Origin of the sequence: Mycobacterium sp. MS1601, from assembly GCF_001984215.1 — a bacterium.
Classification (GTDB): Bacteria; Actinomycetota; Actinomycetes; order Mycobacteriales; family Mycobacteriaceae; genus Mycobacterium.
The window spans coordinates 4,383,087-4,440,757 of record NZ_CP019420.1; the positions used below are offsets into that span (position 1 = coordinate 4,383,087).

Consider the following 57,671-nt stretch of genomic DNA (forward strand, 5'->3'; position numbering starts at 1 on the left):
TGGACGCCGTGCGCGACGCTTTTGTGCTGGCACCTGATGCCGAGGTCACCACCGAGGCCAATCCGGAATCCACGTCGCCGCGGTTCTTCGAAGAGATCCGGGGCGCCGGCTATACCCGGGTGTCGCTGGGCATGCAGTCGGCGGCGGCACATGTGCTGCGGGTGTTGGACCGCACCCATTCGCCGGGGCGGGCCGTGGCCGCCGCCGGTGAGGCGCAGGGCGCCGGGTTCGAGCACGTGAACCTCGATCTGATCTACGGCACGCCGGGGGAGACCGACGATGACCTGCGGCGCTCCGTCGACGCCGTCATCGGCGCGGGCGTCGACCATCTGTCGGCGTATGCCCTGGTGGTCGAGGACGGCACCGCTCTGGCGCGCCGGGTGCGGCGCGGGGAGATGCCGGCCGTCGACGACGACGTGCTGGCGTCGCGCTACGAACTGTTGGACTCGATGGTGCGGGCCGCCGGATTCGAGTGGTACGAGGTGTCCAACTGGAGTAAGCCCGGTGGGGAGTGTCGGCACAACCTCGGCTACTGGGGTGGGGGCCAGTGGTGGGGCGCCGGGCCCGGAGCGCACGGCTTCGTCGGCGACACCCGGTTCTGGAATGTCAAGCACCCCAATGCATATGCCGCACAGCTGGATTCGGGTGTGCTGCCGATCGCCGACTTCGAGGAGTTGTCGACAGAGGATCGGCACGTCGAGCACGTGCTGTTGAACATCCGGCTGCGGGACGGGTTGGCGCTCGATGTTCTGCGTCCCGCCGAGCGGGGGCGAGTCGATGCCGTGGTGGCCGAAGGGCTGGTGGTCGTCGAGGGTGATCGTCTGGTGCTGACCGACCGCGGCCGCCTGCTCGCCGACGGCATTGTCCGCTCCCTCCTCGAGTGATTTCGGCGTGATTCCGGTCGGTGAGCGACCGGAATCACGCCCAAATCCCAGGGATCACCGCTGGGCGGCGGGGCGGATGACGATCTCGTTGACGTCGACGTCCGCGGGGGTGCCGACGGCATAAGCCACGGCATCCGCGATGGCCTCGGGGGCGATGGCGTTGCGCCGGTACTCGACCATGTATTCGCGGGCCAGGTCGTCGCTGATGATGTCCGCCAGCTCGCTGGTGACCACCCCCGGAGAAACGGTGGTGACCCGCAGCCACGGTGGGGACTCCAGCCGCAGGCCCTCGGTGATGGCCCACGCCGCGTACTTCGTGCCGCAGTACACCGCCGCGGTGGGGGAGACCTGGTGCGCACCGACTGACGCGATGGTCACCACATGCCCGCGTTCCTGACGGCCGAACACCGGCAGCGCCGCTGCGATACCGTGCAACAACCCGCGCACATTGACGTCGATCATCTGGTCCCACTCGTCGACCAGCCCGGCATCCAGCCGCGACAACGGCATCACCCCGGCATTGGCCACCAGCACATCGAGGCGCCCGTGCCGGCCCACGATGCCGTCCACTGCGTTCTGCACGGCTTCGCGATCGGTGACGTCCAGTTCGACGGGTTCGATCCCGCTGACCTGCTCGGCCAGTGCCTGCAGCCGGTCGAGGCGGCGAGCCCCGGCAATCACCGTCGTCCCGTCCGTGGCCAGCTTGGTGGCGATGGCCCGGCCGATGCCGCTGCTGGCGCCGGTGACCAGTGCTATTGACTTCATGGTGTGTTCCTCTCGGGTGGCTTACGCGATCCACTGTCGAGCGGACGGAGCGCACGCACGAGGACGCAGTGTTCCTGGGTGCAGCAGACCCAGGTTGAGGCCATCGCCGCTGATTAACATCGCGCTCATGGCCAATGACCTCGGTGACTACCTGCGGGCGCGGCGTTCCGCGGTGACGCCCGCCGACGTCGAGCTGGCCAGCTATGGCCTGCGCCGCGTCCCGGGTCTGCGCCGCGAAGAGGTGGCGATGCTGTCCGGACTCAGCGTCGACTACTACACCCGTCTGGAGCAGGGACGTGAGAAACGGCCGTCGCCCGCGGTGGTGGACGCGCTGGCGCAGGCACTGCGCTTGCCCGAGGACGGTCGCGGGCACCTCTTCCGGCTGGCCGGTCTGAGTCCCCGGCAGGCCACCGCGGGCAGCAGCCGGGTCGATCCGGCGCTGCTGCAGCTGATGAGCATGTGGCCGCACAACCCGGCACTGGTCTACAACCGGGCCTACGACGTGTTGGCCGCCAACGCCATCGCCGACGCCATGTTCGGCGGCTGGACCCATTCCACGAATCTCATGCATGTGGTGTTCACCGAGCCCGGTGCCCGTAGCTTCTACGCCGACTGGCCCACCGTGGCTCGTGATTCGGTTGCCGGCTTCCGCCACGGCCACGGTCAGGCGCCGGGTGATCCCAGGATCCGCGCTGTGCTGGCCGAACTTCTCGAATCCAGTCCTGACTTCGCCGAGTTGTGGGCCCGCCACGACGCCAGGGGCAAGACCGCGCAGAGCAAGCGGTTCTGCCACCTGGAGGCGGGGGAGATGACGCTCACCATGCAGACCTTCGACGTGCGCTCGAGCCCCGGCCAGGAGCTGGTGGTCTACCACGCCGAACCGGGTTCACCCAGCGCCGATGCCTTGACGCTGTTGGGGACGCTGGCCGCCACGCACTCCGGGTAGCGGACCTGTGAGACCGCTGAATGTGCCAGTATTGGCCGCATGCACGCGTTCTTAGGCAAGCCTATCCAGACTGTTGCGGAGCGCCGGGGTTCTGTCTGAAGTGGCAAGTGAGGACGCCCCTGAGCTGATCGCCGTCGTCGGAATCGGATGCCGGCTCGCCGGTGACGTCACCACCGCGGCTGACTTCTGGCGCTTCGTGCTCGACGGCCGCAGTGCGGTGCGGGAGATCCCCGCCGAGCGGTGGGAACCATATGTGCGCCGCGATCCGCGTAACGCCGCGATCCTGAAAGAGACCACCCCCTGGGGGACCTTCCTCGACGATCTGCCCGGCTTCGATGCCGAGTTCTTCGGCGTCTCGCCACGCGAGGCCGAGCTGATGGACCCGCAGCAGCGGTTGGCGGTCGAAGTGTGTTGGGAGGCACTGGAACACGCGGGCATCCCACCCCGGTCGGTCGCGGGAACCGACACCGCCGTGCTGATGGGCGTCAACTCCGACGACTACGGCAAACTCATCATGGAAGACCTGCCGGGCATCGAAGCCTGGACCGGTATCGGCACGTCGTTGTGTGGTGTGGCCAACCGGGTCTCGCATCTGCTCGACCTGCGGGGTCCCAGTGTCGCGCTGGACGCCGCCTGCGCGGCGTCCCTGGTCGCGGTGCACCAGGCCTGCCAGTTGTTGCGGGACGGCGAGACGACACTGGCGCTGGCGGGCGGCGTCAGCGCGCTGATCGGCCCCGGGCTGACCCGGGTGCTGGATGTGGCCGGTGCCACCGCCCCTGACGGACGCTGCAAGTCGTTCGACGCCTCCGCAGACGGGTACGGCCGCGGGGAAGGCGCCGCGGTCGTGGTCCTCAAGCGGCTGGCCGATGCCCACCGTGACGGCGACCGGGTGCTCGCGGTGATCCGGGGCGGCGCGGTGGCCCAGGATGGCCGCACCGTCGGCATCATGTCCCCCAACGGCGACGCCCAGGCTGAGCTGTTCCGTCGGGCTTGTGCCGTCGCTCAGGTGCCACCGAGCACTGTCGACTTCATCGAAGCGCACGGAACCGGCACGCCGACAGGCGATCCCGTAGAGCTCGGTGCGCTGGCCGAGGTGTACGGGGCGGGGCGGGTGACTCCGTGTGCGGTCGGTTCGGTCAAGCCGAACACCGGCCATCTCGAAGGTGGTGCCGGTGTCGTTGGCCTCGTCAAGGCCACTCTGGCGCTGCACCATCGAGTCATACCGCCCACCGCGGGAATCCGGAAACTGACCCCGGCGCTCGACTGGCCCACCAGTGGGCTGCGGGTGCCCACCTCCGCGGAGTCCTGGACCGCGACCGGCGCCCGCCCGCGGCGTGCGGCGGTGTGCAGCTACGGCTACGGCGGCACCATCGCCCACGTCCTGCTCGAAGAGGCTCCAGCAGTGGCCATCGAGGCTGCTGACGCCGTTGCACCCGTGGTGGTTCCGCTGTCCGCCAAGTCGCCGACAAGGCTGGCTCGATATGCCGAGGTGCTGGCCGACGAGCTGGGTGAGGCACCACTGCAGCAGGTGGCCAACACCCTGTGGACGCGACGCTCGCATGAGCCGGTGCGGGCCGCGGTGGTCGCCGACAGCCGCGACGACGTGCTCGCCGGCTTGCGTGCCGTGGCGGCGGGGGAGCGTGACCCACGGGTGGTCACCGGAAGCGCCGTGCCCGGTGCAGGCGCGGTGTGGGTATTCTCCGGGCACGGATCACACTGGGCTGGAATGGGTTCCGAGCTGTTGGCCAGCGAGCCGCGGTTCGCCGAGGTGATCGACGCCGTCGAACCGGTGTTCGCCGCGGAGCTGGGATTCTCGCCGCGGGTGGCACTGGAGTCCGGCGAACTGGGTGGCACCGACCGAGTGCAGGCACTGACCTTCGCGATGCAGGTTGGTCTTGCCGCCGTACTGCGTGCTCGCGGCGTCGAACCTGCTGCGATCATCGGGCACTCGGTCGGCGAAGTGGCGGCCTGTGTGGAATCCGGTGTGCTCACGCTGGAACAGGGCGCGCACGTCGCCTGCTACCGGGCCCGCGGGTTCCGGGCGGTGCAGGGCCGGGGCGCGATGGCTCTGGTGGGCCTGCCTTTCGCCGACGCCGAGCAGAGGCTGGCCGGCCGCGACGACGTGGTGGCCGCCATCAGTTCGTCGCCGGTGTCCACTGTCGTCTCCGGGGATGCCGGCGCCGTGGAGGCGGTGGCCGCGGCTTGGGCCGCGCAGGGTGTGATGGTGCGTCGGGTGGCCACCGACGTGGCCTTCCACAGCCCGGCGATGGACGCGCTGACAGGCGAACTCGCCCGTCTCACCGGCGAATTGGCGCCACCGAAGCCTGCGGAGATCCCGTTGTACTCCACAGCACTGGCTGATCCCAGGTCGACGGCGCCGCGCGACCCGGACTACTGGGTGGCCAATTTGCGCGGCCGGGTCCGCTTCGCGGAGGCGGTGGCAGCCGCGGCCCACGACGGGCACCGGGTGTTCGTGGAGGTCTCCGCGCATCCGGTGGTGTCCCACTCGGTGGTGGAGACGATCAACCACTTGGGCATCAACGACCCCGTGGTGATCCCGGTGCTGCGCCGTGACCAGCCGCAGAGCCGGGCGGTCGCCACGGCGGTGGCCTCCCTGTACTGCCACGGTGTGGTGGCCGAGAAACGCAGCGGTGCTTGGGCATTCGATCTCCCGGGCACCCAGTGGCAGCACCGACGGTTCTGGCGCACCCCGACCCCGCCACCAGGTGGGCACGGTGTGCATGACGTCGACTCCCACACACTGCTCGGTGGGCGCATGGACGTCGCCGCCACTCAGACGGTGGTATGGCAGACCCGCCTCGACATGGACACCCGACCCTATCCGGGAGATCACCCGGTCCAGGGCACCGAGATCGTGCCCGCCGCGGTGCTTCTGAACACCTTCCTCACCGCCGCAGGCACCGACCTGGTGGATGTCCGGTTGCGCACACCGGTAGCCCCCGGCCGCAGCCGCGATGTCCAGGTGGTCAAGCAGGACGGCGCGCTCACCTTGTCGACACGGCTGATCGACGAGGAGGACGGCGGCTGGCTCACCCACTGCGCGGCGACCGCCGCCCGCGACACAGTGGAGAGCACACCGGTGACCCCGCACTGCCCCGAGCTTCTGCCGCCCGGCCATGTGGTGTCCACGTTGGCCGATCTGGGTGTGGCCGCCATGGGATTCGGCTGGGACATTCTGGACTTGCGCCGCGGCGACGGACAGTTGCTGGTCCGAGTCTGCGCCGAAGCCGACGGCTCGGTGCCCGCCAGTTGGGCGAGCTTGCTCGATGCGGCCACCTCAGCCGCCTCGACGGTGTTCGACGGCCCGCCGCGGTTGCGCATGCCCGCCCGCGTGGAGCGGGTCCGGGTGCAGGGCGCACCGCCGGCGGTCGGCATGATCCAGGTGATCCGCCGCGCGGGGACCACCACCACCGACGTGACCATCAGCGACACCGCCGGCGCCGTGCTGGCGCAGTTGCACGGCATGAGCTTCGAGGAACTGGAGAATCCAGGCGCGAACACCAAGATTCTGCACGACCTCGTGTGGTCACCGACGTCCTACGACGAGACCGCCCGCCCCGACGAGATACTGCTGGTCGGCGGTGACGCGGAAACCCTCGCCGTGGTGGTGCGTGACCTCGCGGCCGCCAACGTCGTTTACCGCGTATTCGCCGAATCCGCCGAGCTGCCCACCGATCTGGCCGAGGGCACCGTCGTGCTGGTGCTGCCGCACCCCGAGGGCACCGCGCAGTCCTCGGTGCAGCAGGTGCTGGCCACGCTCACCGCCACACACACCGGCAAGGCCCGGCTGTGGGTGCTCACCCAGCGGGTGCACGAGGGCGACAACGTGACTCATGCGCCGCTGTGGGGCTTGGCTCGGGTGGCCGCCGCCGAACATCCGCGGGTGTGGGGCGGGGTTCTCGATCTGGCCGATGCTCGAATTCCGCTGGGTGTCTTGACATCACTGGCCGGTCGGGGCGTCATCGTGGTGCGTGACGGGGTGGCGAGCACCGCCCGGCTGGAGTTCGCCGCCGCAGGCTCGGGGACACCTCTGTCGTGTTCGCCCGCAGGGACGTATCTGATCACCGGCGGCACCGGTGCTCTGGGGCTGTTGATGGCGCAGCGGCTGGCTGACCTGGGCGCCCGTCGCCTGGTGTTGCTCTCGCGGTCGGGTATTGCACCCCGATCGGACTGGGGCGCCTCCGATTCCGAGGCCGTCCGGGTGGTCGCCGCGCTGGAGGGCCGTGGTGTGTCGGTGGTGGTGGCCGCCGTCGATGTCGGTGCTCCCGACGCTGCCTGTCTGGTGCGTTCCGTGCTTGCAGACCTGCCGCCCGTGCGAGGCGTCATCCACGCCGCCGGCGTGGAAGCCGGTGCGTTGCTGGTGGACACCACCGCCGCGGATCTGACGGCGACCATGCGGCCCAAGGTCGACGGAGCCCTGACACTGCATCAGGTGTTCCCGCCCGGCGTGCTGGACTGGCTGGTGCTCTTCTCGTCGTGCGGATATCTACCCGGTTTCCCCGGGCAGGGTGCCTATGCCGGCGCCAATGCGTTCCTGGACACCTTCGCCCGGTACCGCCGCAACCTCGGCGACCGCACCACCAGCGTGGCGTGGACGGCGTGGCGTGGACTCGGCATGGGTTCGACGTCGGGTTTCATCGCCGCGCAACTGGAGGCGCTCGGGATGGACACCGTGGGCGCCGAGGACGCCGTGCGCGCACTCGATGCCGCCATGCGCGCCGACCGCGCACACCTGGTGGTGCTGCCGGTGCTGCCCGAAGCCGCGACGGTTCCCATGCTCGCGGCCGTAGCGCCTTCTGCGGCAACGGAGTCCGTCACCACTGATGTCGCCGGTCCCGGTGACGCGGACATCGCGCAGTGGGCGAAGGAGCAGGTGTTGGCGGCCGTGGCGGCTGAACTGGGTCTGCCCGCCGACGCGGTGGACCTCACCACGCCGCTGGTGGAGATCGGCGTCGACTCCATCATGACGGTCGCTGTCCGACGGTCGCTGGAGAAACAGACCGGGCTGTCGTTGCCGCCGACACTGCTGTGGGAGTATCCGACGGCGGCGGCGGTCACGGCCCGCATCACCGAACTGCTTACGCCGTGAATTTCTGCGCCAGGGCGGTGACTGCCATCGAGGTCACCGCCCTGGCGCAGAAATCCACGGCTTACGCCAGCAGCTGCTTGATCAACGCGGGCTTGTCCACCTTGCCCACCGCGGTCTTCGGCAGTGAAGGCAACGGCACCAGCACGTCCGGCCGTGAGTGCGAGGCGACGCCACGGGTGTCCAGGTAGGCATTCAGCTCGGCCAGTGTCACCGGCTTGCCACTGAAAACCACTGCTGCGCAGATCTTCTCACTGAGAAATTCATCCGGCAGGGGCACCGCCGCGGCAAACACGATCGACGGGTGGGTGTGCAGGTGGTCTTCGAGGTCGGTAGCCGACACCGTCTCACCGCCGCGGTGGATGACGTCCTTGATGCGGCCCACCACCTCCACGTACCCCGCGCGCGGACCGTCGGCGAAGATGCGCACCCGGTCCCCGGATCGGTAGAAACCGTCGGGTGTGAAGGACCGGGCATTGGCGTCGTCGGCCCGGTAGTAGCCGTTGAGGGTGTAGGGCCCGCGGACCAGCAGTTCGCCTTCGGCGCCCGGTGCCACCTCGACGCCGGACTCGTCCACCACCTTCATCTCGTCCATCGGCGTCATCGGCCTGCCCTGGGTGTGCAGCACCACGTCGCGTGGATCGCCCACGTACGTGAAATTCAGCATCCCCTCGGCCATTCCGAAGATCTGCGACAGTCCGGGAGTCAGGCCGTCGAGAATGTACTCGGCCTCCTGCGGCGACATCCGGGACCCGCCCACCTGCACCCAGCGCAGCGACGTCGGCAGCACAGGTTCCCAGTCGCAGGCCTGTGTCCATACTTTCGCCAGCGCGTTCACCAACCCGGTGACCGTCACCGTGTGCTTGTCGATCAGCGCGAAACACGCCTCCGGGCTGGGGTCGGTGGTGAACACCGTGGTGGCGCCGACGGTCATCGAGCCGAGGAGGCCCGGACAGGCCAGCGGGAAGTTGTGTCCGGCGGGCAGTACCACCAGATAGGTGTCCCGCTCGGTCATCTCGCAGGCCTGCGCGCAGGCACGGGCGTTGTAGACGTAGTCGTCGTGGGTACGGGCGATCAGTTTGGGCAGCCCGGTGGTGCCACCGGACACCAGCAGCAGCGCCGGATACGACGTGTCCACCGGCGAGCGTGCCGGGGCCGGTGGGCCCGCGTACTCGGTCAGGGCGGACCATGGCAGGAAGTCGCCGGCGGGTCCGTCGACGATGATGTGCCGCAGATCGGGGTGTTCGGCGGCCAGGTCGGCGGCCATGACGCGGTAGTCGAACCCGCCGAGCCGGTCCGGGATCACCGCGCCCACCGCACCGCTGACGGCGGCGAAGTGCGCCATTTCCGCCGAGCGATGGCCGGGCAGGCACATCACCGGCACCACCCCGGCGCGCAGCAGGCCGAACAGCGCCACGGCGAACTGGCAGGTGTTCGGCAACTGCAGCAGCATCCGGTCGCCGGGAACCACACCGCGGGCGGCCAGTCCGGCGGCGATCCGGTCGGCCACCTCGTCCAGTTCGGCGTAGGTGTAGCTGGACTGGGTGTCGACGATCGCCGTTCGCTGTGGCCACGTCTGGGCGCCGTCACGCAGGATGGAGTCCAGCGGGTCTCCGGTCCAGTAGCCGGCCGCCCGATACTGCTCGGCCCGCGCGCTGGGAAACGGTACGAAGCCCCTCAGCAGGTCAGCGTAATGGTCCAGTTCACCGGCCTGATGGCGATCGAATCCCGTGCTCATCGATGGGTTTGGCCCCTCTGGGTAGGAGTGTTCGGTCCTCCGAATATAAGGTAGCGTCGTCGAAGTTAGGGCAGCCTGATCTAATTCGGAGGTAACGAGAAGTGGGTGTTGCTGCGACAACTGCAGACACCGTGCGTGATGAGGTGGCCGAGCTTCTCGGAGTCAGCGCAGACACTCTCGACCCGCAAGCCGATCTGATCGCCTCCGGCCTGGATTCCATCCGCATGATGTCGCTGTCGGGCCGCTGGCGTAAGCAGGGTATCGACGTCGGTTTCGCGGCGCTGGCCGAACAGCCCACCGTGGCGGCGTGGATGGATCTGGTGCGCGACCGTACCTCGACCCCGCCCGCGGCCGACACATCCGAGGCGCCGACCGACGATCCGGACGAGCCCTTCCCGCTGGCTCCGATCCAGCACGCACTGTGGGTGGGACGCAACGCCGACCAGGAACTCGGTGGCGTCGCCGCCCACCTCTACGTCGAATTCGACGGCCGCGACGTCGATCCGGACCGGCTGCGGGCGGCGGCCAAAGCCCTGTCGGACCGTCATCCGATGCTGCGCGTCGAGATCCTGGCTGACGGCACCCAGCGGATCAGCGACCGAGCACTGGTTCCGAAGATCGCCGACCTGCGTCACCTCGACGTCGACGCCGCCGACGCGCAACTCGAGATCATCCGCGATCGCAAGAGCCACCAGATCCTCGACGGCGAAGTACTCGAACTCGCACTGACCCTGCTACCTGGTGGACGCACCCGCGTCCACGTCGACCTGGACATGCAGGCCGCTGACGCGGTGAGCTACCGCAACTTCATGGCCGATCTCGCTGTCCTCTACTCCGGGGCGCACCTGCCGCCGCTCGGGTACACCTACCGGCAGTACCGGGCGGCGTTCACCGCGGCCAACCCGCCGACTGACGAGGACCGGCAGTGGTGGGCCGAGCGTATCCCGGAGCTGCCCGAGCCGCCGGCGCCGCCGCTGGTGCCGCCGGCCGAGCGGGCCAACCCCCGCCGCAGCACCCGCCGTCACCACTTCTTCGATGCCGCGGCAAAGGAGTCACTGTTTGCTGCGGCGCAACGTCGTGGCATCACGCCGGCCATGGCCGTGGCCGCCTCCTACGCCGGAGTGCTGCGTCGCTGGTCGGTCCACTCACGGTTCATGCTCAATCTGCCGATGTTCGGTCGCGAGCCGTACCACCCCGATGTGGACAAACTGGTCGGCGACTTCACCACCTCGCTGATGCTCGACATCGATCTCGCCGACACCACCACGGCCGCCGAACGTGCCCAGGTGGTGCAGGACGCGCTGCACACCACCGCCGGGCACTCCACTTATTCGGGTCTTTCGGTGCTTCGTGATCTCACCCGCCACCGCGGTACTCAGGTGTTGGCGCCGTTCGTGTTCACCAGCGCGCTCGGTCTGGGCGACCTGTTCGCCGGCGATGTCACCGAGCAGTTCGGCACTCCGGTCTGGCACATCTCGCAGGGCCCCCAGGTGCTGCTGGACGCACAGATCACGCCGTTCGACGGCGGTCTGCTGCTGAACTGGGATGTCCGCGAGGATGCGTTCCGGCCCGGTGTCATCGACGCGATGTTCAGCTACCACCTCGCCGAGTTGAACCGCCTCGCCTGCGATGACGCCTCCTGGGACCGTGCCGATCCGCCTGCGGTACCCGCCGAGCAGCAGCGGGTGCGTGACGAGCACAACGGTGTGACGACTGCGCCCAGCGCGGATGCGTTGCACGACGGGTTCTTCCGAGCAGCGGCCGCGCATCCGGACGCACCCGCGGTGTACAGCAGCCTCGGGGACTTCAGCTACGGGCAGCTGCGCGAACAGGTGTTGGCCGTCACCGCGACGCTGCGGGCGCGCGGTGTTCGCCCCGGTGACGTGGTGGCGGTGATGGGCCCCAAGACCGCCGAGCAGATCCCGGCACTGTTGGGTATCAGCGCGGCGGGTGCGGCCTACCTGCCCATCGGTGTCGATCAGCCGGACGACCGTGCGCAGCGTATCTTGGAGACCGCAGGTGCGCATTCGATCCTGGTGTGCGGCAAGCACATCGATGCCTTGCCGGTGCCCGCCATCACCGTCGCGAACGCCATCCGGGCTGGGTGGGCATACATCGCCGACACCGAGCCTGCGCACGTGGATCCGGCACAGTTGGCCTATGTCCTGTTCACCTCGGGCTCCACCGGTGAACCCAAGGGTGTCGAAGTCAGCCATGACGCCGCGATGAACACCGTGGAATTCATCAACGCGCACTTCGAAATAGGCGCCGCAGACCGGATCCTGGCACTGTCCACGCTCGAGTGCGACCTCTCGGTCCTCGACGTCTTCGGCACCACGCGAGCCGGAGCGTCCATCGTGGTGGTGGACGAGGAAGACCGGCGTAACCCCGATGTCTGGGCTCGCCTGATCGACGAAAACCAGGTCAGTGTCCTGCATTTCATGCCGGGCTGGCTGGAAATGCTGGTCGAGGTGGTGGACGGCAGGCTGCCGTCGGTCCGGGTGGTGCCCACCGGCGGCGACTGGGTGCGTCCCGAACTCGTTCGTGCCCTGCGCAGTATCGCACCGGGCGTGCGGGTGGCCGGACTGGGCGGTGCGACGGAGACTGCGACGCACAACACCATCTGCGAACCCGGCGAGCTGCCCGAACAGTGGTCCGCCGTGCCGTTCGGCGTTCCGCTACCCAACAACGCCTGCCGTGTGGTGGCGGCCGACGGCACCGATTGCCCCGACTGGGTTCCCGGTGAGTTCTGGGTGGCCGGCCGAGGCGTGGCCGACGGCTACCGTGGCCGGCCGGATCTCACCGCGGAGCGGTTCGTCGAGTACGACGGCCGAATCTGGTATCGCACCGGTGATCTGGTCCGGTACCTCCCCGGCGGGATACTGGATTTCGTGGGCCGGGTGGACCACCGGGTCAAGGTCAGCGGCTACCGCATCGAACTCGGCGAGGTCGAGGGGTCCTTCAGCCGGATCGCCGGTGTCGACGGTGCGGTGGCTGCGGTGCTGCCGGTGCCCGGTGACCGCACCGGGCAGCAACAACTGGCCGCCGTGGTCCGGGTCAGCGACCCGGCGTTGACCCCGGCAAAACTGAGCACCGACCTGGCTGGTTACCTTCCGCCGCACATGGTTCCGAGCCGAATCGTCCTGGTGGATGCCATCCCGTTCACCGTCGGCGGCAAGATCGACCGCCGGGCGGTGGCCGCTGTACTGGCTGCGCAGCCCGCCGAGCAGGAGTCGGTGTTCCAGGCGCCCTCGACGACTTTGGAGCGGGCACTGACGCACCTCGTCTCGGAGATCCTGGGCCGCAGCGGGATCGGCACCGACGACGATTTCTTCTCCCTCGGCGGCGATTCTGTGCTCGCCACCCAGGCCGTGGCCCGCATTCGCGAGTGGCTGGACGCCCCGCACGTCGCGGTGTCCGACATCTTTGCCGCGCGCAATGTCGCCAAGCTTGCGGCACTGCTGGTCGACCACGAAGCTGACAGCCGACGGCTGGAGTCCGTTGCCGAGCTCTATCTCGAAGTCACACAGATGGACAACGCCGAGGTGCTGACGGCGCTGGACTCGACACCATGACCAGTCCCACCGGATTCGCGCCCTGGATCAAGCATTTCGCCGGTGCCGCCGCGTCGAACAGCGCGCCGGTGGTGGTGTTCCCGCACGCCGGCGGCGCCGCGGCGGCATATCGAAGCCTGGCGATCGCGTTGAGCGTGGCCGGCCCCGATACCTACATCGTGCAGTACCCGCAGCGTGCTGACCGGCTGACGCACCCGGCGTCACCCACCATCGAAGAGCTGGCCGCCGAATTGTTCGACGCGGGGGACTGGGCACAGGTGGCGCCGCTGCGGCTGTTCGGTCACTGTATGGGCGCCATCGTGGCCTTCGAGTTCGCCCGCATCGCTGAAACTCGCGGTGTGACAGTGCATCAACTGTGGGCCTCGGCGGGCCAGGCGCCCAGCACTGTCGCAGGTTCACCCAGGGTCCCCACCACGGACCGCGAATTACTGGCCGACATCGCCGACCTGGGCGGCACCGACCCGATGCTGCTCGAGGACGAGGATTTTGTAGACCTGCTGCTGCCGGCGGTGCGCGCCGACTACCAGGCGTTCAATCGGTATCACTGCGAGGTAGGTGTGCGTATCGGTGCGGACATCCATGTCATCGGCGGTGACGATGACCACCGCGTGCAGCCGGAGTGGTTGCGCCGCTGGGAACTGCACACCAGCGCTGTCTTCACCGAGACGGTGCTGGACGGCGGCCACTTCTACATCAACGAACATCTGGACCTGGTGGCAGAGTTGGTGAGTGCATGACGTCCGATGATCCCGTCGTGATCGTGGGCATGGCCGTTGAGGCCCCTGGCGGCGTCGACACCGCCGACAAGTACTGGACGCTGCTGTCGGAGCAGCGGGAAGCGCTGGGACCGTTTCCGACGGACCGTGGCTGGCCCATCCGCGAGATCATCGAAGGCTCGCAGCGTGACGGCTTCAAACGCATCCACGATCTTGGCGGATTCCTCGACACTGCAACGGAGTTCGACCCGGAGTTCTTCGGTATTTCACCCCGCGAGGCAGTCGCCATGGACCCCCAGCAGCGGGTGGCATTGCGCATCGGGTGGCGCGCCATCGAGAACGCGGGTATCAATCCCGACGACCTCGGCGGCCACGACGTGGGCTGCTACGTCGGCGCCTCCCTCACCGGGTTCGGCAATGATCTGGCCGAATTCACCGACCACACCGGCCATCTCATCACCGGCACCGCACTGGGCGTCATCTCCGGCCGTATCGCCTACACCCTGGACCTGGCAGGCCCGGCGCTCACCATCGACTCGTCCTGCGCTTCGGCACTGGTTGCGTTCAATGTCGCGGTGTCGGCGGTGCGCTCCGGCGACTGCAGCATGGCACTGGCCGGCGGCGTCTGTGTCATGGGATCACCAGGTTTCTTCGTCGAGTTCGCCAAGCAGCACGCCTTGTCCGACGACGGACGGTGCCGGCCCTACAGCGCCCACGCCACCGGCACCGTCTGGGCCGAAGGGGCGGCGATGTTCCTGCTGCAAAAGCGTTCCGGGGCACTGCGTGACGGCAGGACCATCCTCGCCGAGGTCCGCGCCAGCTGTGTGAACCAGGACGGACGCACCACGGGGCTCACCGCGCCCAGCGGTACGGCGCAGGCACGGCTGTTCCGACGCGCCATCGACATTTCGGGCGTGCACCTCGACGAGGTCGGCATGGTCGAGGGGCACGGCACCGGCACCTCCCTTGGCGATCGAACCGAACTCGGCTCGCTGGCCCGGACCTACGGAGCGGGAACCCCGAGGAGGGGACCGCTACTCGGGTCGGTCAAGTCGAACGTGGGGCATTCCCAGGCCGCCGCGGGCGCACTCGGACTGGCCAAGGTGCTGGTGTCGGCGCAGCGAGCCACCATCCCGCCCACGCTGCATGTCGACGAACCCAGCCGCGCCATCGAGTGGGAGTCCCAGGGTTTGCGTCTGGCGGACAAGCTCACCCCATGGCCCGCCGTCGACGGCCGACGGATTGCGGCGGTGTCCGCCTTCGGAATGAGCGGCACCAACGCGCACGCCATCGTGGCGGTGCCCGGATGAGCATGCCACGTCGGTTCCCGGACAACCGAGTCCCGGTGGTGCTGTCCGCGCATGCCGCCGCACTCCTGGCCACCGATGCTGCGGCGCTGCTGTCCTACCTGGCCGATCAGCCGGCCGTCGAGGTCAGTGCTGTCGCCGCACAGTTGGTGCGCACCAGGCGGATTCGCCGCTACCGCGCCGTGGTGCGTGCCGGGGACCGCGCCGAACTGATCAGCGGGCTCACCGCGGTGGTCGACGGCTTGGACCACCCACTGGTGGCCCGCTCGTCGGAAGGCGCGGCGCCCCGGCTGGCGTTCGTATTGCCCGGACAGGGCAACCAGTGGCCCGGCATGGGCGCTGACGGTTACACCCGACTGCCCGCCTACCGCGCCGAAGCCGACACGTTCGCGGCTGTGTTCCCCGCGTTGGGTGTCTCCTCACCACTGGGGTATCTACTCGGCGACGTCGACACCGAACACTTCTCGCAGATCGAGATCCAGGGTGCACAGTTCGTGCACGCTGTGTCGCTGGCCGCGGTGTGGCGGACCTGCGGGGTGCTGCCGGACCTGACCGTCGGACACAGTCTGGGTGAGGTGGCCGCCGCCTACCTGGCGGGCGCCATCACCGCCGAGGCGGCGGCAGCGGTGGTGACGGCCAGAGCCGGCGTGGTGACCGCGCTGTCCGGCCGCTACGGCATGGCGGTTCTGGGGATGTCCGTCGAAACCGCCCGCGATCTGATGTCCACCGCGTCAGGCTGGCTGGAGCTGTCGGTGGTCAACTCGGGGTCCTCGGTGGTGGTGTCAGGGGACCGCGACGCGGTGACCGAACTGGTGGCCCGAGCTGAGGCACAGGGCCGGTTCGCGCGGCGTATCGACGTCGACTTCCCGGCTCACACCAGTGCACTGGAACCACTGCGGTCCGACCTGCTGGCCCGATTGCCTGCCGTCGAGTTCACCGATGCCCCTATCCAGTTCATCGGATCTGCCACCGCCGACGTGGTGACCGCGGACGCGGAGTTCGCCGACTACTGGTACGCCAACCTGCGCAACACCGTGCGCTTCGATCTTGCTGCCCGCGCCGCGGTGCGCCGAGGTGCCACCGCCTTTGTCGAGCTATCGGCACACCCGGCATTGCAGTACGCCCTCGACGACGTTCTCGAGGACGCCCTACCGGAGGGGCCTGCGGTGCTGGTGGGCTCCGGTCGCCGCGACGAACCGCTGATCGAGACGCTGTCGGCGAACATCGCCGCCGCGGCCGTCACCGACCCGAACTTCCGGTGGGCCGATCAACTCGTCCTCTCCGGTGCCACCCTGCCTGGTTTCCCGAATGCACCCATGCACACCACTTCCTACTGGGCGGCCGCCACCCCGTTGCCGCCGGTGCCCACCGTCACTGTCGCCGCCGAGAAGTGGGTTCCCGTCATCCCGAAAGGAGCTGCACCGGAGTCGCTTCGGGTTGCCGTACTCGACCTCGGGAACACTGAGCTGGGTGCCGGTATCGCGGCCCACCCGAGGGTCGGCGCCGATGAGGCCGGCATTCTGGTGGTCATCGCTGCGTGCTCGTCCACCACGGACGCTCCCACCGCCGCGCGTGAGCTTGCGGCAAGCATCGAGGACGGACTTCTGGACTACGCCGACGCCCGGTATCGGAACATCTGGCTGCTGACCGTGGGCGCTGCGCAGACGTCGCCCGACGACCCGGCCCCGTCACCTGGCCAGGCGGCTATGGCGGCATTGCACCGAAGTGTGGGATTCGAGCTGCCCGACAACAACTTTCATCATCTCGATCTGCCAATGGGCTTCGACGACCACAACCGCATCGTCGAGTTGCTGCTGACCGGACACGGTGACATGGCGCTTCGGGTGCGTGACGGCGAGGTGGTGACACTGCGGCGTGAACTCGACGACAACCCGCCGCAGGCACCCGGCATCGACACCGCAGCGCTGGACAGCGTGGTGATCACCGGCGGATCCGGCTCGATCGCCTTGCAATTCGCCCGCCATCTGGTGGCGCGCGGCGCGCGCCGCATCGTGTTGTTGAGCAGGCGGGGCACTGACGCGGCCGCGGTCCGCGAGTTCATCCGGACCATCCCGCCCGGAGTGGACGTCCATGCCCCGTCCTGCGACATCACCGACCGCGAGGCCGTCGCGGCCGCTGCCGCCGAGCACGCCGGGCACGGAGCATCGTTGGTGATCCACGCGGCGGGCACCGCCACCTTCGCCACCCGTGATCAGCTGCACGGCGCCGACTTCGAAGCGATGACGGCCGCCAAGTTGGTCGGGTTGGCGCACGTGGCCGACCTCTGGCCGCTGCGGGCGGATGCGCGGATGCTGTTGTGCTCCTCGGTGATCGGCGTCTGGGGTGGTAAAGGTGTCGCCGGGTATGCCGCAGCCAACCGGATGCTGGATGCGATGGCAGCCCAGTTGCGGCACCAGGGCCGGCGTTGTGTGTCTGTGCGCTGGGGTCTGTGGCAGGGCAGCGACATCATCGACGCCTCCGAGATCGGCAGAGTCGAGCGGGCAGGTCTGCGGCAGATGGCGCCCGCACCCGCCATCGACGCCGGTCTGCGCGACCACGCGAGCGATCCGCTGGTGCTCAGCGCCGATCCGGACCGGCTGCGCGCGTTCTTCGGCAGCCAGGAGGCCACGGCGGACACACCCGCTGCCGAGGCGGCCGGATCAGCCGACTCGGTACGCGCTGAGCTGATCACCGTCCTCGACATCACCGACCGTCCGCTGGACCCGGCGGCGACACTGTTCGACCTCGGCATGGATTCGCTGCTGGCACTCGACCTGCGCAAGCGGATCAAACGGGTGACCGGCCGCACCATTCCATTGGCGACCTTGCTGGGCGGCATCACCGTCCGCGAGCTGATCGCCACCTTTGACGAAAGTGAACTCTCCAGTGACTGACACCCACGCTCCCACCGATGCGCAGCGGCTGGAGCTGCTGCAGCGCTTGCTCGCCGAGCGCGGACTGCGGGCCCAGTCGGAGAACACCGGGCCCGCCGCTGCGGTTGACGTGTTGTCCGAGGGGCAGCTGCGGATGTGGTTCGTGCACGCCTCCGATCCCAGTGGTGCACTGCTGAACGTCTGCCTGTCCTACCGCATCACCGGCGACGTCGACGTCGCTCGCCTGCACGATGCGGTGAATGCGGTCGCGTTGCGGCACAGCATCTTGCGTACCACCTACACCGCTGACGAGCTGGGTGTCCCGTACCCGTCGGTGCGGCCTGCTCTGCAGCCGGGCTGGGCCGAGCACGACCTGTCGCAGCTGTCCGAGCATTCGAGGAAGCTACGACTGGAGGTGCTGGCCCAGCGAGAGTTCGCCGCGCCCTTCGATCTCACCACCGATTCCCCGCTGCGGATCACCGTCGCGCGGACCGGTGCCGATGAACTGGTGATGCTGCTGGTGGCCCACCACATCGCGTGGGACGACGGGTCCTGGGAGGTGTTCTTCACCGACCTGACCAAGGCCTACTCCGGACAGGAGCTGGGGCCAGAGCCTCCTCGGGTGATGCGCGACGACTCCGCGGCCGCCGAGGCGGACGCCCGGTACTGGCGTGAGGTCATGGCGGATCTCCCTGAGCCGCTGGAGCTTCCAGGACCCACCGGATCGGCGGTACCGACCAGCTGGCGGTCCGCGCGCAGCGCCGTCCGGCTCACCGGTGACACTGCGCGACGGGTGGCTGACCTGGCGCGGGACAACGGCACCACTCCCTACGTCGTGCTGTTGTCCGTGTTCGGCACCCTGATGCACCGCTACACCCACGCCGACGACTTCCTCACCGTCACCCCGGTGCTCAACCGCGATGCCGCCACCGATGGCGTCATCGGGTACTACGGCAACACGGTCGCCATGAGACTGCGTCCGCGTGCCGACATCACCTTCCGCCAATTGCTCTCCGCGACCAGCGAGACCGCGCTGGGAGCGTTCGCTCATCAGCGTGTCGGTCTCGACAGGATGGTGCGCGAACTCAACCCCGACCGCCGCCACGGCGCCGAGCGCATGACGCGGGTCAGTTTCGGTTTCCGCGGCCCGGATCGCTTCGGCTTCACACCGCCCGGTGTGCGTTGCGAACGTGCCGAGTTGCGCGGCAACCTCACCCAGCTGCCGCTGGGGCTGATGGTCGAATTCGACGACGCCGGCATCATGGTCGAGATCGAGCACCTCATCGAGATCATCGACTCCGCACTGGCTCGCCAACTGCTCGACCACTTCGCCATTCTGCTGGAAGCCGTTCTGGCGCAACCGGACAGTGTTCTGTCACGGCTGCAGTACATGGCACCCGACGAGGTGGCCTGGCTGCGTGATGCGACTCACGGTGAGCAGTTCTCCACCGCCCCGAAGACGCTGGCGGACCTGGTGGAGGAGCAGGTTGCCCGCACCCCCGACACCGTGGCCGTGGTCTACGAGGGCCGCCACTACACCTACCGCGAACTGAACGCGTCCGCCAACCAGGTGGCGCACTGGCTGATCGCCCAAGGTGTCGGCGCCGAGGACCGGGTGGCGGTGCTCCTGGACAAGTCCCCGGAACTCGTCATCACGGCGTTGGGGGTGGCGAAGGCCGGTGGTGTGTACCTGCCGATCGATCCCACCTACCCCGAGGACCGACTGGCCTTCATCCTCGGCGATTGTGACGCCAAACTGGTTTTACGGGAATCACTCTCAGGCTTGCAGGGGTACCGCACCGACAATCCCACCGACACCGATCGGGTGCGGCCGGTGGGGCCGGACAACACCGCTTACCTGATCTACACCTCGGGTTCCACCGGCCTGCCCAAGGGTGTGCCGGTGCCGCACCGCCCTGTCGCGGAGTACTTCGTCTGGTTCAAGGGGGAGTACCGCACCGACGAGAACGACCGCCTGCTGCAGGTGGCCTCGCCCAGCTTCGACGTGTCGATCGCCGAGGTCTTCGGCACACTGTCCATGGGCTCGCGCCTGGTGATCCACAAGCCGGACGGCCTGCGCGACATCGGCTACCTGACCGACCTGTTGCGCAACGAGGGCATTACCGCCATGCACTTCGTGCCGTCGCTGCTCGGGCTGTTCCTGTCGCTGCCCGGTGTCAACGAATGGCGCACTCTGCAGCGGGTACCCATCGGCGGGGAACCGCTGCCCGGTGAGGTCGCCGACAAGTTCCACGCCACCTTCGATGCGTTGCTGCACAACTTCTACGGGCCCACCGAGACCGTCATCAACGCCAGCCGATTCAAGGTCGAGGGTAAGCAGGGCACCCGCATCGTGCCGATCGGCAAGCCCAAGATCAACACCGCTCTGCACATCCTCGACGACGCGCTGCAACCGGTGCCGGTCGGGGTGATCGGCGAGATCTACATCGGCGGAACCCATGTGGCGCACGGCTATCACCGCAGACCCGGCCTGACCGCGGAGCGCTTCGTCGCCGACCCCTTCACCCCGGGTGCGCGACTCTACCGGTCGGGTGACCTGGCGCGGCGCAATGCCGACGGAGACATCGAGTTCGTCGGGCGCGCCGACGAACAGGTGAAGATCCGCGGTTTCCGCATCGAACTGGGTGACGTTGCCGCCGCCATCTCGGTGGAGCCCACCGTGGGTCAGGCTGTGGTGGTGGTCAGCGACCTGCCGCAGTTGGGTCGCAGCCTCGTCGGCTACCTCACCCCGATCAGCGGGCAGAGCGTGGAATCGGTTGACGTGGACCGTATCCGGGCGAGGGTCGCGGCAGCGCTGCCGGAGTACATGGTTCCCGCCGGTTACGTGGTGCTCGACGAGATCCCGATCACCGCACACGGCAAGATCGACCGGCGGGCCCTGCCCGAGCCCGAGATCAGCGCGGTTACCGAGTTCCGCGAGCCCGGCACCGAGACCGAGCAACGGCTGGCTCAGGTGTTCTCGGAACTGCTCGGACGCGACCGGGTAGGTGCCGACGACTCGTTCTTCGACCTCGGCGGGCACTCACTGTTGGCCACCAAGCTGGTGGCCACCATCCGCGCGCAGTTCGCCGTCGAAGTCGGCGTCCGCGAGATTTTCGAACTCGCCACCATTTCCGCGCTCGCCGAGTACATTGATGCTGCCGCCGCGGGCAATGGCGCCCCCGGTAGGCCCAGACTTCTCGCCACCCCCCACGATGCGCCGGCCCCGCTGTCGGCATCGCAGCTGCGCAGCTGGTTCGGCTACCAGGTCGACGGCCCCAGCCCGGTGGGCAACATCCCGTTCGCCGCCGAACTGCGCGGCCCGGTGGACACTGATGCCCTCGCGCAGGCGATCAACGACGTGGTGAACCGACACGAAATCCTGCGCACCAGCTATCGCGAGATCGACGGCGTCCCCTATCAGGTGATCAGCCCACACGCCGAGATCGAGGTGCGCCGCGGCAGCGGCGACGCGGACTGGCTGGCCGCCGAACTGGAGCGTGAACGCAAACACGTCTTCCACCTCGAACACGATCTGCCGATCCGCGCCGCGGTGCTCGCCGCCCCGGACCGACACGTGCTGTCACTGGTGATGCACCACATTGCCGGTGATCACTGGTCGGGCACGGTGTTGTTCACCGACCTGCTGACGGCCTACCGCGCTCACCGCGCCGGCGAGCAGCCGGCCTGGGCGCCACTGCCGGTGCAGTACGCCGACTTCGGGGCGTGGCAGGGCGAGCTGTTCAGTGACCAGACCGCAATCGTGGGGCCGCAGCGCGAGTACTGGACCCGCACCCTGGCCGGGCTGGCCGAGGAAACCGGGCTGCCGCTGGACTTCCCACGGCCGGCGGTGCCGTCCGGTGCCGGTGATTCCGTCGAGATCAACGTCGGCGCGGACACCCGCGACAAGCTCGCGGTGCTGTGTCGCGACCTCGGTGTCACCGAGTTCATGGTGCTGCAGGCCGCCGTAGCCGTGGTGCTGCACAAGGCGGGTGGCGGGCCGGACATCGGGCTCGGCACCCCGGTGGCCGGACGCACCGAGCCCGAACTGGACCAGCTCATCGGGTTTTTCGTGAACTTCGTCGTGCTGCGCAACGACCTGACCGGCAATCCCACCGTGCGAGAGATCCTGACCCGGGCCCGTGAGATGGCCTTGGCTGCCTACGCCAATCAGGACCTGCCGTTCGACCAGGTGGTCGACGCCATGAGCCCGCCACGCTCACTGTCACGCAACCCTGTCTTCCAGGTTGTCGTGCACGTGCGTGAGCAGCTGCCGGCCAACCGCGTCATCGACACCGGGCCCGAGGGCGACACGACGTTCACCGCACTGGAGCCGCCGTTCGACCTCACTCAGGCCGACCTGTCGCTGAACTTCTACGCCACGCCGGGTTCCACCGCCGAGGGCTACCGCGGTCACATCATCTTCCGCCCCGAGCTGTACCGCCGTGAGACGGTCGAACGACTGTCGGCGTGGCTCGATCGGGTGCTGACGTGGTTCGCCGAACAGCCGGACTCCCGGCTGGCCGATATCGAGATCATCGACGCCGACGAGAAGCGTTGTGTCCTGGAGGACTTCAGCCAGGGCTCGGCGTACATCCTCGACGACTGCCTGCATCCGGTGCCGGTCGGGGTGGTCGGCGACGTGTATCTCGGCGGGGGACCGCTGAGTTCGGCATCGTGGCTCAGCGCGTCCGGCAGCGCGGGAGCTCTGGTTCCCCACCCCTTCACCCCGGGTGCTCAGCTCTATCGCAGCGGTGAGCGGGGCCGGTGGACATCCACCGGACAGCTGGAGTTCGTCGACCACGTAGCACCCGCCGCCCCCGCGGTGGTCGCTGCGGCGGTGCCCGCGGAACCGCCTGCCACCGACACCGAGCGGGCGCTGGCCGACTTGCTGACAAGCTTGCTGGAACTCGACGGCATGAGCAGACACGACGACTTCTTCAGCCTGGGCGGCGACAGCATCCTGGCCGTCCAGATGGCCTCCCGTGCCAGGGAATCCGGGATGATCCTGACTGCTCGGATGATCTTCGAACAGCCGGTGCTGATGGATCTGGCGCAGGCGGTGGAACAGGCCGCCACGGAAGAACCTGAAGACGTCCACCACGCCCCGATGACAGCCTCTGGCCTGTCGACCGACGAGCTCGCCGAGCTCACGGCCTCCTGGGCGGGTGCCGGCACCGACGGGCAACCGTGACCGAGAAACCCGCCATCGAGGATGTGATGGCACTGAGCCCGCTGCAACAGGGGCTCTACTCGTTGGCCTCGCTCAATGCCGGGGAAGCCGCAGACGATCCGTATCTGATCGCGATGGCGGCGGATATCACCGGGGCCGTGGATGTTTCGCTGCTACGGGAGTGCACCACCGCCATGCTGGTGCGCCATCCCAACCTGCGGGCGAGCTTCTTCCGCGGCAACCTGAGCCGACCGGTGCAGGTGGTGCCGACGCGGGTGGATCTGCCCTGGCAACACGTCACCGCTGCCGCCGAGGATGTCGCCGCGCTGGAAGCCGCCGAGCGATCCCGGCCGTTTGTGCTCGAGAACGGTCCACTGATCCGGTTCCTGCTCATCGAAGTACCGAGTTCGCACTGGCGCATGGTGGTCACCGCCCACCACATCGTCATCGACGGCTGGTCGTTGCCCTTGTTCATCGGTGAGCTCATCACCCTCTACCGCAGCGGTGGTGACACCTCCTCGTTGCCGCCGGCTCCGCGGCCCTACCGCGACTACATCGGCTGGCTGGCCGGCCGCGACCCGGAAGCCAGCCGTGCGCTGTGGCGCGAACACCTCAAGGGAATCGACGCCCCGACCCTGCTGACCCCGGCGTTGACGTCGGCGCCGCCGAAACCGGGCCGGCCGACCCATGTCGAGGTCAGGCTGGGCGGTGACGCCACTGCGGTGTTGGCCGAAGCCGCCCGCAGTCGCGGGGTCACCGTCAACACCGTGGTCCAGATGGCCTGGGCCACAATGCTGTCCGCCATGACCGACCGCAGCGATGTCACCTTCGGTGTCACCGTCTCGGGGCGTCCCGCCGAACTGACCGGCGTGGAAGCGATGGTGGGGCTCTTCATCAACACCGTGCCGCTGCGGGTACGCCTGGACCCCGCGGCGCCGGCCGGCCAGCAAGCGCTGGCGCTGCAACGCGAGGCCGCCGCCCTGCGTGACCACAGCTACCTGGGGCACTCCGAACTGCGGGCGCTGGCCGGCGTGGGGGAGCTGTTCGACACCCTGCTGGTCTACGAGAACTTCCCTCCCGGTGGCATCGTCGGCGAAACCGAATTCGCGGCGGGTGCGGCGGTGTTCCGGCCGGCCGCGCTGGAGAGCCTGTCGCATTTCCCCGTCACCATCGCCGCCCACCTCGCAGCCGGGGAGCTCGTGGTGTTCGTCGAGACTCTCGAGGGCGCCCTGGGGCCGATGACGGCCCACGATCTGGGGCTGCGCCTGCTGTCCACGGTGCGCAACCTGGTCGACGGCTGGGACCGGCCGCTGCGTGACATCGACGTCCTGCTGTCGACCGAGCGCGCCCGCACCGCAGCTGTCTCGTCCTCATCAGCGGTGGGGGGCATCCACACCGCCTTCGCGGAGATCGTGGACAGACAGCCCGATGCGGTCGCGATGACCTGGCGGGCGGGGCAGCTGACCTACCGCGGGCTGGACCAGGCCGCCAATCGGGTGGCCGCCGCACTGACTGCCACGGGAGTGGGCGCCGAGTCCCCGGTGGCGATCAACCTGCCCCGTGGACCCGAGTACGTGATCGCCATGTTGGGTGTCCTGAAGGCAGGCGGGGTGATCGTGCCGTTGGATCCCGGCATGCCTGCCGACCGCATCGACGACATCCTCACGCAGACCGGGGCACCCGTGGTGATCGACGCGGCGAACTACCGGGAGCTCAGTGCGGTCGACAGCAGCGGATTTCGTCCGGCCGCTGTCGGCGCCGATCAGGCCTGCTACGTGGTGTTCACGTCCGGCACCACCGGACGCCCCAAAGGAGTGGTAGGCACCCACCGCGCCGTGCGTGCCTACGCCGCCGATCATGCCCAGCATGTACTGCAGCCCGCCGCAACACGATTGGGTCGCTCGGTTCGGGTGGCACACGCCTGGTCGTTCACCTTCGACGCCGCCTGGCAGCCGTTGGCGGCGCTGCTGGACGGACACAGCGTCCACATCGTCGGCGACGAGGCCCAACGTGACGCCGAGGCGCTGGTGGCAGTGATCGCGCGCTTCGGTCTGGACATGATCGACACCACGCCGTCGATGTTTGCGCAGCTCAAGAGCTTTGGTCTGCTCACCGATGTCCCGTTGGCCGTTCTGGCTCTCGGAGGCGAGGCTGTGGGTCTTCCGGCCTGGCGGCAGATCACCGCCGAATGCGCACGCACCGGCATGGCGGCGTTCAACTGCTACGGCCCCACCGAGACCACGGTGGAGGCGGTGGTGGCCGCCATCGATCAGCACCAGGCACCGTCCATCGGCCATCCCACCGCAGCCACCGTCGTGCACATTCTCGATTCGTGGCTGCGGCCCGTGCCGGATGGAGTGGCCGGCGAACTGTATCTGTCGGGAGATCAGCTCACCCGCGGCTATCTCGGGCGGCCCGGGGACACATCGGCGCGATTTGTGGCTGACCCGCTGCTTCCCGGACGTCGGATGTACCGCAGCGGGGACGTGGTGCGACGCGGGCCGGACGGTGGACTGCAGTTCCTCGGCCGCTCCGATGATCAGGTCAAGATCCGCGGCTTCCGGGTGGAGCCGGGCGAAATCGCCGGGGTGCTGATGCAGCATCCTGGAGTGCGCTCCGCTCACATCGTGGTGCACAAACACGGCGGTGGACACCGGTTGACGGCCTATGTGGAGGCTGCCCAGGCCGACGTTCCCGATCTGCGTGCCCGGCTGGTGCGGCGACTACCGCGATACATGGTGCCGCACCACATCGTCGCGATCGATGCCCTTCCGCTCAACATCAACGGCAAGGTCGACGAATCGTCGCTTCCTGCAGTCGATCTTGATGATCAGACCACTCACCATCCGGCGACCGAGACCGAATCTCTACTGGCCGAACTGCTGTGCGAGGTGTTGGAGTCCGGCCGTGTAGACGTCACCACCGAGTTCCTGGACATGGGCTTGGACAGCATTGCGGCGCTGTCGTTGGTGCAGGCGGCCAGACGCCGCGGGATCGAACTACGGGCCCGGTTGATGCTGGAATGCAGCAACATCCGTGACCTCGCGGCCGCCATCGACAGTGGGTTGGGCACCGCCGCACCGGCGGCCGTGGACGCCGAACGGTTCGGCGAGGTGCAACCCACCCCGATTGTCGACTGGATGTACGAGACGGGTGGATTCCGGCGTTTCACCCAGAACCTGCTGATCGCGCTCCCACCGGACATCACCGACGGGCGACTCGCCGAGGTGGTGCAGGCACTGCTGGACCGCCACGACATGCTGCGTGCGGTGCTGGACGGCAAGCGACTGATCACCAGGCCGCCGGGCGCCGTGCGTGCCGTCGACGTCCTGCATGCGGTCAGCGGTACGGCCGAGGAGCAACTGGGCACCGAAGTCACTGCCGCACTGAACCGTATCGATCCGGCCACCGGTGCCATGCTGTCACTGGTGCGGTTCGGCGGCCCCAAGCCGGTATTGCTCGCCTGTGTGCATCATCTGGCCACCGATGTGGTGTCGTGGTACGTCATCCTCGCTGAACTGGCGCACATCTCCGACGAACTGGCTTCCGCACGGCCGCCCGCGCTGGAGGCGGAGTACACCACCTACCGCGAGTTCGGTCGGTTGCTTTCGCAGCGCGCTGACACCGACGAGGTGTCCGGCCAACGGCAGTACTGGCTCGACGTGCTGACCGGCCAGGATCCGCTGCTGGGCAGCCGCGCACCCGATCCGGCCACCGACACCTGGGCGACCTTGCGCCAGCACCACATCGCTCTGGACGCCGTCGACACCCACGCCTTGTTGGACACGCTGGATCGCGCGGGGGTCGAGGTGCGCGACTTCCTGTTGGCCGCGCTCACCCTCGCGGTGGCGTCGTGGCGAACCGGGCGCGGCGAATCCGCCTCGGGCGGCACACTTGTGGCTCTCGAAGGGCATGGTCGCGAGGATCAGTTCGTGGGTGAGTCGGTAGACACTTCGGCGACCGTCGGCTGGTTCACCTCCGTGTACCCGGTCCGGTTGGGGGCCGCTGCGCAGCCGGTGGACATCGGTGTCGCCCAGCGGGAACCGGCGCAGGCCCGCGCACTGCTGCAGTCGGTGACTGATCAGGTGGCCGCGGTGCCCAACCGCGGGCTGGACTACGGACTTCTGCGCTACCACCGTCGTGACTCCGACCTGGCCAGGGCACCGCAGCCCCAGATCGAGTTCAACTACATGGGCCGCTTCGACCTCAGCTCCGACGGTGCCGGGGTGCCGGGTGCTCCGTGGTCGTTGATCGCCGATCCGGTGCTCAATCAGCAGTTGCCCATCTCCTCCGAGCCCAACCTGGGGCTGCGGTATACCTTCGATGTCATTGCCGTCGTCACCCCCACTGACACCGGCCCGCAGCTGCTGACCAGCTGGCGCTGGAGTGAGCGGCTGTCCACTCAAGACGAGATCGATCAGCTGTCCGCGCTGTGGCGGACTGCCATCACGACATTAAAAGAGGCACTGTGAGCAGCACACTGGCGATCATCGGTGCCGGCGCCAAGGCAGTGGCCGTGGCTGCCAAGGCCGCCGAGTTGCGCGCCATGGGGATCGACGCACCGGACGTGGTGGCCGTGGAACGCACCGCCGTCGCCGCCAACTGGCAGGCCAGCGGAGGCTGGACCGACGGCGAACACCGGCTGGGCACCAGTCCCGAGAAGGACGTCGGCTTCCCGTACCGGTCGGCGCTGGTTCCGCGGCGCAATGCCGAACTCGATGAGCGGATGACCCGGCACAGCTGGCAGGCCTACCTGGTCAGCACCGGGCAGTTCGCCGAGTGGATCGACCGGGGCCGACCGGCGCCGGCTCACCGCCGGTGGGGGCAGTACCTGCAGTGGGTGGCCGACGCGGTCGGAATGACCGTGGTGCGCGGGCAGGTGGAGAGTCTTGCGGTGCGAGACAGCCCGGGCGGGCCCCGGGTGGGCGATCCGGCCCGAGGCGCCAGAGCCGGTGCGGAACCCGACCACCGGCGCAGGTGGGCGCTGCATACCCGCGAGACCACAGTGCACGCCGACGCGGTGATGGTGACCGGTCCAGGTCAGGCGGAGCGTTCGATTCTCCCGGGCAACCCCCGCGTGCTGTCCATCGCCCAGTTCTGGCATCGCGCCGCCGAGCATGACCGGATCACCGCCGAGCGGGTGGCGGTGATCGGCGGAGGCGAGACGGCGGCCTCGATGCTCAATGAGCTCTTCCGGCACCGGGTTTCGTCGGTGACGGTCATCTCTCCGCAGGTCACGCTTTTCACCCGCGGTGAGAGCTACTTCGAAAACGCGTTGTTCTCCAACCCCACCGGATGGACTCAGCTGACCGCTGCGGAACGGCGCGACGCGATGGCCCGCACCGACCGTGGGGTGTTCTCGGCGAGGGTGCAGGATGCGTTGCTTGCCGACGACCGGATCCGGCACCTACGCGGTCGGGTGGCGCACGCCGTCGGCCGCGACGGTCAAATCCGCCTCACGCTGTCCACCAACCGAGGCGGAGAGCATGTCGAGACCGTGCACGGCTTCGATCTGGTGATCGACGGCTCGGGTGCCGACGCGTTGTGGTTCACCGAGTTGTTCAGCCAGGACACCCTGGACCTGCTGGAGCTGGGATTGGGCGGCCCGCTCACCGGTGACCGGCTGCAGGAGTCCATCGGCTACGACCTCGCCGTCACCGATGTGACGCCGAAACTGTTCCTGCCCAACCTGTCCGGGCTGAACCAGGGGCCAGGCTTCCCGAATCTGAGTTGCCTTGGCCTGCTTTCCGATCGAGTGCTCGGCGCCGACCTGGGCGCCGAGGGCCGCCAAGAATCTTCACCGAGGAGAACCGATGAGCAGCAATCCCTTCGATGACGAGGACGGCACCTTCTATGTGCTGGTCAACGACGAGGAACAGCACAGTCTGTGGCCGACGTTTGCCGACGTGCCGGCCGGTTGGACGGTGGCCTTCGGCGCGGCCAACCGTAGCGACTGCCTGGCCTATGTCGAGGAGAACTGGACTGATATGCGTCCGCTGAGCCTGCGGCGGTCGTTGCAGAGCTAGCCTTGCGCGGCCTCACGACACGTAACCTGCTGCGACGACACGCCGATAGTCGTCGCAGCAGGTTAAGCCTGACGAGTTCGTCAGGTCAGCCTGCGGTGGCGGCGCGCATGCGTCGGCGGGCTTGCTGGTTCAGCCGAGCAATGGCCGCTTCGTAATCCGCGGCCAGGGGCAGTTCGCCGTGGGGGTCGCAGATGGTCAGCAGACGCCGGACCGGCGGGCCGCCCAGCAGCATCCAGTCGACATCACCACGTGAGCAGTGCACGCTGATGTAAAAGAGTGCGGTGAACCCCTGGCTGCCGAAGAAGTCGACGGAACGGAGATCGAGGAGAAGCTGGGTGGAGGTGCCGGTGTGGCGCTCCACGTACTGGCCGAGCGCGCGGCCGTTGGCGGCGTCGATCTCTCCGGTGATGGCGATCTCGGTGCGTAGCGCGTTGCGCCGGTGGACGGCGAATGTGGCTGTTCCGGACTTGCGGGATTCTTCTGCCGAGGTTGGGTCCGGGCGGTACAGCCGCGTGGTGCCGGAACCGGGCATGAAGCCCCCTACCTGTTTGTGAAGCATATGTTGTACCTGTCGCGCACGTGCGGACTCATGGGACGGCGACAGCGTGCGTCGCCACAGTACTGGAGCATTCGGCTGTAACTTCAACCTGCAGCTCAGGCTACTGCGGAATCCGCACCAGGTACACAGCTTCACGAAACCCTCATAAACCTCAGGTTGGCGCCGATCACCGAGCTCCAGGTCAGTGGGTGCGACCGCGATATTCGTCGATTTGAACCCCAATTACTACGGAATCCGCATCCTGTCGCCGTGGGCTCAGGGCAGGCGGTCGGTCACGTGCCCCTGTGAACTGCTCGGCGCTCTACACTTCCGATGTGCGCGCACTGAGCATGGACGATCCGGTGCTGGCGGTCCGCCCGGACCTCGCCGGCGCCGGCGATCTGCCCGCGCACATGCGCATCGGGCAGTGGCTGGAACATCTGATCGTGTCGCGGGCCCTGGAGCCGGGGGACAAGCTGCCCTCGGAGATCGAGATCGCGCAGGCAGTCGGGGTCAGCCGGATGACGTTGCGCCAGTCGCTGAGTGCCATCGAGGCCAAGGGGCTGATCGACCGCCGCCGCGGCCGCTTCGGGGGCAACTTCGTGGCCACCCCGCGGTTCGAGTTCGACCACGCGGGCCTGCCGGGATTCACCGAGCAGATGCGGCGCATCCAGGTCGAAGCCGGGGCGCAGGTGCTGCGGGCCACCACCCGACGCGCCGGCGCCGACGTGCGACAACAACTGAGCCTCAAGCGGGGGCAGCAAGTCCACGAGGTGTTGCGCGCCCGGTCGGCCAATGGCGAGTCGATTGTGCTGGAGGAGACGTACTTCCCGGCCGAGATCTTTCCCGGCATGCTCTCGGCGACGTTGACCGGCTCGCTGTATGCGGTCATGAGGGACTACGGAGCTGCGCCGTTCACCGCCGACGAGCACATCGAGGCCACCGTGGCCGGTGAGCAGCACGCCGAGATCCTGCACGTCGCGCCGGGATTCCCGCTGCTGCTCATCACCCGGACGTCGTACACCGAAAGCGGTGTGCCCGTGGAGTTCTCCCGGGACTACCACCGCTCCGATCGCAGCCGGATCAGGATCAAGTCGCGCGTGGACAGTGATACCGAGGGTCGGGTCGACACCTTCCCGGCATCCTCCTGACCGCTACCGGGCGCGTCTGGCCAGGGGGCCGGCCAGCAGGTCGGGGGACAGGCCGGTGACGATGGTGGACACCAGGGCGCGCAGTTGCGGGCTCGGATCTTGGCTCACCGCAACACAGTTCATTCCCGCCGCTTGCGCAGCGCGCACGCCGGGTACCGAATCCTCGAATACCAGGATGTCTGCCGGATTGCGCTCCAGCAGTCCCGCCGCCGTCAGGTAGCCCTCGGGGTGCGGCTTGCCGTTTACTACGTCTTCCTCGGCGATCAGGATGGGGATCCACGGACGCACGGGACTGTGCTCCAGCACCGCCAGCACATCGTCGCGCTGTGCGCCGGTCACGATTGCCACCGGAATGTTGTGGGAAACAAGCAATTCCACCAACGCCACGGCAGGATCGGTGATGGGGCTCTGCCCGGCCACCCTGTCCCGGTAATGGCCGTGACGCAGTTTCAGCAGCTCCTCGACGCCAGGCTTGTCGCTACTGCCGTGGCGGTCTACGGCGTACTCGATGATCTCACGGTCGGACATGCCGAGAAGCTTGTTGTGGTAGTCCTCAGCGGTCATGGCCCAGCCCAGGTGGGTGGCGAACAGCTCGCTGAAGATGTCGAACAGGATGGGTTCGTCATCGGAGAGGGTGCCGTTGAAATCGAAGATCACCGCTGGTGAGGCGGTGCGTGACCACTGCTCGATGACGTCCACAGTGCGAGCCAACCATCTGCTCACCGTGCGGTCAATGGTCTAGGCTTTTAACATCAGGTCACAAACTCTTTTCCACTAAGGCGGAGCAGATGGCCCTTCCCGGCCGCAGTGAGATCGTGATCATCGGTGGCGGAGTCGTCGGCGTCAGCGTTGCCTACCACCTGGCGCAGCGCGGCAAGGTCGACGTCACCGTCCTGGAACGCCGAGCCCTCACCGAAGGCAGCACCTGGCATGCCGCCGGTCTGGTGGGGCAGTTGCGCAGCAGCTCCAGTTTGACCCAGCTGATGCAGAAGAGTGTGCAGACCTACCAGACGCTGGAGTCGGTCACCGGCTATGCCACCGGCTGGCACGGTGTCGGCGGTCTCCGTGTGGCGTCCAGCCCGCAACGCTGGGAGGAACTGCAGCGGGTGTACACCCAGGGCAAGAGCTACGGCTTCGACATCCATCTTGTGGATCCGGCCGAAGCCAAGAGAATTTTCCCGCTGCTCAACACCGATGGCGTGTACGGCGCCACCTGGACCCCCACCGACGGATATGTGGACCCGAGCCAGCTGACGTTCTCCTTCGCAGCCGGCGCACGCGCGGCTGGGGTGCGCATCGTGCAGCAGTGCCGGGTCTCTCGTGTCGAGCGGGCCGGCCGACGGGTGACTGCGCTGCTCACCGATCAAGGCCGCATCGAGTGTGACGTGGTGGTCAACGCCACCGGCATGTGGGGCGCCGAGACCGCCAAGCTCGCCGGGGTGAACGTCGCGGTCAATGCCGTCGAGCATCAGTACGTGGTCACCGAGAAGTTCGCCGACCTGCCCGCCGAGCTGCCCACCTTCCGCGACCCCGACGCCCGGTTCTATCTCAAGCCCGAAGCCGGGGCGCTCGTGGTCGGAGGTTGGGAAGAGGGCACCAAAGCCTGCTGGCGCACCATCCCGAGAGACCTCGGGCCCGAGCTGTTCGCTCCGAATCATGACCGCTTCGAAGGTATCGCCGAGGGTGCCGCCAATCGCCTACCAGCGTTCGGGGACATGGGAATTCACACCTGGGTCAACGGCCCCATCCCGTTTTCGCCGGATGCCGAACCGCTGATGGGGCTCACCGAGGATATCGACAACCTCTTCCACTGCTGTGGCTTCTCGGCCGGTATCGCCGCGGCCGGCGGCGCCGGCGACGCCATGGCGAACTGGATCGTCGACGGCGATCCCGGACTGGACCTGTGGCACTTCGACGTCCGCCGATTCGGCGTCCCGCAGAACGTGCCAACGGTGCTGGACCTGGCCTCGGTGCAGGCCTACGGCCATTATTACTCGATTGCCTTTCCGAACCGGCAGGCCAACCCTCCCCGCGGTCAGCGGCGCAGCGCGATCTACGACCGGCTCCGGGACCGCGGAGCGGTGTTCGGTGCGAAGTTCGGATTCGAGCGCGCCAACTGGTTTGCCCCGGGAACGGTTGACGCCGAGGAGATTCCGACATTCGGCCGCAGCAATGCTTGGGAGTACATCGCCGCTGAGCACCTCGCGGTGCGTACCGGTGTCGGCATCGTCGATCAGAGTTCGTTCTCCAAGTTCGACATCAGTGGCGCCGGCGCGCTGGGGTTGTTGCAGAAGGTGGCCGGCGCGGACATGGACACCGCAGTCGGCAAAGTGGTCTACACCCAGCTGCTCAACGTTCGCGGCGGCATCGAGGCCGATGTCACCATCACCCGGCTGGATTCGGACCGGTTCTACCTTGTCACCGGCAGCGGGTTCGGGCGCCACGACGTGACGTTCCTGCTGCAGAACGCGCCCACCGATGGGTCGGTGGTGATCTCCGATGTCACCTCCGCCTACGGAGTGCTCAACGTCTGCGGCCCGAAATCGCGCGACGTGGTGGCTGCGTTGAGCACCGACGACTTCACCTTCCCCTATATGACGGCCAGGCAGACCGATCTGGGCTGGGCTCCCGTGCTGGCCCTGCGTACCACCTACGTGGGCGAGCTGGGCTGGGAGCTCCACATCCCGACCGAGTACGTTCGCGACGTCTACGACAAACTCCTGGAAGCCGGTGCGCCACACGGTGTTCGCGACGTCGGCTACCGTGCCGTCGAGACCCTGCGGCTGGAGAAACAGTATCTGGCCTGGGCTACCGACCTGCGCTCGGACAACAACCCCTTCGAAGTCGGCCTCGGCGGGCGGATCAAGATAGGCAAGCCGGCACTGTTGGCGGGTCCCGCGCTGAGCGCCATCAAGCGCGCAGGTCCCCGGCAGCGTCTGCGCTGGTTTCGCACCGACGCCGATGTGGTGATGCACGGCGGCGAGATGCTGGTTCATACACCGACCGACACCAGGGTGAGTGTGCGCAGCGCCGGTTACGGTCACACCGTCGGCACCACCACGTTCTCGGCGTACCTGCCCGTCGGGATCCACGACGACGACTTCGAGGTGGAGGTGATGAATGACCGATACCCGGCCACCGTCTTGGACAGACCGCTGTACGACCCCGCGGGGGAGCGGGTGCGGGTTGACATGACCGTTACGTGAATGTCTAGACCTTTGAAGTCTCCCGGCGATACAGTGAGGCGGACCGTCCGCCGGCTGCGAGGAAGTGCGTATGTCGTTTCTGTCCACCGAGGCTGAGGTCACTGCGCTGCTCGACCAGCTGCCCGCGCTCGCCGGTCCCCGCGAGGTGGTCGAACTCTCCGGCGGCCTGACCAATCGCAACTTCAAGGTCACCACCGCGGCGGGCCGCTTCGTGGCTCGCTGCACAGACACCAGTACCAACTTCCTGGAGATCGATCGCGACCAGGAGCATTACAACACCCGGGCTGCCGAGCAGGCCGGGATAGGCGCGCCCGTCATCGACTACCGTCCCGATCTCGGAGTTCTGCTGCTGGGTTTCGTGGACGGAAAGACGTTGTCCAATGCTGACTTCCAACGTCCGGACGTCATCGCCAAGGCCGCCGCCAGCTGCCGCATCCTGCATGCGGGGCCACGATTCCAGGGCCGTTTCGACATGTTCGAACGCCAGCCGGGGTATTTGAAGACAGTGCAGGACAACGGGTTCGCCATGCCCTCGGACTACCTGGACCACGCAGAAAAGTTCGCCGACATCCAAGCAGCGCTGCAGGCGGGCGATCAGACGACGGTGCCGTGCAACAACGACCTGTTGGCTGCAAACTTCGTCGAGGACGGCGACAAGATCTGGCTGATCGACTACGAGTACTCCGGTAACAACGATCCCTGCTTCGAACTCGGCAACATCTGGAGTGAGTGCGGCCTGTCGCTGGAGCAGCTCGACGAGCTCGTGACCGCCTACTACGGGGCCCGGCTGCGCCACAAGATCGCCAGGGCGCGCCTGCAGGGCATCGTCGCCAAGTACGGCTGGACATTGTGGGGGTGCATTCAGAATGCCTCGTGCCCCATCGAATACGACTTCTGGGGGTGGGCGATGGAACGTTACGACGCCGCCGTCGAGGAATTCAACGGCCCCGACTTCCGCAGGCTGCTCGCCGACGTCACCAGAACCGACTGAATGCCGCTTCGACCGAATGAATAAGGAACCATGACCAAGTCCCTGCCTGATCGCGCCCACGTCGTCATCATCGGCGGAGGTGTCATCGGCACCAGCGTCGCCTATCACCTCACCAAGCTCGGCTACACCGACGTCGTTCTGTTGGAGCAGGGCCGGCTGTCGTCGGGAACCACCTGGCACGCGGCGGGTCTGGTGGGGCAGTTGCGCGCCTCCGAGAGTGCCACCCGCATCGTGCAGTACTCCACCCAGCTGTACGCCGACCTGGAGGCCGAGACCGGGTTGTCAGCCGGCTACAAACAGTGCGGCGGTGTCACCGTGGCCCGCACCGAAGACCGGATGATCCAGCTGCGCCGTACCGTGGCCAACGCGGCGGCCTACGGTATGGAATGCGAATTGCTCACGCCGGAGCAGGCATTGGAGCACTACCCCGTGATGCGGGTCGACGATCTGGTGGGCGCCATCTGGCTGCCCGGTGACGGCAGGGCCAATCCCACCGATCTGACCATGTCGCTGGCCAAGGGCGCCCGCATGCGGGGCGCGCAGGTGTTCGAGAAGACCCGCGTCCTCGATGTTCTCACCGACGGTGCCCGGGTGACCGGGGTCCGTACCGACGCCGGCGACATCGAAGCCGAGATCGTGGTGAACTGCGCGGGACAGTGGGCCAAGCAGGTGGGCGCCATGGCCGGCGTCAACGTCCCGCTGCACTCGGCCGAGCACTTCTACGTCGTCAGCGAGGACATCGACGGAGTGCATCCCGACCTGCCCATCCTGCGTGACCCGGACGGCTACACCTACTTCAAGGAAGAGGTCGGCGGCCTGGTCATCGGCGGATTCGAACCCGTTGCCAAACCCTGGGTGTCGCCGGACAAGATTCCCTACCCCTTCGAATTCCAGCTGCTGGACGAGGATTGGGAACACTTCGAGATCCTGATGAACAATGCACTGCTGCGGATCCCGGCCCTCGAAGTCACCGGCATCAAGAAGTTCTACAACGGTCCGGAGAGCTTCACCCCGGACAACCAGTTCATTCTCGGCGAGGCACCCGAATGCGCCAACTTCTTCGTCGGCGCCGGATTCAACTCCGTGGGCATCGCCACCTCCGGCGGCGCCGGACGGGCATTGGCGGAGTGGATTGTCGGCGGTGCTCCCACCGGTGACATGACCGGTGTCGACATTCGCCGCTTCGCGCCGTTCAACGGCAACAACCGCTGGTTGCATGACAGGGTGGCCGAGATCCTGGGACTGCACTACGAAGTGCCGTGGCCCAACCGGGAGATGACCACCGCGCGGCCGTTCAGGCGCTCACCAGTTCATCACCTGCTGGCCGACGCCGGAGCCAACTTCGGCAGCCGAATGGGTTGGGAGCGAGCCAACTTCTTCGCCCCGCCTGGGGAGTTGCCCGTGATCGAGTACTCCTGGGGCAAGCCGAACTGGCTGCCGTGGTCGGCCGCCGAGCAGACCACCACCCGGGAGAGCGTCACCGTGTTCGACCAGACGTCGTTCTCGAAGTACCTGGTGGTCGGCTCGGATGCCGAAGCCGCGCTGCAGTGGTTGTGCACCGCCGACATCGGCGTCGAGGCCGGCCGCGCCGTCTACACCGGCATGCTCAACGAGCGTGGCACCTACGAATCCGACGTCACCGTCACCCGCACCGGCGAAGAAGAATTCCTGATCGTGTCCAGCGCGGCGACCACCGAACGCGACAAGGACCACATCAGGAAGAACATCCCGGACGGGCTGAACGCCACCGTCGTCGACGTCACGTCCGCCTACGCGGTGCTGGGCGTCATGGGCCCCAGATCGCGAGATCTGCTCGCCGGCCTCACCGATGCCGATCTCTCCGATGCCGCCTTTCCCTTCGGCAGCAGCCGCGTGATCTCGCTGGGCTACGCCACGGTGCGGGCCACCCGCATCACATACGTCGGCGAATTGGGTTGGGAGCTCTACGTTCCCGCAGAGTTCGCGGTCGGAGTCTATGAAGACCTGCTGACAGCGGGGGAGCAGTTCGGGATCGGCCGCGGCGGCTACTACGCCATAGATTCCCTACGGTTGGAAAAGGGCTACCGGGCGTTCGGCCGCGAGCTGACGCCGAGTGAGAATCCTGTCGAAGCAGGCCTGCTGTTCGCCTGCAAGCTCAACACCGACATCGACTTCCTGGGTCGCGAAGCCGTCGAGAAGGCCAAGGCCCAGGGGCCACGCAAGCGATGCGTCAGCTTCAAGGTCGACGACCCCGATGCCATGCTCTGGGGTGGCGAACTGATCCTGCGCGACGGGGCGGTGGCCGGGCAGGTCACCTCGGCGGCGTGGGGTGAGACCACCGGCGGGTGCGTCGGGTTGGCCTATCTGCGTGCCGGCGGCGCCGTCATCGACGCGGCATGGGTCAACGGCGGCAGCTATCAGGTGAACGTCGGGGGACGCTGCACCCGATCACGGTGTCACTCAAGGCGCTCTACGACCCGACAAACTCCCGGATCCGTTGACCGACTCAGGTGACGGGGGCCAGCAGATCCATGTCGAAGACGCGTGCGTGCAGCACGGTGCGGTTCCGCAGGGCGGCCCGCACGGCGCGGTGCAGTCCGTCCTCGAGGTAGACGATGCCCTTCCATCTCACAGCGTGCGGGAACAGGTCGCCATAGAACGTCGAATCCTCCGACAGCAACCGGTCCAGCGCCAGCACCGTGGTGGTGGTGACCAACTCGTCGAGGCGGATCTGGCGTGGCGGGATCTGCGACCAGTCGCGATAGGACAGGCCGTGCTCGGGGTACGGCTTGCCTTCGCGCACGCCTTTGAAGATCATCGAAGACCCGTCCCCACGGTGCCCCAGCGCTGCGGCCCCCCGCTCATCGGCCCCCCGATTGTCTTGGCCATGACGAAAGGCTAGTCGTTACGGCCGGGATTGCCACCGATACGCGGGTTCGCCTCGCCACGAGGCCGCCGGACGAGCATCAGTGCTGGCCGACGCCGTAAAATGGCAAGACTTAGGAGGTGCGACAGAATGGGCAGTGCCGATGACCGACGCTTCGAGGTCTTGCGCGCCATCGTGGCCGATTTCGTCTCCACCAAGGAACCGATCGGCTCCAAGACCTTGGTCGAGCGCCACAATCTGGGCGTTTCCAGCGCCACCGTCCGCAATGACATGGCGGTGCTGGAGGCTGAGGGTTACATCACCCAGCCGCACACCAGTTCCGGCCGCATCCCCACCGAGAAGGGCTACCGCGAGTTCGTCGACCGCCTGGACAATGTCAAACCGATGTCGGCGTCCGAACGCCGCGCCATTCTGACCTTCCTGGAATCCGGGCACGACCTCGACGACGTCCTGCGTCGCGCGGTGCGGTTGCTGGCCCAGCTGACCCGCCAGGTCGCCGTTGTCCAGTACCCGACGTTGTCGACGTCCACGGTGCGGCACCTGGAAGTGGTGTCGCTGGGGCCGGCCCGGCTGTTGCTGGTGGTCATCACCGATACCGGCCGCGTCGACCAGCGCATCGTCGAACTCGGCAATCCCATCGACGAGCACCAGCTCGGACAACTGCGCGAGATGCTCGGTGGGGCCCTCGACGGCAAGAAGCTCTCCGCCGCCTCGATCGCGGTGGCTGATCTGGCCAGCCAGCTCGACGGGTCCGGTGGGCTGGGTGACGCCGTGGGGCGTTCGGCCACGGTGCTGCTGGAAACGCTGGTGGAGCACACCGAGGAGCGCCTGCTCATGGGCGGCACCGCCAACCTGACGCGCAACACCGCGGACTTCGGCGGGTCGCTGCGCTCGGTGCTCGAGGCGCTCGAAGAGCAGGTGATCGTGCTCAAGTTGCTGGCCGCTCAGCAGCAGGCAGGCAAGGTCACGGTGCGGATCGGACACGAGACCGAACACGAGCAGATGGCGGGCACGTCGGTGGTGTCCACGACGTACGGCACAATGGACACGGTCTACGGCGGCATGGGCGTCCTCGGACCCACCCGGATGGACTACCCGGGCACCATCTCCAGCGTTGCGGCGGTTGCCCTGTACATCGGTGAAGTCTTGGGCACCCGCTAGCAAGGAAAGTGTGAAACAGCGTGGCACGTGATTACTACGGTCTGCTCGGCGTGAGCAAGGGCTCGAGCGATTCGGAGATCAAGCGTGCCTATCGCAAGCTAGCCCGCGAGTTGCACCCCGATGTCAATCCCGACGAGGCCGCTCAGGTGCGCTTCCAGGAGATCTCCGTCGCCTACGAGGTGCTCTCCGACCCAGAGAAGCGGCGCATCGTCGATCTCGGTGGTGACCCGATGGAGAACGCGGCGGCCGGCGGGGCCAACGGCTTCTCCGGTTTCGGTGGGCTCGGCGACGTGTTCGAGGCGTTCTTCGGTGCGGGCACCAGCTCGCGCGGCCCGGTCGGCCGGGTGCGTCCCGGTTCGGATTCGCTGCTGCGGATGCGGCTGGATCTGACCGAGTGCGCGACGGGCGTCACCAAGCAGGTCACCGTGGACACCGCCGTGCTGTGCGACCTCTGCAAGGGCAGGGGCACCCACGGCGACTCCACACCCGTCGCGTGTGACACCTGCGGTGGCCGCGGCGAGGTGCAGAGTGTCCAGCGCTCACTGCTCGGCCAGGTGATGACGTCCCGCCCGTGCCCCACCTGCCGTGGCGTGGGTGAAGTCATCCCTGACCCGTGCCACCGCTGCGGCGGTGACGGCCGCGTGCGTGCCCGCCGCGAGATCAGCGTCAAGATCCCGGCAGGCGTCGGCGACGGTATGCGCGTGCGGCTGGCCGCCCAGGGCGAGGTGGGCCCCGGCGGCGGCCCGGCAGGCGACCTGTACGTCGAAGTCCACGAAGATCAGCACGACATCTTCGTGCGTGACGGCGACGACCTGCACTTCACCATCGACGTCCCGATGGTCGACGCCGCACTGGGCACCACCGTCACGGTGGATGCCATCCTCGACGGACTGACTGAGATCACCATCCCGCCGGGCACCCAACCGGGATCGGTCAGCACCCTGCGCGGGCACGGTATGCCGCATCTGCGGTCCGGCGTGCGCGGTGACCTGCACGGCCACATCAACGTCGTCGTGCCGACCAAGTTGGACGGCCGTGACACCGAACTGCTGCGCGATCTGAAGAACAACCGCACCCGCGACGTCGCCGAGGTCAAGTCCACCCACTCGAGTGCCGGGCACAACGGCGGCATCTTCAGCCGCCTGCGTGAGACATTCAGCGGTCGCTAGCGCCGGTGTCTGACCCGGTCTTCTACCTCGACGCCGTTCCCGACGCCGGGGCGCTGGCCAGCCTCGACGGTGACGAAGGCTTCCACGCGGCCAGCGTGCGCCGCATCCGGGTGGGTGAGCGCATCGTTCTCGGCGACGGCGCCGGGGTTCTGGCCGACTGCACCGTCGAAACCGTCGAGAAACGGGGACTGCAGGCCCGGGTGATGGACCGCCGCGTGGAGCAGGCTCCAACGCCCACCGTCACCGTGGTGCAGGCCATCCCGAAGGCCGAACGCTCCGAACTGGCGATCGAACTGGCCACCGAAGCCGGCGCCGACGCGTTCGTGGCCTGGCAGGCAGCCCGTTGCGTTGCCCGGTGGGATGGCCCCAAGGCCGACAAGGGCTTACGACGTTGGCGTGCGGTCGCCCGCTCGGCGGCGCGCCAGTCCCGCCGCGCCTTCATCCCCGTGATCGACGGGGTGGCTTCCACCGCCGACGTCGTGAAGAACCTGGATGGCGTGACGCTGGCGCTGCATGAATCCGCAACTGTGCCGTTGACGAACATCGATCTGGCGCAGGCGCATTCGATCACCTTGGTGGTCGGCCCCGAGGGTGGGCTCACCGGGGACGAGTTGAGCGCGTTGGTGGACGCGGGCGCGCACGTAGTGCGCCTGGGCCCGACGGTGTTACGGACGTCCACCGCGGCGGCCGTGGCGCTGGGGGCGCTCGGCGTGCTCACCGCGCGCTGGGATCAGTCGGGCATGTAGGGGTAACGGAAGTCGGTGTCGGGCAGCAGGTTCTCCTTGACGAACCTCCCGCTGACCCAGCGCTGCAGCGACAGCGGCGAACCGATCTTGTCGTTGGTGCCCGAGGCGCGGGCGCCACCGAACTGCTGCTTGCCGATCGTCATTCCGGCCGGTTTGTCGTTGATGGCCACATATCCCGCCGCGTCTCGCAGCACGGACAGGGCCTCGCCGATGGCTGCCCGGTCGGTCGCGTACACCGAACCGGTGAGTGCGTAGGGGCTGGTGGAATCCACCAGGTGCAACATCTGGGTCCACTCCTGATCCGGGTACACGTACACGGTGAGCACCGGACCGAAGAACTCGGTGGTCAAGGTGAAGGCGGTGGGGTCGGTTGACTCGAAGATGGTCGGTCTGACGAAGTATCCGACCTCTTTGCAGGCTCGGCCCCCGGCGATCACCGTATGCGACGCAAGGTTTTTGGCCGTCTCGATCGCCGCGGTCACGCGGTCATAGGCGGCTTCGTCGATCAGGGCGCCGACGAAGGTGCGGTGGTCGGCCACATCACCCATCGTCAGCGCCTCGGTCTGCTCGGCCAGGGATTCCCGGATGGTGGCCCACAGGCTGCGCGGAATGTAGGCACGGGAGGCTGCAGAGCACTTCTGCCCCTGGAATTCGAAAGCGCCTCGGATCAGCCCGGCGATCACGGCATCTGGATCGGCGGAGACGTGCGCAACGACGGCGTTCTTGCCGCCGGTTTCACCGACCATCCGTGGGTAGCCGCGGTAGTCGTCGATATGGTCGGCCACTTTCTTCCAGAGCCGGCGGAAGACGGCGGTGGAGCCGGTGAAACTGAGCCCGGCCAGTTCCGGGTGTGCCAGCGCGACGTCGGTGACCAGCTCCCCATCTCCATGGACGGTGTTGATCACTCCCGGCGGCAGACCGGCCTCGTCGAAGATGCGGCGAACCACATCAGAGCTCACCGCGGACTTCTCCGACGGTTTCCACACCACGGTGTTGCCCATCAATGCCGCTGTCGCAGGCAGGTTCGCGGCGATGTTGGTGAAATTGAACGGCGTCACCGCGAGCACGAAGCCTTCGAGCCCGCGTTGGTCGAGATAGTTGTTCTCGCCCTGGACAGACTTCGGTTGGTTGGAGTAGATGCCTTCTGCCCAGAACGAATTGAAGCGCAACAGGTCCGCGAACTCACAGGCAGCGTCGATCTCGGCTTGATGGAACGTCTTGGACTGGTTCACCATGGTGGCGGCATTGATCTCGTTGCGGTACTTGCCGGTGACCAGTTCGGCGGCGCGCAGAAACACCGCGGTTCGCTCCCACCAGGGCAGGGTCGACCAGCTTCGTCGTGCCGTGAGGGCGGCTTCGATCGCGGATTGGACGTGGTGCACCCGGGCAACGCTGCGCTCACCGAGCACCGTGGTGTGATGGTGCGGGCAGACAACAGGTTCGGTTCGGTCTGTCATGAATGTCTCGCCGCCGATGGACAGTGGAATCTGCTGGGTCAGGCCGGACAGGCGGGTGATTTCCCGCGTGACGCCGCCTGCTTCGACCGATCCGGGACGGTAGGCGCGCACCGGCTCGACCTGGGGAATGGGAGCGTGGAAATTTCCGGCGACGGCATGGACCGGGGCACTCATGGTTCTGGGGTTCTCCTAGCGGATCAAGGGAAGCGAGTGATGCGGAATGGGTCGAGAACGTTGTGCACTGCGGTGCCGGACATTTCGTCGGCGACCAGTGCTCCGGTGACCGGACCCAGTGTGACGCCCAGCGTCCCGTGCCCGGTTGCGACGTAGAGCCCCGGACGGCCGGGCACGGGACCGATCACCGGAAGGTCGTCACACGTCGTTGGGCGGTGCCCGACCCATCTGATCTCGATGCGGGTGGGTCGCCAGTTCTGGAGGTAGCTCAGTCCATGCCGGATCACCATGTCGAGGCGGTCCTTGTTGACGACGTGGTCTCTGGCCCCGATGTCGAACGTGCCGGACAGTCGTACCGAGTTGCCGAAAGGTGAGCAGGCGACCATGTTTTCGTAGAGTTTGAGTGGATGCCGGGGCACTGTGCCCTCGCCGACGGCAGTCATACTCGTCCCCTTCGCCGCTTCCATGGGCAGCGTCACCCCCATGGGGCGTAACAGCGACGTGCTGGCGATTCCCGCTGCGACAAGGACGGTGTCGGAAACTATTTCACGTCCCCCGGCAGTTTCGGTGGTCCATGGGCCCGTGCCGGGTGCGCGGATGGCCCGCACCCCGTCTCCCTCGATCAGGGTCCCGCCGTTGTCCAGGAATGCCTGTGCCAGACCGTGAGTCAGTGTCTCGGGTCGTACGTGCCGCTCGGCCCGGACGTGGAGCACCCCGGCAACATCGGAGCTGATCGCCGGGTCGAACTCGGCCACCTCGCGGCCCCGGTGCAGCGCGACGTCTCCGACGTAACCCAGCGAACGCATCCGGGTGATCACCTGACGAAAGTGTTCGAGGCCGCGCTGCTGTTTGAACACCACCGCCAGACCGTCGGTGTGTTCTTCGAACAACACCCCGCGCTCGCGCAGGGAGTCATACGCGGCGACGGCTCGGGCGGCGAGCTGTTGTAGTGCCGCGGTGCCCTCGTTGTTACGCCTGGCGGTGCTGGCTCGCAGGAATTGTGTTACCCATGAGGCGAATCCGAGATCGAAGTGCGGGTGAAGTCGTGCAGGTCCGTTCTTGCTGAAGAAACTGGAGGCGGCGTCGGTCAGCACGCCGGGATGCGCTCGAGGGGTGGCCAATACCGGAGTGACCCAGCCCGCGTTGCCTGCCGAGGATCCGGTGCCTGCCGCTGCCGCGTCGACGACGGTGACGTCGTGGCCCGCGGCCGCGAGCTCGTAGGCGCACGACAGTCCGATGACGCCGGCGCCGACGATCGTTGTTCGCACGTTGGTTCTCCTGATTTATCTGCCGACAGTTCGGCTGCCCATCCCGAGCTGACGGCATGCTGCAAGCAGCCGACGAGGTGATGGCGCAGGTGCGACGAACGTGCGTTGGTCGTCGCCGGATCAGTAGTGGGGGTTGGTCAGAGGTGCCACGGACCAGTTCGAGAGCTCCGAGGGGCCGAGAATTCGATGACGGGTCTGTCCGCTGGTGTAGAACGTGAACTTGGTTGCGCTGTAGCACTGGTCGAAGCAGTCAAACGCGTTGCCGTCCTTGTCGAAACTCACCCCGCGCACTCGGACGATGGGGGCGCCGGGCTCCACGCCGAGCTGTTCGGCTTCCCAGCTGCTGGGGGTGTCCACCTCGAAGGCCTGCTCGGTGTAGTCGTCGCTGAGACCGTAGCGTTCTTCGATGAAACGATAGAGCGACTCACCCCTGGCCAACAAATCGTGGTCGATCGCCGGAACCCGTGACAGCGGCAGCACGGCTCGCTCGAGAATCCGGTCGGCACCGCCGATTTCACGTCGGCGCCATATCTCCCACACCGGTTGTCCGGCATCAACTCCCAGAGCGGTGGCGATGGTCGAGCTCGGTAGGCCCACACCGACGGTGATCAGTGACGTGGTGACGCTCGGAAGCCCGCCGCCTTCGTCGATCAACGTGTCCAGCAGCTCGCCCGGTCGGGTGGGATCGCTGGCGATCCGGGGGGCGGCGACAAAAGTGCCCAGGCCCTGTCGGCGTTTGATCTTGCCCGCGCGTTCCAGTTCGTCGAGAGCGCGGCGGACCGACATTGTGCTGACACCGGCGAGCGAGGCCAGCTCGGCGGTGGAGGGCAGTCGGTCACCGGGGTTGAGGCCCTGTTCTCCGACGATGTTCAGCACCAGGTCGTAGACATGCTGGTACCGCAGCTTGCGGTCGCCCGGGGATGAGGTCTCCTCCTTGGCAGTCGGCATCACGCCTCCATTGTCATCTTGATCGGTGCATCACTCTGATTAAGAGCATACTAACTGCAACGAGCGCCGGTTTCGAACTATCTACACAGTTCAGGCCCATTCGGTGTGGAAACAATTGGAAACATTCGATTCATCGAGCGGAAATCTACCTCAGTGAGCATACTTAGTATGCAAAGTTCGAGTCGAGGGATGAGCCCTATGTTCCAGATGGATCGACGCAGGTTCCTGCGAACGTCGGCGGTAGTCGCAGCGGCAGTTGGTGGAGCCGCGGCATTCGCGGCGTGTGCCCCCGCCACGGCCAGCAGTACCGTGCTGCGAGTTGGGTCCACCACCGACATCGATTCGCTCAACCCGTTCACGGCGTTCTCCACCCAGGCCTACGACGTGCTCCAGCTCATCTACGACAAGCTGATGGACTACGACGCCAAGCTCGATGTCAGTCCATCCTTGGCGACAGGCGTCGACACCACCGATGGCGGCCGGACATGGACCTACACATTGCGTGAGGGTGTCACCTGGACCGACGGCACCGCGTTCAGTGCCGATGATGTGGTGTTCACCTTCCTGATGGTCCGCGACAACGCCTACGGCACCTACGGCGCGTATCTCACCGAGCTCACCGATGTCGTGAAGGTTGACGACACCACGGTTCGGCTGACGTATTCCACGCCGCAGACGCTGCCCCGGGAGTCGTCATGCCGATTGTCCCCAAACACCTTTGGGAGAAGGTGGCCGCGGCCGACCTGCCGGGATTCGCCAACGACGCACCGGTCGGCACCGGTCCGTTCGTCTTCGATTCGTGGAACAAGGGCAGTGTCGTGACGGTGGTGCGCAACGACGACTGGTGGGGGTCGGCGCCGGCTGCGGAGAAGGTCACGTGGACCAAGTTCGGCAGCGACGATATCGTGGCGCAGGCGTTACGAACCGGCGACATCGACATCGTCGCTGAGATACCACCGACCATCTTCAGCGGGATGGTGGGTGCCCAGGACGTCAAAACCGATGAACTGGAGTCCTTTTCGTTCCACATGATCGGCTTCAACTGTTCGGCCGCCCCAGGCTCGAAAGGCAACCGATTGCTGCTCGACGAGAGGGTGCGCCAAGCGCTGTCCTGCGCGGTGAGCCGCGCTCAGCTGGTGGAACTCGCATTGGCCGGATACGGACAGCCCGGCACCGACCTGCTGCCGCCGGCCTTCGGTGACTTCCACTACGTCCCCGCCCCGGATGCGGTGTTGGACAACAATCCTGACAAGGCCCGCGCCCTGCTCGATCAGGGTGGGTACACAGTCCGCGGTGCCGACGGGCTCAGGGAATCCGCCGACGGCGCTCCGCTGCGGTTCCGGATCCTGGCGATCGCCGATACCGCCGTCGACGTAAAGGCCGCGCAACTGTTCGTCACCGCGGCCAAGGCCATCGGTGTGGATCTCCAGTTGACCACCACTGACGCCGACAGCATGGGCGCCACGGTGTTCAACACCGAATCGCCGGACTGGGACATCATGGTCTGGGGTTGGGACTCGGCTTTGTACGACCCGTCCTATCTGCTGGGTATCGCCATCACCAACCAGATCGGCGGCAACAACGACACCTTCTGGTCCAATCCTCGCTACGACGAGTTGTATGCGCTCCAGAGCACCACCGTCGACCGGCCACAGCGGGTGAAGCTGGTCCAGGAGATGCAGGCCATCCACTACGCGTCGTGTCCCTACATCGTCATGTGGTACCAGAAGAAACTCACCGGTACCCGCACCAGCACCTGGACAGGGTGGCAGCCCATTTCCGGGGGCATGATCCTGAACTTCCCCAGGGTCAACTATCTCGACGTCACGCAGGCCTGAGGTCGCTACGAGGACATGCTCCGATACCTCTTGCGCAAGATGAGCTACCTGGCGTTGACCCTGGTGGCCGTTCTTGCGACCAATTTCGCGATCTTCCACCTGATGCCGGGAGATCCCGTCACCCATATCGCCCGCGGCCAGCATCTGGACGCCGAAGCCATCGCTCGCTTGCGGGCCTTCTACGGCCTGGATCGACCGCTGAGCTCACAGTTCGTGACGTACGTACAGAATCTGTTGCACGGCGATCTGGGCTATTCCTTCAGCTATTCGTCACCGGTGGGACCGATCGTGCTCAAAGCATTGGGCAACACCCTGATCCTGGTAACGGTGTCCACGGTGTTGGTCATCGTGCTCGGTGTGCTGATCGGCGTGTTCGCGGCCACCCGCCGCGGGACCAGAACCGATGGCGGCCTGGTAATCGGGTCGTTGGTGTTCTGGAGCCTGCCGACATTCTGGGTGGGCATGCTGCTGATCTTCGTCTTCGCCGTGGTGCTGAACTGGCTCCCCATTGCGGGCATGTACACCGCGGACGCCATCTATCCCACAGTCTTCTCCCGAATCGCCGATCTGGCGCGCCACCTTGTCCTTCCGACGGTGGCGATGGTGCTCGTGGACGTAGCGCAGTTCGTGTTGATCACCCGAAGTTCCTTATTGGCAACACTTGTGGAGGATTTCATGACCACAGCCCGGGCCAAAGGGCTGCAGGCTCGGCGGGTTCTCTGGCGCCACGGCGTTCCCAACGCCATGCTGCCGGTGGTCACCGCCACCTCTCTGTACGCCAGCGCTACCGTCGGCGGGACCATCCAGGTGGAGACCGTCTTCTCGTGGCCCGGCATGGGGCAGTTGATCTATCTGTCGGTGATCCGGCGCGACTACCCGGTGATGGAGGCGTGTTTTCTGATCTTCGCCGTGGTGGTGGTTCTCGCTAACTTCGCCAGTGACCTCATCTACCGAATCCTCGACCCCCGGGTGAGGCTGACATGACGGCCCCTGATCCTCCCGCCACCACCGGATGGCGGAGCGCGACGCGACAATTGTGGGCCGACGGGATGGGGCGCGCCGGATTGCTGACGGTGCTGGCGGTCGTCGCGGTGGCGGTGACGGGCCCGCTGTTGGCGCCGTTCGACCGGGCTGCCGTCGCGGAGTCTCGCACCGGCATCCTGCAGCCGCCCAGTGGCGAGCACTGGCTCGGCACCGACGATCTGGGCCGCGACGTACTGAGTCAGGTGCTGGCCGGTACCGGCATATCGTTGCAGATCGGTATGGCCGCAACGCTGTTCACGGTGCTGATCGGAACCACCGTTGGTGTTCTCGCCGGTTGGTTCACCGGTTTCGTCGACACCGCGCTGATGCGAGTCACCGACTTCTTCCTGGTGTTGCCGAGCTTGCCTTTGATGATCGCGCTGGGCGCCATTGTCGGACAGAGCCTGCCGATGATCATCGCCATCATCGCGGCCACCAGTTGGCCGGGAACCGCACGCGTGGTGCGCTCACAGGCTCTCTCGCTGCGCGAACGGGAAGTGGTGGCGCGGGCGCGAACCGTGGGGTTGTCCTCGCCGGCGATTCTGCGGCGACTCATCCTGCCCGGAGTGCTCGCGCTGGTGATCGCCAACGCCGTTCTGGTGACGGCCGGATCGATCTTGACCGAAGCCACGCTCTCGTTTCTCGGCCTCGGTGATCCCGCACGCACATCCTGGGGGCAGATCCTGCACAACGCCTTCGTCTCCGGCGCGGTCGGAAACGGCTACTGGTGGTACTTCCTGCCGCCGGGCCTCGGAATCGTGGTGGTGGTGCTGGCATTTTCGCTGGTTGGCCAGAGTCTCGAACGGATCCTCGATCCACGGCTGGCGGTGACGGTGTGAGCCTGCTGTCAATTCGCAACCTGTCGGTCACCTACGGGACCGCGGAGGGTTCGGTCCGTGCTGTCGACGGCGTCGATCTGGACATCGAGCGTGGTGAGGTGGTTGGTCTGGCCGGCGAGTCCGGTTGTGGTAAAACGACATTGGCCTTGGCTGTGGCGCGGTTGCTGCCGCGCAGTGCGCAGGTCGGTGCCGACCGTCTCGAGTTCGACGGTCAGGATCTGCTGGCACTCGACGAGGATCAACTGCGGCCCATTCGATGGCAGCGGATCTCGATCGTCTTCCAGGCCGCGATGAACGCCTTCAATCCGGTGATGTCGATCGGTGCCCAGATCGCCGAGGTGATTCGCGTGAACAACCCGCAGGCCAGCCGTCGTGAAGTGCGGGAGCGCGTGTCAGAACTGCTTGCGCAGGTGGGGATCTCGCCGGGCCGTGCACCGGAGTACCCACACCAGTTCTCCGGCGGTATGAAACAGCGGGCGATGATCGCGATGGCTCTGGCCTGCGAGCCGGATCTGGTGATCGCCGACGAACCGACAACGGCGCTGGACGTGATGACTCAGGCCCAGATCTTGAACCTCATCCGGCGGCTCGCCGACGAATTCGGCCTTTCGATGCTGATCATCTCCCACGACCTGACGGTGCTCGGCGAGCTCTGTGACCGGGCTGCCGTGATGTACGCGGCCCGTATGGTCGAAAGCGGTCCGGCGGCACAGGTACTCGGAGACTCCGCTCATACGCCGGCGCACCCGTACACCAAGCGGTTGCTCGACTGTTTCCCCAGAGTCGAATGCGGCCGGGTGGTGATCCACGGAATACCCGGCACTCCACCGGATCTGGCGCATCTGCAACCCGGTTGCCGATTCCTGGACAGATGCGGACAGGCCGGCGCTGGATGCGATTCAGCAGAACCGGTGCTGCGGCCGGTCGCGGACAGCCCCGAACACCTGGTGGCATGTCATCGGGCCGAAACTGCCATGGAGGTCCTCCGATGACCTCCGCAGTTGTCGCCGAACTGCGGAAACTGCACGTCCATTACTCGGTGGGCAGCGGGCGTAAGCGACGCATCGCGAGGGCTGTGGACGGCGTCGACCTCGTTGTCCGCGAGCGCGAAATCGTGGCGCTGGTCGGCGAGTCCGGTTGTGGAAAGACGACGATCGCCCGAACGATGGTCAGGCTGGAGGACGCCACTGCCGGATCGGTCTGGATCGATGGCACCGACGTCACCACCTTGCGGGGCAGCCGGTTACGCCGGCTCCGGCGCGAGTTCCAGATGATCTTCCAGGATCCGTACCAGAGCCTGCCTCCCAATGCCACCGCCTTGGACTTGGTGAGCGAGGGATTGGCGATCCACCGCCGTGATCTCGACCCGGCTGGGCGACAGGCCGCGGCACTCGCAGCGTTGGAGACCTGCGGACTGCATCCCGCGGCGGCCATCGGTGCGCGGCGGATGTTCCAGCTTTCGGGCGGGCAACGTCAGCGGGTGGCGATTGCCTCGGCGATCGCCGTGCAGCCCAGGTTCCTGGTGGCCGACGAGCCGGTGTCCATGCTGGATGTCTCGCTGCGGGCCGGTGTTTTGCAGGTGCTTCTGGATCTGCGTGAGCACCAGGGCATCGCCACTTTGTTCATCACCCATGACCTCGCACTGGCCGGCGTTTTTGCCGACCGCGTTGCGGTGCTCTACCTCGGACGGATCGTCGAACAGGGTCCGGCGGCCCAGGTGATCACCGGTCCCCGGCATCCGTACACCCGCGCGCTGGTGGCGGTCATGCCCAAGCAGGGGGGACGGCACTCACCACAGAATCTGTTGACCGGGGAGCCACCGAGTCCACTGGATTCTCGGGCGGGTTGTCGCTTTGCGCCTCGTTGCCCGTTGTACAGCGAGCTCGGTCAGCCTGACCGATGCCGCTCTGAAGTCCCGGAGCTGACCGATGTCGGCACCGATCATGCAGTGGCCTGTCACTTTTCGGATGCCACTGCTGTCCCAACCCCAGAGGAGAACCAACAATGACCATCAGCCGTGAAGAGGCGACAGAACTGCTCGACGCCTTGGTCCGCATCGACTCGGTGACACCGTGGCTCATTCCGGGCGGCGCCGGCGAAGGTGAGGTCGCCCGGTACATGCAACAGTGGCTCAGCGAGGCCGGACTGACCGCCGACATCGAGGAAGTCGAGCCCGGCCGACCCAACGTGTTGGCATGGCTGCGTGGCTCTGCCCCCGGTCCGACGATCTGCCTGACCGCTCACACGGACACGGTCGGCTACGCGATCTGGCAGGACCGCGCGCTCGAACCCGTGATCGAAGGTGATCGGATGATCGGCATCGGTGTCGCCGACGACAAAGGTGGTTGTGCCGCAGCGATGTTGGCGGTTCGCGAGTTGGTTCGCACCGGCGCCGAACTGGCGGGAAATGTCCTGGTGGCACTGGTGGCCGATGAGGAAGGGGTGAGCATCGGCATGGAGCACCTGGTGGCCAACCACGCAGGTGAGATCGATCTGGCCATCAACCTGGAACCGGACGGCTCGCACACGATTTTCGGTGAGCACCAGGGGTTCGGCTGGATCGACATCGTGGTCCACGGGCGTCCGGCTCACGGTTCCGCGCCGGAGAGGGGCGTCGACGCGATCGTTCACATGGCCGAGGTCATCACCCGGCTGCACCGACTGGACGAGACCCGCTGGAAGCCCCATCCCGATCCCAGAAACGGCCGGACGGTGTTCCACACCGGAACCATCCACGGCGGCACCGACTACGCGACCTACCCCAGCGAGGTGGTGCTCGGTATCGAGATCGGCACCCAGCCGGGTGAGACCTTGGCTGATCGGGTGGCAGACATCGAGGCGATCTTCGATGAGGTGCGTGCCGTCGAACCGCAATTCCAGGGCGAGGTCCGGGTGCGGCTCGACCGGGATCCGTTCACCGGCAGTGGAAACGAGGATCTGCTGAGCGCAATCGTCGACGCCACTGAACAGGTCCACGGCACTGCCTCGACGGTGACCGGGCTCAACGCGTGGACCGATGCTGCGTTGCTGCAGAGCGCGGGTATTCCCACGGTGTTGTTCGGTCCGGAAGGCGGTAACTACCATGCCGCCGACGAATGGGTGTCGATCAGCGACGTGGTGGCTTCCGCCGAGATCTTGCGGCGCTCGGTGACCACGTTGCTCAGTGCCTCGGTGAGTGCGGCGGGCTGATCCGATGACAACTGATATGCAGAACTCGCTGTCCTTCGACCAGGTGTTCGCCGAGCGGACTCCGGCCACCAAGGCGCTGTTCGACCGCGCCCGCAAGACGGTGCCGGGTGGAGCCGGATCCACGGCCCGCCTCCCGCGGAACGGCTGGAATCCGTATCCGATCTTCATGGCCGAGGGTCACGGATCCCGGCTGGTGGACGTCGACGGCAACGAGTACATCGACTACCTGCTCGGGTTGGGGCCGATGATTCTGGGCCACCGGCCCCCGGCGGTCACCGCTGCGGTGAATCGGGCGGTCAACGAATTCGGCACCTGTTTCGGCCTGCCGTATGAACTCGAGATCGAGGCCGCCGAAAAGGTCGTCGCCGCGGTTCCGGGTATCGAGCAGGTGCGGTTCACCAACTCCGGCTCCGAGGCGGTCGGCACTGCCGTCCGGTTGGCCAGGGCCACAACCGGCCGACGTCTGATCGTCCGCTTCGAAGGGCACTATCACGGTTGGCAGGACACCGTGTACTGGTCCAACCATGTGGACCCGCAGCTCGCCGGGCCCGCCAGCCATCCGCGTCCGGTCGCGATGGGACCCGGAGTGCCCAGTGAACTCGAAGACACCCTGGTGGTCTTGACGTGGAACGACCCGGAGAGCTTTGTGGCATTGATGAAGGAGCGTGGGGAGGAGGTGGCGGCGGTCCTCACCGAGCCCGCGGTCTTCAATACCGGCTGCATCCTGCCCGAAGCCGGTTATCTGGAGCTTCTACGCAGTGAGACCCGCAAATACGGCGCGCTTCTGATCTTCGACGAGGTGATCACCGGGTTCCGGTTCGCCCGCGGCGGTGCCCAGGAGTGGTTCGGCGTGACACCGGACATCACCACGCTGGCCAAGGGACTCGGTGGCGGCTTCCCGGTGGCGGCCGTCGGCGGTTCCGTCGAGGCAATGCGGTTGGTTGCCAGCGGGGCGTACTCCCACTCCGGTACCTACAATGCCAATGTCGTTGCGTGCGCGGCGGTGTCGGCGACCATGGACGTGCTGGCCGAGCCGGGGCTATACGAACGGCAGCGCGCGCTGGGATTCCGTCTGGCAGAAGGGCTTTCGTCAATGGCCGCCGATTGCGGGCTGGATGCCTATGTCGCTGGTCTTGGCACCGTGTTCCAGTTGTGGTTCGCCGACGGACCCATCCACAACTGGCGCGAAGCCGCTGCCCGGGCCGACGAGGCGCTGTTCACCCGGTGGTATCAGGAGATGGTGATCCGCGGTGTCCTGTTCCACCCGCTGCAATTCGAGAATCTGTTCGTGTCGTTGGTGCACACCGATCGCGACATAGACCAGACGCTCAACGCGGCGCAGGACGCGCTGAATGTCATTTCGCGAGATCGTCGGTAGGACGCGTGGAAGACCAGGTTTTTGTCGGGCTCGATCTCGGTACCTCATCGCTCAAGGCGATAGCGGTGGGTGGCTCGGGTGAGTTGCTCGCGCGCGCCAGCCGCACCTACCCGACGAAGCGCCCCGAACCTGCTGCGGCAGAGCAGAGTCCGGCCGACTGGTGGAGTGCGCTCGATGACGTGATGGACGAGCTCGCCGATCAGGTGCCGCCGAGCGGCTGGTGCGGAATCGGGTTGTCGGCCATGCTTCCGACGCTGGTGCAGTTCGACCGATCAGCCGAGTGCCTGGAACCCGCTGTCACCTGGGAGGACTCCCGGGCCGAGCCCCAGGCGCGACCTTTGTGCGACATGATCGGCGACCACCGCATCTATCAGGTGACCGGTCAACGAGTGGACGGGCGCTATCTCGCTCCCATGTACCGCCGGCAGCAACAACTCGGTCACGGTGGATCGGCGATCGCCGGTGCCAAAGACGCTTTGTTCCAGCGACTCACCGGTGCCTTGGACACCGATCCGAGTACCGCGGCCGGGTTCGGCGTCTTCAGCCTCGACACCCTCGAGTGGGATCCCGAGCTGGTCGCCGCAGCAGCACTGCCGGGGCTGCCGGCAGTCTTGCCGTCGAGATCGTGGCGACCGGTGCTGTCGAGATGGGTTGAGCGCTGGGGTCTTCCGGTGGGGCTGCCCGTCGTGCTGGGAGGGGCGGACTCCGTGCTGGGGGCCGCGGGAATGGGTGCCGTCGAACACGGCGACGTGGTGGTCATCGCAGGTACCAGTGCGGTGGTCCTCGGAATCAGCGACACCCCCGTCCGCGATGCCCAGCGCCGATATCTGGTGACCCCGATGGCCGGGCCGGGATGGGGACTCGAGATGGACGTCCTGGCGGTCGGTTCAGCCTTCGGCGGTGTCGCCGAGATGCTGGGCCTGCCCGACCCGACGGCACTTCTGGACCTCGGGGTGCAGGTCGATCCCGGTGACGCGCCGGCATTCCTGCCGTATCTGACACCGGGAGAGCAGGGTGCCCTGTGGGACTCCACGCTCGAGGGGACCTTGCACGGGTTGCGACTCGGCATGGGAGCTGCCCACATCGGGCGTGCCCTGTTGACCGGGGTGGTGATCGAACTGCGTCGGTGTATCGCGGTCCTCGAAGAGGCCACCGGCGCCCGCGGGCCGGTCATGCTCGGGGGTGGGGCCGCGGCACACCCGCAGTTCTGGCAGGACTTGGCCGACGCCACCGGCCGCGACGTCCTGGTCGATCGATCGTCGGGCGATCACTCGGCGATCGGAGCGGCACTGCTGGTCGCCGACGCATTCGGTGTCGAGGTGCCCCGCCGCACCGACTTCCACCGCGTCCGGCCGGATCCGGCTAAGCAACTCTGGTGGTCGCAGACCGCGGATCGGCATGACAGGATCCGCTGCGCACTGGGCGTGCTGTCGTGACGGCCGGACTGCTGGTGACCGACGACGAGTCCTTCGGTGCTGTCGCCGCTGACGCGGTGCTGGCCGGGCTCGGCGGGCAACGGCGTTGTCTGGGTGTGGCCACCGGCGAGACGCCGGTGCCGCTGTATATCGAGATGGTGCGGCGTGCCCGCGCGGGTGAGGTCGACTTGCGGGCTGCGACGCTGGTGGCCCTCGACGAGTATCTGGGAATCGGCGGTGACGATCCGCGCAGTTACACCGCATATGTGCGACAACGAATTGCGATGCCGCTCGGTGTTCTTGAGCGTAACGTCGTGGTGCCCGACGGATTGGCCGAGGACGCTGAAGCCGAAGCTGCGCGGGTGGAGGAGCGAATCAGGAGTGCCGGCGGTGTCGACGTGCAGATAGTGGGCATCGGGAGCAACGGGCATCTGGCGTTCAACGAACCGGGATCGGACTTCGATTCGTCCACTCGGGTGGTGGCGATCAGTGAATCAACCAGACGTGACAATGCCAGGTTCTTCGACGGGCGCCTCGACGACGTCCCCAGGTGGGCGATCACCCAGGGACTGGCAACGATTCGCCGCGCCAGGGCCATCGTGCTGGTGGCCAGGGGCGTCGGCAAGGCGCGCGCGTTGTCGGCGGCGCTGCACGGCGCGCGCACCGCCGATGTGCCCGCCTCGATACTGCAGGACCATCCCAGCGTCACCGTGGTTGCCGACCGTGCCGCGGCATCGCTGCTGTGAGGAGCCTCCGATGACGGCGACACCGCAGGTACTCGATCTGTTCGCCCCGGGTTCCGGCCTCGACACCGACGGCACCTTGGTGGTGGGCGGGTGTCGGCTCGACGATCTCGCCGAACAGTTCGGCACACCGGTGATGGTGCTCGACGAGCAGGCACTGCGCCAGCGGGCGCGCGACTACCTGACCGCCTTCGCCAGCAGGTGGTCGCGTGTCGAGGTGGCATTCGCCTCGAAGGCGTTCCCCTGCACCGCCGTCCAGCGACTGATGGCGCAGGAGGGGCTGTGGCTCGACGTCGCGGGCGGCGGTGAGATCCACACCGCGCTTGCCGCCGGTGCCGATCCCGCGCGAATGCTGCTGCACGGCAACGCCAAGACCGATGAGGAACTGGAGCTTGCGGTCCGTGCCGGCGTCGGGCTGGTGGTCGTGGACAACTTCGACGACATCGACCGACTCGAGCGCATCGTGGAGCGCGGGCGTCGGCAGGCGTGCTTGGTGCGCGTCATCCCGGGTGTTCAGGCCGATACCCACGCGGCTGTCGCCACCGGACACGACGGCTCCAAGTTCGGGCTCGCCGCTGCCGACGCCCGGGTGGCGATCGCTCGCATCCGGCGCAGTCGGCTGCTGCGCTGCGATGGCGTGCACACCCATGTCGGGTCGCAGTTGCTCCACGTCGACCAGTTGGCTGCTGCGGTGGCACCGATTGCGGAGCTGGGGGAGTTCGACACCTACGACCTGGGTGGTGGTCTGGGGGTGCGCTACACCTACGCCGACGCTCCGCCGTCGCTGCACGAGTACGCCGAGGCCATGCTCACCAAGGCTCGAGAACTGTTTCCCGCCGGCAGCCGGGTGATCGTGGAGCCCGGGCGCAGCATGGTGGCCACGGCCGGCTGCACCGTCTACCGAGTGACCACCGTGAAACGAGGACCGGTGACCCACGTCGCGGTGGACGGCGGTATGGGTGACAACCTCGAGGTGTCGCTGTACGGCCAGCGCTTCGAAGCCACTCTCGTGTCCCGGGTGGGCGGGGGTACGCAGGTCAGCCTGGTGGGGCGGCATTGCGAGTCCGGTGACCGGCTGATCGCAGGGGTGGCGCTGGACGATCCGGTGGTCGGCGATCTCGTGGCGGTGCCGGTCACCGGCGCGTACTGCTACACCATGTCCAATCAGTACAACGGGGCCCGACGCATTCCGGTGGTTTTCGCCTCGGCCGGCCGCGCCCGTCAGGTGGTCCGACGTGACACCTGGGCGGACCTGTTGTCGCGCGACGTGGAGTGACATGGTGCGGGCGTTCGGTTATCCGTTGGGCCATGTCGGGGCTCGACGCTAGACTGAGGTGTCCTATTTGATCGAGATACGTTCAGGAAGCAGGCGTAAAACACCACGTGACGCCCCGCGAGACAACCGATGGAAACACGGGTAACACCGTGAAAAGCAGCATCAACGTTCCGCCTGACCTCGTGGTGGGCCTGCTCGGTTCCGCCGACGAGAATCTGCGCGCCCTCGAACGTTCCCTTGCCGCCGATCTTCATGTCCGTGGCAATGCCATCACCCTGTCCGGCGACCCGGCCGACGTCGCCCTCGCCGAGCGCGTCGTCACCGAACTGCTCGGGGTGGTCTCCGGAGGTCAACCGCTGACGCAGGACGCCATCCGGCACAGCGTTGCCATGGTCACCGGCGCCGACGAAGCATCACCGGCCGAAGTGCTGACACTGGACATCCTGTCCCGGCGCGGCAAGACCATCCGGCCCAAGACCCTGAACCAGAAGCGTTATGTCGACGCCATCGACAACCACACCATCGTCTTCGGCATCGGCCCCGCCGGTACCGGCAAGACGTACCTGGCCATGGCCAAGGCCGTCAATGCGTTGAAGACCAAACAGGTCAACCGCATCATCCTCACCCGCCCCGCAGTGGAAGCCGGTGAGCGCCTTGGTTTTCTGCCCGGCACGCTCTACGAGAAGATCGACCCGTACCTGCGTCCGCTGTATGACGCGCTGCACGACATGATGGACCAGGAAGCCATTCCGAAGCTGATGGCCGCCGGTGTCATCGAGGTCGCTCCGTTGGCATTCATGCGGGGTAGAACCCTCAACGACGCCTTCATCATCTTGGACGAGGCGCAGAACACCACTGCAGAACAGATGAAAATGTTCCTCACCCGGCTCGGTTTCGGGTCGAAGATCGTCGTTACAGGCGACACCACGCAGGTCGACCTCCCGGGCGGAGCTCGTTCGGGACTTCGAACGGCGGTGGAGACCCTCGACGGCATCGACGACATTCACATCGCCGAACTCACCAGCTCGGACGTTGTGAGACATCGGCTCGTCGCCGAGATCGTCGACGCATATGCGCGTGCCGAAGACCACCATGCCGGTAACCGCGCGCAACGGCGATCCGGCACATCGCGGGCCAGGAGGTGACCCCATGAGTATCGAGGTCTCCAACGAATCCGGCATGGAC

At 67.0% G+C, this 57,671-nt stretch carries 39 protein-coding genes (2 of these 39 cut by a window edge); 31 read left to right on the forward strand and 8 right to left on the reverse strand.

The genetic code is table 11. From position 1 onward, the window contains the following. Positions 1-884 carry the 3' portion of a radical SAM family heme chaperone HemW gene (gene hemW / locus BVC93_RS21265; RefSeq protein WP_083741209.1) on the forward strand. It extends 295 nt beyond the left edge of the window, so 884 of the gene's 1,179 nt are visible here — the last part of the coding sequence; the start codon falls outside the window, past its left edge; it ends in the stop codon at positions 882-884. Positions 885-938: 54 nt separating this feature from the next. On the opposite strand, the gene BVC93_RS21270 is transcribed toward hemW, so the two are convergent. Next, positions 939-1,649: an SDR family oxidoreductase gene (locus BVC93_RS21270; protein WP_083739204.1), complete on the reverse strand. Its 711-nt coding sequence runs from the start codon at positions 1,647-1,649 to the stop codon at positions 939-941. Between the two features lie 127 nt (positions 1,650-1,776). On the opposite strand from BVC93_RS21270, the gene BVC93_RS21275 reads away from it, so the two are divergent. Together BVC93_RS21275 and BVC93_RS21280 are read left to right on the forward strand one after the other, a co-directional pair. Then, a complete protein-coding gene (locus BVC93_RS21275; RefSeq protein ID WP_083739205.1) occupies positions 1,777-2,595 on the forward strand; it encodes a helix-turn-helix transcriptional regulator in 819 nt (272 codons plus the stop codon). Between the two features lie 100 nt (positions 2,596-2,695). After that, a complete protein-coding gene (locus BVC93_RS21280) occupies positions 2,696-7,705 on the forward strand; it encodes a type I polyketide synthase (RefSeq protein WP_083739206.1) in 5,010 nt (1,669 codons plus the stop codon). Positions 7,706-7,766: 61 nt separating this feature from the next. Here the strand turns inward: BVC93_RS21280 and BVC93_RS21285 are convergent, their stop codons facing one another. Further along, positions 7,767-9,440, reverse strand: a complete 1,674-nt coding sequence (locus BVC93_RS21285) for a (2,3-dihydroxybenzoyl)adenylate synthase (protein WP_083739207.1) — start codon at positions 9,438-9,440, stop codon at positions 7,767-7,769. A 101-nt stretch (positions 9,441-9,541) separates the two neighbouring features. Between BVC93_RS21285 and BVC93_RS21290 the strand changes: the two genes are divergently transcribed. From BVC93_RS21290 to BVC93_RS21325, 8 genes are read left to right on the forward strand one after another with little or no spacing between them, the layout of a single operon-like run. Next, complete coding sequence (locus tag BVC93_RS21290) at positions 9,542-13,015, forward strand: non-ribosomal peptide synthetase (RefSeq protein WP_083739208.1); 3,474 nt, start codon at positions 9,542-9,544, stop codon at positions 13,013-13,015. Beyond that, on the forward strand, positions 13,012-13,752 hold the full coding sequence (locus BVC93_RS21295) for a thioesterase II family protein (protein WP_083739209.1): 741 nt from the start codon (positions 13,012-13,014) through the stop codon (positions 13,750-13,752). Before BVC93_RS21290 ends, BVC93_RS21295 begins: the two co-directional genes overlap by 4 nt. Further along, the gene (locus BVC93_RS21300) at positions 13,749-15,041 is read left to right on the forward strand and encodes a beta-ketoacyl [acyl carrier protein] synthase domain-containing protein (protein WP_083739210.1); all 1,293 of its coding nucleotides are present in this window, start codon (positions 13,749-13,751) and stop codon (positions 15,039-15,041) included. Before BVC93_RS21295 ends, BVC93_RS21300 begins: the two co-directional genes overlap by 4 nt. Beyond that, on the forward strand, positions 15,038-17,932 hold the full coding sequence (gene mbtD / locus BVC93_RS21305) for a mycobactin polyketide synthase MbtD (RefSeq protein WP_083739211.1): 2,895 nt from the start codon (positions 15,038-15,040) through the stop codon (positions 17,930-17,932). The genes BVC93_RS21300 and mbtD overlap by 4 nt, the downstream gene beginning before the upstream one ends. Then, positions 17,925-23,105, forward strand: coding sequence for a non-ribosomal peptide synthetase (locus BVC93_RS21310; protein ID WP_083739212.1), 5,181 nt, complete (start codon positions 17,925-17,927; stop codon positions 23,103-23,105). Before mbtD ends, BVC93_RS21310 begins: the two co-directional genes overlap by 8 nt. A 26-nt stretch (positions 23,106-23,131) precedes the next feature. Continuing rightward, positions 23,132-27,556 carry a non-ribosomal peptide synthetase gene (locus BVC93_RS21315; protein ID WP_083741210.1) on the forward strand — a complete coding sequence of 1,475 codons (4,425 nt, stop codon included), beginning with the start codon at positions 23,132-23,134 and terminating at the stop codon, positions 27,554-27,556. Next, positions 27,553-28,920, forward strand: a complete 1,368-nt coding sequence (mbtG, locus tag BVC93_RS21320) for an NADPH-dependent L-lysine N(6)-monooxygenase MbtG (protein ID WP_083739213.1) — start codon at positions 27,553-27,555, stop codon at positions 28,918-28,920. The genes BVC93_RS21315 and mbtG overlap by 4 nt, the downstream gene beginning before the upstream one ends. Beyond that, positions 28,898-29,110, forward strand: a complete 213-nt coding sequence (locus BVC93_RS21325) for an MbtH family protein (protein WP_083739214.1) — start codon at positions 28,898-28,900, stop codon at positions 29,108-29,110. Before mbtG ends, BVC93_RS21325 begins: the two co-directional genes overlap by 23 nt. An 85-nt stretch (positions 29,111-29,195) precedes the next feature. On the opposite strand, the gene BVC93_RS21330 is transcribed toward BVC93_RS21325, so the two are convergent. After that, on the reverse strand, positions 29,196-29,642 hold the full coding sequence (locus BVC93_RS21330) for an STAS domain-containing protein (RefSeq protein ID WP_083741211.1): 447 nt from the start codon (positions 29,640-29,642) through the stop codon (positions 29,196-29,198). Between the two features lie 341 nt (positions 29,643-29,983). On the opposite strand from BVC93_RS21330, the gene BVC93_RS21335 reads away from it, so the two are divergent. Continuing rightward, positions 29,984-30,799: a GntR family transcriptional regulator gene (locus BVC93_RS21335; RefSeq protein ID WP_083741212.1), complete on the forward strand. Its 816-nt coding sequence runs from the start codon at positions 29,984-29,986 to the stop codon at positions 30,797-30,799. Between the two features lie 3 nt (positions 30,800-30,802). Here the strand turns inward: BVC93_RS21335 and BVC93_RS21340 are convergent, their stop codons facing one another. Beyond that, positions 30,803-31,522: an HAD family hydrolase gene (locus BVC93_RS21340; protein ID WP_236950050.1), complete on the reverse strand. Its 720-nt coding sequence runs from the start codon at positions 31,520-31,522 to the stop codon at positions 30,803-30,805. A gap of 65 nt (positions 31,523-31,587) precedes the next feature. On the opposite strand from BVC93_RS21340, the gene BVC93_RS21345 reads away from it, so the two are divergent. The 3 genes from BVC93_RS21345 to BVC93_RS21355 all read left to right on the forward strand — a co-directional run bounded on the left by BVC93_RS21345 (position 31,588) and on the right by BVC93_RS21355 (position 37,489). After that, entirely contained in the window at positions 31,588-34,005 is a 2,418-nt protein-coding gene (locus BVC93_RS21345) for a GcvT family protein (protein ID WP_083739215.1), read from the forward strand. Positions 34,006-34,075: 70 nt separating this feature from the next. After that, positions 34,076-34,996, forward strand: a complete 921-nt coding sequence (locus tag BVC93_RS21350; RefSeq protein WP_083739216.1) for a choline/ethanolamine kinase family protein — start codon at positions 34,076-34,078, stop codon at positions 34,994-34,996. Between the two features lie 30 nt (positions 34,997-35,026). Then, positions 35,027-37,489: a GcvT family protein gene (locus tag BVC93_RS21355; protein ID WP_236950051.1), complete on the forward strand. Its 2,463-nt coding sequence runs from the start codon at positions 35,027-35,029 to the stop codon at positions 37,487-37,489. On the opposite strand, the gene BVC93_RS21360 is transcribed toward BVC93_RS21355, so the two are convergent. After that, a complete protein-coding gene (locus tag BVC93_RS21360) occupies positions 37,482-37,793 on the reverse strand; it encodes a type II toxin-antitoxin system VapB family antitoxin (RefSeq protein ID WP_083739217.1) in 312 nt (103 codons plus the stop codon). The two genes, BVC93_RS21355 and BVC93_RS21360, sit on opposite strands and share 8 nt — an antisense overlap. 198 nt (positions 37,794-37,991) lie before the next feature. Here BVC93_RS21360 and hrcA point away from each other — a divergent pair, with 198 nt between their 5' ends. From hrcA to BVC93_RS21375, 3 genes are read left to right on the forward strand one after another with little or no spacing between them, the layout of a single operon-like run. Next, on the forward strand, positions 37,992-39,023 hold the full coding sequence (gene hrcA / locus BVC93_RS21365; RefSeq protein ID WP_083739218.1) for a heat-inducible transcriptional repressor HrcA: 1,032 nt from the start codon (positions 37,992-37,994) through the stop codon (positions 39,021-39,023). 20 nt (positions 39,024-39,043) lie between these two features. Next, positions 39,044-40,192 (forward strand): molecular chaperone DnaJ, encoded by a 1,149-nt coding sequence (dnaJ, locus tag BVC93_RS21370; protein ID WP_083739219.1) that lies wholly within the window; start codon positions 39,044-39,046, stop codon positions 40,190-40,192. Positions 40,193-40,197: 5 nt separating this feature from the next. Next, entirely contained in the window at positions 40,198-40,938 is a 741-nt protein-coding gene (locus BVC93_RS21375) for a 16S rRNA (uracil(1498)-N(3))-methyltransferase (RefSeq protein WP_083739220.1), read from the forward strand. On the opposite strand, the gene pruA is transcribed toward BVC93_RS21375, so the two are convergent. The 3 genes from pruA to BVC93_RS21390 all read right to left on the reverse strand — a co-directional run bounded on the left by pruA (position 40,923) and on the right by BVC93_RS21390 (position 44,785). Then, a complete protein-coding gene (pruA, locus tag BVC93_RS21380) occupies positions 40,923-42,569 on the reverse strand; it encodes an L-glutamate gamma-semialdehyde dehydrogenase (RefSeq protein ID WP_083739221.1) in 1,647 nt (548 codons plus the stop codon). The two genes, BVC93_RS21375 and pruA, sit on opposite strands and share 16 nt — an antisense overlap. 23 nt (positions 42,570-42,592) lie before the next feature. Further along, positions 42,593-43,837 carry an NAD(P)/FAD-dependent oxidoreductase gene (locus BVC93_RS21385; RefSeq protein ID WP_192860053.1) on the reverse strand — a complete coding sequence of 415 codons (1,245 nt, stop codon included), beginning with the start codon at positions 43,835-43,837 and terminating at the stop codon, positions 42,593-42,595. 120 nt (positions 43,838-43,957) lie between these two features. Next, positions 43,958-44,785, reverse strand: coding sequence for a GntR family transcriptional regulator (locus tag BVC93_RS21390; protein WP_083739223.1), 828 nt, complete (start codon positions 44,783-44,785; stop codon positions 43,958-43,960). A 189-nt stretch (positions 44,786-44,974) separates the two neighbouring features. Between BVC93_RS21390 and BVC93_RS34430 the strand changes: the two genes are divergently transcribed. The 13 genes from BVC93_RS34430 to ybeY form a co-directional block, all read left to right on the forward strand. After that, positions 44,975-45,607, forward strand: coding sequence for an ABC transporter substrate-binding protein (locus tag BVC93_RS34430; RefSeq protein ID WP_250638129.1), 633 nt, complete (start codon positions 44,975-44,977; stop codon positions 45,605-45,607). After that, positions 45,514-46,623 carry an ABC transporter substrate-binding protein gene (locus BVC93_RS21400; protein WP_250638136.1) on the forward strand — a complete coding sequence of 370 codons (1,110 nt, stop codon included), beginning with the start codon at positions 45,514-45,516 and terminating at the stop codon, positions 46,621-46,623. Before BVC93_RS34430 ends, BVC93_RS21400 begins: the two co-directional genes overlap by 94 nt. Positions 46,624-46,638: 15 nt before the next feature. After that, positions 46,639-47,607 (forward strand): ABC transporter permease, encoded by a 969-nt coding sequence (locus tag BVC93_RS21405; RefSeq protein ID WP_083739226.1) that lies wholly within the window; start codon positions 46,639-46,641, stop codon positions 47,605-47,607. Continuing rightward, complete coding sequence (locus tag BVC93_RS21410; protein ID WP_083739227.1) at positions 47,604-48,485, forward strand: ABC transporter permease; 882 nt, start codon at positions 47,604-47,606, stop codon at positions 48,483-48,485. Before BVC93_RS21405 ends, BVC93_RS21410 begins: the two co-directional genes overlap by 4 nt. After that, positions 48,482-49,477, forward strand: a complete 996-nt coding sequence (locus tag BVC93_RS21415; protein ID WP_083739228.1) for an ABC transporter ATP-binding protein — start codon at positions 48,482-48,484, stop codon at positions 49,475-49,477. Before BVC93_RS21410 ends, BVC93_RS21415 begins: the two co-directional genes overlap by 4 nt. Beyond that, positions 49,474-50,493 (forward strand): oligopeptide/dipeptide ABC transporter ATP-binding protein, encoded by a 1,020-nt coding sequence (locus BVC93_RS21420; protein ID WP_083739229.1) that lies wholly within the window; start codon positions 49,474-49,476, stop codon positions 50,491-50,493. Before BVC93_RS21415 ends, BVC93_RS21420 begins: the two co-directional genes overlap by 4 nt. Further along, positions 50,490-51,674, forward strand: a complete 1,185-nt coding sequence (locus tag BVC93_RS21425; protein ID WP_083739230.1) for a M20 family metallopeptidase — start codon at positions 50,490-50,492, stop codon at positions 51,672-51,674. The genes BVC93_RS21420 and BVC93_RS21425 overlap by 4 nt, the downstream gene beginning before the upstream one ends. A 4-nt stretch (positions 51,675-51,678) precedes the next feature. Continuing rightward, the gene (locus BVC93_RS21430) at positions 51,679-53,052 is read left to right on the forward strand and encodes an aspartate aminotransferase family protein (RefSeq protein ID WP_236950052.1); all 1,374 of its coding nucleotides are present in this window, start codon (positions 51,679-51,681) and stop codon (positions 53,050-53,052) included. A 5-nt stretch (positions 53,053-53,057) separates the two neighbouring features. After that, complete coding sequence (locus tag BVC93_RS21435) at positions 53,058-54,488, forward strand: xylulokinase (protein ID WP_192860054.1); 1,431 nt, start codon at positions 53,058-53,060, stop codon at positions 54,486-54,488. Continuing rightward, positions 54,485-55,213 (forward strand): glucosamine-6-phosphate deaminase, encoded by a 729-nt coding sequence (locus BVC93_RS21440; RefSeq protein ID WP_197687512.1) that lies wholly within the window; start codon positions 54,485-54,487, stop codon positions 55,211-55,213. The genes BVC93_RS21435 and BVC93_RS21440 overlap by 4 nt, the downstream gene beginning before the upstream one ends. A 10-nt stretch (positions 55,214-55,223) precedes the next feature. Then, positions 55,224-56,486 carry a diaminopimelate decarboxylase gene (lysA, locus tag BVC93_RS21445; protein ID WP_083739234.1) on the forward strand — a complete coding sequence of 421 codons (1,263 nt, stop codon included), beginning with the start codon at positions 55,224-55,226 and terminating at the stop codon, positions 56,484-56,486. A gap of 107 nt (positions 56,487-56,593) precedes the next feature. Continuing rightward, on the forward strand, positions 56,594-57,631 hold the full coding sequence (locus BVC93_RS21450) for a PhoH family protein (protein WP_083739235.1): 1,038 nt from the start codon (positions 56,594-56,596) through the stop codon (positions 57,629-57,631). A gap of 4 nt (positions 57,632-57,635) precedes the next feature. Continuing rightward, positions 57,636-57,671, forward strand: partial view of an rRNA maturation RNase YbeY gene (gene ybeY, locus BVC93_RS21455; protein ID WP_083739236.1) — the beginning only. Its footprint extends 501 nt past the window's final position; 36 of the gene's 537 nt are visible here — the first part of the coding sequence; its start codon is at positions 57,636-57,638; its stop codon lies off the right edge, out of view.

Coding starts and splice junctions, on each gene's coding strand:
- BVC93_RS21360 (WP_083739217.1), bottom strand. CDS start 37,793: ATGATCTTCAAAGGCGTGCGCGAAGGCAAGCCGTACCCCGAGCACGGC.
- lysA (WP_083739234.1), top strand. CDS start 55,224: ATGACGGCGACACCGCAGGTACTCGATCTGTTCGCCCCGGGTTCCGGC.
- BVC93_RS21420 (WP_083739229.1), top strand. CDS start 49,474: ATGACCTCCGCAGTTGTCGCCGAACTGCGGAAACTGCACGTCCATTAC.
- BVC93_RS21300 (WP_083739210.1), top strand. CDS start 13,749: ATGACGTCCGATGATCCCGTCGTGATCGTGGGCATGGCCGTTGAGGCC.
- BVC93_RS21425 (WP_083739230.1), top strand. CDS start 50,490: ATGACCATCAGCCGTGAAGAGGCGACAGAACTGCTCGACGCCTTGGTC.
- BVC93_RS21325 (WP_083739214.1), top strand. CDS start 28,898: ATGAGCAGCAATCCCTTCGATGACGAGGACGGCACCTTCTATGTGCTG.
- BVC93_RS21405 (WP_083739226.1), top strand. CDS start 46,639: ATGCTCCGATACCTCTTGCGCAAGATGAGCTACCTGGCGTTGACCCTG.
- hrcA (WP_083739218.1), top strand. CDS start 37,992: ATGGGCAGTGCCGATGACCGACGCTTCGAGGTCTTGCGCGCCATCGTG.
- BVC93_RS21330 (WP_083741211.1), bottom strand. CDS start 29,642: ATGCCCGGTTCCGGCACCACGCGGCTGTACCGCCCGGACCCAACCTCG.
- pruA (WP_083739221.1), bottom strand. CDS start 42,569: ATGAGTGCCCCGGTCCATGCCGTCGCCGGAAATTTCCACGCTCCCATT.
- mbtD (WP_083739211.1), top strand. CDS start 15,038: ATGAGCATGCCACGTCGGTTCCCGGACAACCGAGTCCCGGTGGTGCTG.
- BVC93_RS21390 (WP_083739223.1), bottom strand. CDS start 44,785: ATGCCGACTGCCAAGGAGGAGACCTCATCCCCGGGCGACCGCAAGCTG.
- BVC93_RS21350 (WP_083739216.1), top strand. CDS start 34,076: ATGTCGTTTCTGTCCACCGAGGCTGAGGTCACTGCGCTGCTCGACCAG.
- BVC93_RS21345 (WP_083739215.1), top strand. CDS start 31,588: ATGGCCCTTCCCGGCCGCAGTGAGATCGTGATCATCGGTGGCGGAGTC.
- BVC93_RS21410 (WP_083739227.1), top strand. CDS start 47,604: ATGACGGCCCCTGATCCTCCCGCCACCACCGGATGGCGGAGCGCGACG.
- BVC93_RS21355 (WP_236950051.1), top strand. CDS start 35,027: ATGACCAAGTCCCTGCCTGATCGCGCCCACGTCGTCATCATCGGCGGA.
- BVC93_RS21430 (WP_236950052.1), top strand. CDS start 51,679: ATGACAACTGATATGCAGAACTCGCTGTCCTTCGACCAGGTGTTCGCC.
- BVC93_RS21315 (WP_083741210.1), top strand. CDS start 23,132: ATGGCACTGAGCCCGCTGCAACAGGGGCTCTACTCGTTGGCCTCGCTC.
- BVC93_RS34430 (WP_250638129.1), top strand. CDS start 44,975: ATGAGCCCTATGTTCCAGATGGATCGACGCAGGTTCCTGCGAACGTCG.
- BVC93_RS21285 (WP_083739207.1), bottom strand. CDS start 9,440: ATGAGCACGGGATTCGATCGCCATCAGGCCGGTGAACTGGACCATTAC.
- BVC93_RS21275 (WP_083739205.1), top strand. CDS start 1,777: ATGGCCAATGACCTCGGTGACTACCTGCGGGCGCGGCGTTCCGCGGTG.
- BVC93_RS21295 (WP_083739209.1), top strand. CDS start 13,012: ATGACCAGTCCCACCGGATTCGCGCCCTGGATCAAGCATTTCGCCGGT.
- BVC93_RS21270 (WP_083739204.1), bottom strand. CDS start 1,649: ATGAAGTCAATAGCACTGGTCACCGGCGCCAGCAGCGGCATCGGCCGG.